We start from the raw sequence: 57,671 nt of genomic DNA on the forward strand, positions 1-57,671 counted from the left end.
CAACACCCAGTATCCAATCGCGCTCAGCAGCAAGCGGCCCGCAGCCACGGAGGATGAATACAACCGGGCGCTCCGGCTGCTGCAGCTCTCCGACAGCTATGTGTCTCAGCTGCCCGAGAAGAAAGCCGAATAGGCTGCGCCCCTTATCAGCGGCTGCGCTTTTTGCACAGCCGTGCTGCGTAAGAAGCCGCCATTCAGAGATAAGCGTTAGTCCCGCATCGACGCCAAAAACCATGCTCTCTTACAGGGCATGGTTTTTGGCCGTCTATGGAAACCACGGTTTCTTTCCGGCTTCTAGAAAGGCCAACGTGCTTAACGCTCCTGCCTTTCCAGCATATCGTAATATTCGGCGAAACTCGCAAGCTCCTCAGGCGTCAGAATCGACAGATACTGATCCAGCGAGATCAGGGAGCGGCGCTGCCCTTCAGTCCGAATCTCCTCTCCCTTTTCCGTGAGCGTTACCACTACGGCTCTACGGTCATGCTCGTCCGGTTCCCGGCTGATCAGGCCTACCCCTTCCATACGGTCAAGCATGACCGTAACCGCACTGGATTTTACTTCCATCCGTTCAGCAAGCCGTACCACCCGCGCCCTTCCCTCGTTGGCTATCATATTCAGCAAAATGAACTGGGGAAACGTCAGTCCAAGCTCCGCTTGCAGGCCGATCCCCGAGATTATTTTTCGCTGCACCCTCCACATGGACAATCCGATTTGCTCAACAAGCGGATCAATCTGTCGCGACATTTACATTTCAGCTCCCGTTTCATTGTTATAGTTCCAGCGTATCATTTTGCCCTGGTCCCATACAAGATTCCATCTTATTAATTCCACTTATTAACGCGCGAATACGCTAGAAACGCATGATCCCCCTGGGGAGATTGCTTTAATTGAGTCTGCACAAAAATCTTGGCATACCCCAATGTAACGGTGTAGCGTTATTTAGGTAACACTTTTCAAGCTTTTTGTGCGTACAAAGAATTGGAGAATATCTTGTATTGGTCTTGTGAGGGTTATACTTAATTGGATTCAGCCGCCCGATTCATTCGGCACTGGGTGGGGCATTTCAAAAATGCAAAAAGAAAAACCACATGGAGTTGTTACACTCGCATGTGGCTTAGAACTGACTTAGGAATAACTTCTATTCGTTATTATTTTTAAATCAAACAGTATACTATGTTTTGATAACTGGACTAATACATACTCTCTACAACTTTATTTTGTACACTTAACAAAAGTCGACGTTGTCCAAACTCCTCTTTAATCTTCTACTATCCTTGCATGGTACCAGTGAGCTGATATCTTCTTTAACTTAAAGTGCCTTTTTGTATCCGGGGTATTTACATATTTAGGTTTATGACCGTCTCTTCTGTTTACCAATGAATATAGACCATTTTCGATTTTAAATTCTACTTGGTCTTTATAAACTCTAATTACGGATAAATATGCCATATCGCCCTGATGAAAAGCATTTGCATTTATTTTCTCCAGAGATTTTTTCTCTCTTTGGCTCATCGTTACTTCAACCATATCTTCAGTCTTGAAATTTTCATAACTTAAATGAACTGTTCCATCAGAATTCTCACTTACGAGTATATAAGAGTCCTTCATTTGTCCTTTGCTAAACTCACGATAAGCCAAGTCCGCTATAGTCTGGAAATCGCTTTTATAGGTATCAAAATCTCTTACTTTGTACTCCCAAATAGATTCGTACCACATAATAGTCCCTGGTAAAAAATTATAAATCCCTAATAACACACTAAATAAAATGATGGCTATCAATACCGATTTAATTAACGATTTAATTGTTTTTGTTTTTGTTAATTTCATTCAATCAATCCTTTCTTAATAGTTTCTGGGAATATGCTGTTACAGCTTTTTATGAGAGCATTATACTGGACAGCGCAACTCTTTAAAGAAAAAAGAAACCACATGAAGTTAACGAACTCGCATGTGGTTTAGTTGTTTATATGATTTAATCAAAATATCTACCGAACAGTTCATCCGTATAGGTTTCAATTTGACCGGCGAGCATAAAAATTGGCTCTGGGTAATCCGTAAACTTGGCCTCTGCATGAATTTGACCATACAAGTAAAATATTAAAGCCACGAATCTTTTATTTACTGTCTCTTGATCTTGTAAAAAATCCCTTACTTGTTTCAACAGGACAAACAATGCCTTAAATGCCTCATCATCAATGGCCTTTTTGCCAAATGAATCTACACCACGCAATGTGCTTGTAATTTTTTCTATTAAGTCTTCGGCTTCTCGGTTAATTTGATCCCATTTTTCTCTCATAATAGGCCTCCATATCATTTAGGGAACGTGAACATAACACCTAATATTGCACTTTGAGAAATCTTATTATGGACCCGTACCTCTCCATCTTTCTTTGCCCATTTATAAATTGATGGCTGTAGGAGAAATTAGACTTAGCTTTAAATACTTCGCTTTCATTTTGTCAATTTCTTCTTACAACTCACCTGCATGATGAGCTTCAAATAATGCACCTATAATAACACCAAAGAAAATAACTGGGAGGGCTCTCCCTTTCTTCGCTCCTCTAATAGTACCCTTTCTTCCACCCTCAAGGACTTTAAGACCTTCTCTTCCGAGTTCTTCCCAGTCAAATTAGGTGCTGCTTCATGTCCACTCGGATCGGTAAAAACAACGGATTACTCCTTACATACGTATACAAATTCAGCGTAGGCGGAGCCTCGATCTCGACTTCATACGTATCCTCCGATATAAACCGGGCCGGGCGCGGGTCGTAGTAGCGGGCTTGTAGGTGGTAGTAGTACTGCGTCTTCCGATCCCAGTAATAGGCGGCATAGCCGTATGGGTTTTTCTTCACCAGCTCCGTTGTGATGTCCTCGGTTGGCTCTGCTTCCTCCGTTACGAGGTCGGTGATTCCTGCAGAGGTGTCCGTGACCGTTTGTTCCACCGCTGCCGCATCGCCGGTTACGGTCTGTTCCTCGCTTGGCTTGCTCTTGGCCTTGCCATTGGCGTTGCCGTTGCCGTTGCCGGGATGGTAGTCCTATAAATAATAAACCCGATAATATGTTATGTGCACATGAAACTTGTTTTTTTCACATTGGCTAGCCCCCAATAAAAAATAAACCTTGAAAGGCACGAAGCCAATCAAGGTTTAAGTCTTCTAAGAAATGCCTAGTTCTGTTCTAACTCTCTGTAGTAAAAACTCACCAAAGTCACTTGCTACTATTTCATATATTTGGTTTTCTGGTTCAACTCCTATTGAATAGCTTACAATAGGTACTTCTTTAAATTTGTCTGTTTTTTCAATATTTAAACAGAACATTTCCTCACCACCTGTATGATAGATTATCACCAAGTTACACGGCAAGTTCACCTCTTCTCTTTGTTTTAAGGTAAACCATACTGCATCTGGAATTCCAGAATGTTCAAAGTCATCTTTAATAACTCCATAGACTTCTTCAGCACCAAAATTCCCTGCTCCATAATCGAGCAAAAAGTTCCTATACAGAGGTGGAAAAACTAGACCAAGCTTCTTCTCCGCTTTCCCAATTAATTCCTCAGTGGAATTTCCAATAAAATCCCCTAAACCAGGGTGTTGTTCTATTAAATCTACAGCATTTTTATAATCTTGAACGCTCATGTTAATCCTCCATCACTTAAAATCGGTTGCTCTCTTTTTCCAGTATCCTTGCTTCCATTGGTTAAATTCACTTCTGTTGATCCCCGACGGGACTGTGTTCGGGTTAATGTGAATTACTTTACTATTTTGCTGATGGAATGATTGAGTTACCTCTGCTATTGAACTTTCATTCCTCTGGGTCATGTGATGTAGACCGGGTCGGGCGCGGGTCGTAGTAGCGGGCTTGCAGGTAATAATACTGTGTCTTCCGATCACAGTAATAGGCGGCATAGCGGTATGGATTTTCCTTTACCAGCTCCGTTGTGATATCCTCGGTTGGCTCCGCTTCCTCCGTCACAAGTCGGTGATTCCTGCAGAGGTGTCGGTAACCGTTTCTTCAGCCGCTGCCGAATCGCCGATTACGGTCTGTTCCTCGCTTGGCTTGCCTTGCCATTACCTTTGCCATTGGCGTTGCCGTTGCCGGGATGGTAGTCCGGCTCGGTGTTGCCGCTCTCGTCTTCCGGTCCCTGTAAGGAGCCCGGGCTACCGTTGCCGCTTCCGAGATCTCCCCAGCCAATACCTTCACGCACACGCTCGCCAAAAAGGAAAACCTTGAAAGGCACGAAGCCAGTCAAGGTTAACCATTTAATAACTATCCTCAAAAAGACAATTGAATATTGTAACATCTTCCTCTTTTAATTCTAATGAAACATTCGGTACTACAATATTTAGAATAGTTTCATCTAGATTTTTAATTCCGTTTTCATTTAGTATTTCTAAAATTCTTTTACCGTTTCGCTCCGTTTCTTTATTAAGTGGGGAATATGCTTCATATAATTGGACCGCCCCATCAATGTAATTGTACCTAACATATTTAATCACTGAATACGGAGCAATTACTGAAATTAAGACCATAACTCCCGTTATCTCATTCTTTTCCTTGAGATAATCGTTAAATTCATTACTACCAAACCTAAAATTTAGACTCAGCGATGATTGAATGAAATAAGAAAAGCATGTTGAATAACTAAAGTCGGTCAGATTGTCGACGAAAATTTGTTCTAACTCATTATTGATTTTACTGTCCCAATATTGCTTATCAATATATTTAGCTAAAATATATTGAAAGTCACCTTTCCCATACAATCTTTCAATTGTATTCAACAATTCATCTTTCATATATAACCTCCATTATGGTACAGGATAACCGTGAATATTGCCTTTTGAATCAATATGAACTTTTACTCTTGTTTCACCATTAGGTCCAACAGGTTTACCAAAATCATAAACTCTAACACTACCATCAGGTTTGACAGGAGTTCCATTCACCCATGCTTCTTGGGTTAATTGTACCCCATTTTGTCCCTCAGGCCATTGTGTTTTAGTTGAAACATTATTACCATGACCTGGAACGTGCTTGCCCTGTTTTCCTGCATCTACTTTAGGTGCTCCTGGCACTCCTGCGTCTACCGTTCCTTGGCTTGGTAACTTACCCGAATAACCTGGAGCTTTACCCGTCCCCTTAGGAACACTCCTAATATTCCTTACTTCTGATTGCAATGCCTTAACATCATTTGAACTGTCAAGGCTTTGCCTAACTGTCTTGGGTAGTGGTGTCGTTTCCGTAACTCTTTCAGTTCTTGATACCTTTAAGACTGTGGGAGCTTCAGATATTTTTGGGGAACTTGAAAATATTCTCAAATCCAATGTAATTAGCAGTCCTGACATATATTGATCAAACTCCGCCATTTCATAATCATTCTGATATTGAAAGGCATCCATCAATATTTGTTTAGCCCAGCCCGCATTACCCACCGTATTGTCTGCTGGATTGTAACTGGTCATTGTCGCCATATTAAAAAGATATTTAAAAGTATTATTCCTATTTTTTTAGTTGCGATGTCTTTGACACTATATCTACCGGGGTAGATATTCGTAAAGTTGCGATTGATTTCAAAAATCTGTTGAAAACGGAGATAACAAAAACAGGTCAATCATGGTGGTATCTGACCATAATCGACCCGTTCAATGTAACGGTGTAGCGTTATTTAGGTAACACTTTTCAAGCTTTTTGTGCGTACAAAGAAATTGGAGAATATCTTGTACTGGTCTTGTGAGGGTTATATTTAATTGGATTCAGCCGCCCGATTCATTCGGCACTGGGTGGGGCATTTCAAAAATGCAAAAAGAAAAACCACATGGAGTTGTTACACTCGCATGTGGCTTAGAACTGACTTAGGAATAACTTCTATTCGTTATTATTTTTAAATCAAACAGTATACTATGTTTTGATAACTGGACTAATACATACTCTCTACAACTTTATTTTGCACACTTAACAAAAGTCGACGTTGTCCAAACTCTTCTTTAATCTTCTACGGGCCATGCATGATACCAGTGATCTGATATCTTCTTTAACTTAAAGTGCCTTTTTGTATCTGGGGTATTTACATATTTAGGTTTATGTCCATCTCTACTGTATACCAATGAATATCGACCATTTGCGATTTCAAATTCTACCTGGTTTTCATAAACTCTAATTAAATATAAATATTCCATATCACCATGATGAAAAGCTTTTGCCTCAATTTTCTCCAGAGATTTTTTCTCTTTTTGGCTCATCGTTACTTCAACGAAATCTTCAGTGTTGACATTTTCATATTTTAAATTGACTGTTCCATCAGGATTCTCATGTACATTTATATAATCGTCCTTCATTTGTCCTTTGCTAAACTCACGATAAGCCAAGTCCGCTATAGTCTGGAAATCGCTTTTATAGGTATCAAAATCTCTTACTTTGTACTCCCAAGTTGACCACAGGAGAGTCCCTAGTAAAAAATTACAACCCCCTAATAATACACTAAATGAAATGATGGCTATCAATACCGATTTAATTAACGATTTAATTTTTTTGTTTTTGTTAATTTCATTCATTCAATCAATCCTTTCTTAATAGTTTCTGGGAATATTACTGTTAAAACTTTTCATCAAACTCAATAATGGTTAGAAAAGGTTTATGTCTTCCTTTTAATTCTGTATAATGTTGTAAAATATACCATGACCTTAAACCTCCCCATTTTCTTTGTTGAGTTACGTCCTCTTCATCCAAACCGAAATTATCCCAAAGCATAAAATGTAATGTCCCACTGTAAGTAGATCCATTTTTTTTAACTGATGATAATTTAATACTATTCCCCTCAAAACCATGAATTGTAATTCCATAACCTTTAACTTTACTATCTAAGAATCCATTAAAAGCAGGTTGATTAATTTTATGACTCATTGCTTTTACCATTAAACTATTATCTCTATCTGCTGCATTATATTTTAATTTGGATGTATCACCATTATACTTCTTTACCAACTCCTTGACCGTTTTCTTGATTGCACTAACATACTCCTTAACAACCCCTTTATTTCGGACTTTATTTGTTAGCGTGTTGTTTCTATATGGAGTGCCTGTTCCAGACATGAAATGGTCAACCATATCCAATGCGATATCTTCCATATCCCCTATAGAAGTGAGTCTAACTAAAGATTCAAAATCTCTTCGCCAATCATCTTCTTCCCTATACTTGAAATTATCTTCATATAACCAAAAATTTAATATATCCTCTAGTTGTTTTTTAGACTTATCATTGTATTGCATGTCCTCAGGGTTCTTTCTTATTTCCGTTTGATAGATTAGCAATTTATCCTCTTCGTAAGCTTCATAGGTTGGTTTGACGAATCTTCCTGTGTTATCATCTGCTCCTGATCTATGTCCACTCGGATCTGTATAATTCAATGGATTATTCTCCACGTACGTATACAAATTCAACGTCAGCGGATTATTAATCTCGCCCTCATACGTATCCTCCGATATAAACCGGGCCGGACGCGGGTCGTAATACCGGGCTTGCAGGTAGTAGTACTGCGTCTTCCGATCCCAGTAATAAGCGGCATAGCGGTATGGATTTTCCTTCACCAGCTCTGTTGTGATATCCTCGGTCGGCTCTGCTTCCTCCGTTACGAGGTCGGTGATTCCTGCAGAGGTGTCGGTAACCGTTTCTTCCGCCGCTGCCGAAGCGCCGGTTACGGTCTGTTCCTCGCTTGGCTTGCTCTTAGCCTTGCCATTAGCCTTGCCATTAGCCTTGCCATTGGCGTTGCCGTTGCCGGGATGGTAGTCCGGTTCGGTGTTGCCGCTCTCGTCTTCCGGTCCCTGCAAGGAGCCCGGGCTGCCGTTGCCGCTTCCGAGATCCCCCATCCAGCCAATACCTTCACGCACACGCTCTCCATACCGGTTGTACATCCCGGTCACCAGACCCCAGGCATCGTATTCGTAGCGGGCCGCTACTTTGCCCTCGGCATCCGTCAGTGCGACGACATCCCCATGGCCGTTATACACATACCAATAGGTCTGTCCCTTGTACGTAATCGTCAGCGGCCGCTCGTTCGTATCGTATGAATACGACTTCGTGACCCCACCGGCTCCATCCCGTTCCTCAGTGATGACCCAAGTATCGCCTTTATAGACGTAGTTCATTACTTCTTGCGTTTCGCCCGTATGATTGAACCGGGTCTTGCTGATTCTCCGTCCCAGCATATCATAGGCATACTTCTCGCCGAATCCGTCCGGGAAGGTGACCTTGGTCAGCTGCCCACGCGCATTCCACTCATACTTGCTGCGGGCGTCGGTCAGCAGATTTCCGGCATCGTCATACGAGTAATCGTATTCCTCGTACCGGATCAGGTCTTCCCGGTGAACCAGCTGATTCCGGGTATTGTACGTATATTTCGTTCCGATGACCGTATATCCCTTGCCGACTTCACGAATGCGTTCGAATAGCTTATCATGACCGCCCGGCGGCAGGTTAACTTCGCCGTTGACGATGTTATCGATTGCGGCCAGGATATGTTCGATTTGGCCGGTTTCAAACAAGCTGTCTATTCCCTCGACTGATCCCTCTACCGATCCCGCACCTGAACCAAACTGCCTGCCTAGTTTCTTATATAGGCCGAGCTTCTTGCCGTTCCCTTTCTCGAGCGCTTTTATCCAGCCTTTGCCGCAGCCAGCACCGCTTGAGTTCGAGCCCTTATCCTTATCCTTATCCTTACCATTGCCGTTACCTTTGCCTTTGCCGTTGCCGTTACCATTGCCATTGCCATTACCATTACCGTTGCCATTACCGTTGCCATTTCCAATACCATTACCGTTTCCGTTTCCACCACCGTTGTCACTACCATTGCCGTTTCCATTGCCACCACCGTTGTCATTACCATTGCCGTTTCCGTTTCCACCACCGTTGTCATTACCATTGCCGTTTCCATTGCCGCCACCGTTGTCATTACCATTGCCGTTTCCGTTTCCACCACCGTTGTCACTACCATTGCCGTTTCCGTTGCCATTACCCGGATCGGAATTCCCGTTACCTCCGCCATTATCGGTGTTCACCAAAGCGAGATTAGAGGAGGCCATTCCGGCGGTTACAGGAGATTTCACTGAATACACGGCGTCCGACAATTTCGGTATCTCAATATCGCTTACTTTTCCGCTGTAGCTCGTATTGCTGGCAGCGCTGTCGCTATCCTTTCCTTTTCCATTACCATTACCATTACCATTACCGTTTCCGTTGCCATTCCCGTTTCCGTTTCCATTGCCATTACCATTGCCATTACCGTCTATCGTACAGGGCTCGATATCTCCGGGATCGGTCGGGTCCGAAGTTACTTTCTGAGGCTTCATCCCATAGGATTCAAGCACCTTCGCTACCAGCTCTTCCGTCGTGATGACTTGTCCGTTGTCCGCGATTGTTCCCTGAATGACCGTTTTGCGTACCGTCCGGTTCCCGGCGCCATCATATTCGTATTCCATAATGTCGCCTTCAGCCGTCTGTATGCGGCTAAGCTGCTCACGGTCATTATACGTATAGCCTGTGGTCTTCCCTTGCTCCTGGACACCGGTAATAAACTCACGGGCATTATGAGTATAGGCGGCGGCATGAAGGTCTTGGCCGGCTCCGGTCGTCTTAAGTGAATCCACCAGATGTCCCGCGGTGTAATCCAGGGCAGTGACTGTTCCGTTCGGGTACTTTATCGCTTTAACATATCCGTCGGCGTCATAAACATACTCATACTTGAAGCCCTTGCTGTCGGTGTATCCCGTTGGGCGGCCGTTCGCATCGAGGACATATGCCGTCCGGCTGTCGTTTACCGTCTCCGCAATCTTATCCCCGTTCTGATCGTACTCATAGAGAACCGTATCCCCATTAGAATAAGTGACCTGCTTCAACTGGTTGTTGTTATAGTAAGCGTAAGTTATCGTTCCTTCTGCGCTGGATTTGCTAAGCAGGTTGCCCGCTTTATCATAGGTGTATTTATACCAGGTTCCATCGCTGTATTCCTCAAGAACTTTACGGTTCATGAAGTCGTACTTATACTTTATCGTCAAGCCGCCCGGCTTCTTCTCGAGCACCAAATTTCCGTTGGCATCGTACTGGTACTCAAATACGTCTTGTCCCGTTTCCGAACGCTCGATGACTTTCTGAAGCCGGCGGCCAAGCTCATCATAGTTATAAGCGGTCTTCTGGTCATTTCCGTCCTTTTGCGAGGTCCGGTTCAGTTCGGCATCATAGGTATACTCGGTTTTAAGTTCACCCTCAGAAGACTGCTTCTCCAAAACGGAAGTCAGGCTGTCCTGAAGGTCATAATTGTAACGGACTGAGCCATAGACGGGCCGTACATCTTCCAGCATATTACCGGCTGTATCGTAACGGTAGGCAAAAATGCCTCCGTCCGCTTTTTCCTCACGGATCGTGCGTCCGGACGTGTCAAAGGCGTACTTGTCCTCATCCCCGGTACGGTTCACCACGGTTTCCGGCCGGCCATCCACATCCAGCTTGAAAGATTGAATCTTACCAAGGGCATCCTTTTCCTGCAGCATGTTCCCCCGATAATCGTACAGCCATTCCGTATCGCGCCCATAAGGTCTTCGTTCCGCCGTAACAAAGCCTGCCTTGTTATACTCCTGTTTGACCCAATGGCCTGCCGGATCAATCGTCTTCGTCTGCTGTCCCTCGGAATCATAATTGTACACCGTGGAATGTCCATTCCCGTCAGTGGACGAGATCAACAGCCCCCTCGGGTCGTATGCGTAGCGTTCTTCGATACGTTCACCTGTCATCGACGGATTCTCATAATGAATACTGCCGGTCAAGTTCCCGGCTGCATTGAATACGGAACGGCTCACATTCCCATTCGGATCTTTCTCCAGTACCGCATTGCCCGCACCGTCGTACACATAGCTTGTAAGAGCGGAGATATTCTCTTGACTTAAATGGGTCGTCCCCTGCTTGTAGTTTGCGATTTCAGTAGGCTGACCGGCCTCATCGTAACGGTAGGACGTAATGTTATTCAAGCCGTCGAACGAGAGCAGCTCGTTTCCGGCAGTATCAAATACAGATAACTGGCTGCTTCCGTCCGGCTGTACCGTTCGAACCTGCCGGCCCATATTATCATACTCGTATTTCGTAATCCGTTCGGTCACTTGTTCGCCGGCTTTGTTCTGTTCGGCAGCCTGCAGCAGTTGACCATGCTCATTGTAGAGATAGGCGGTTACCAGGCCTGAAGCGGACGTCTCTTCCTCCAATAGACCATCTGATGAATACCGGTATGACGTCTTCGCCCACTCGCTCCCGTTAAGCTGGCGCTGTTCTTCCTTGACATGCCCCCACGCGTCGGTTGTGTAACGTAGGGTCTGCGTGCTTCCGGAAGGGTCGATGTCTTCAATCCTTTCGGATACCCTCCCATACGCATCCGACTTCGTTATCGTCCGCTGTCCTCCCTCGCCAACGGACTGAACTTCATTTCCGAAAGCATCATATTTTATAGAGGATACATCCCCCGACCCAGAGACGGTCCGGATTACCTGGCCCGACGGATCAAAGGATTGCTTGCTGGAGTAGACGACCTCCTGACCGCTCTCGTTCAGCGCCGGTGTCCGTGTCTCTACGGTCCGTCCAGTATAAGCATACTCCACTTTATTTCCATTGCTGTCAGTCTCGCTAAGCTTGCGTCCCAGCTTATCATAGGCCGTACGCTGAATACTAAGCAATTCATTTCCCGCGTAAAGGCTATCCGTCTCTCCCGAAGCAAGCGATATCCCGTTCCATTCCGGGGCGCGCCCGCCTGTCGCCTTCTGGGTGACACGGTCATTGCCGTCATAAACGTACCGCGTCCAGGACTCGTTCGGCCCTTTCACTTCAATCAGCCGGCCGGCACTGTCATAGCGGCTGGTTGTCACCGCTTCGCTTAGCGTATCCGAACTAAAGCTGACGGAAATGCCTGTAGGAACGACCGGCTTGACAAGCGAGGTCTGCTTGGTTACCCGATCCCATGCATCATAAACGAACTCCGTCCGCCCACCGTCGGGTTCAACAACCGCAAACTGCCTTCCTGCACTGTCGTACTCGAATTTTGTTGTGAATGCGCCCGGCATGACCACGGTCTTCACCAGATTTCCGGCTTTGTCATGCAAGGTTTCCGTTGTTTCGCCATGAGCATCCGTATGCTTTAGCACTAGCCCCCGGCTGTCGTACTCGAAGGCTTCTTCCAGCTTGCCCCCGGTTCCATCTTCAAGAGGAACCGTCGTTTGGGATACGACATTGCCCGCTCCGTCCAAGACATAGGTCGTCTTGGTCAACCCGTCGGACTCTTCCGTCAAATGCCCTCCATCGTCATAGCTGTAGGTGTGTACAATTTCTTTGGCCTGATCGTTTTTGTCCTTCTGTACCTGCCGTTTAACGCGGCCCCATGCATCATATTGAAAGTCCTCAACCAGTCCATCCGGACTTTCACGATGCGTCACCCATCCGACATCATTGAAGGCCGAGACCGTCGCCGCGGCGTCCGCCGTACCGGCATCGGTAATTGTCTTTACACGGTTACCGTTCAAGTCGTTAACATAGGATACGTCCGTTCCGTCCGAGGTAAGAAAACCGTTCTCGTCATACGTATAGAAGAAGACATTGCCGGCGCCATCTGTACGTTTAGACAACAGTCCCTTGGCATTGTATTCCTCTTTGGAGACAATGGTCTGAGCCTCATTAACCCCTGCGGGATCAACCGCTTGAACGGTCGTCGTTCTGCTGACGATTTTCCGGCCATTCTTCACGTAGGTATAAGCAATATTGTGAACCAGCGGCCCCGTCTCACGAATCAAATCCTGCTGTGCGTCATATTCGTAATGAACAATACGGCCCGAAGGGCTTTGCTGGGCGACAACTTGATCCTTGTCGTTATACCGGTACCTCTGAACAACTTCGAGCGGTCCGGTCTCACTGACCAGGTTATTGGCGCTGTATTGATAAGCGGTTACCGCCTGCTCGGCGCCGTTTTCCGTCTTGACGGATTCTTCCTTTTCGGTTAACCGGTACGCATTATTCCAGCGCAGCGTATAAGCGCCAAGCGGATTTTCAACCTTTGCTTCACTCTCTCCATACTGTACGGCCAGATATTCTTCCTTAGCGTCCTGCTTGCGATTCATGCCCATCCGGGTTACGCGGTTCTTAGCATCATATTTCCAGTCTGTTACCACCGACTCCGGCGTAATGCCGCTTGCTGTCCGATCATTATTGCCATTGTCGATCACCTGGCTAACCCTGTGCAGATCGTCGTAGACGAACCGGATGATTTTTTGGGACGGATCACGATAGCCTACAAATTCGCCGTCCGAATTATATATGAAAAAGAACTTTTTCTTCGTGCCCTCGATGTTTCCTTGTCCGTCGAGTTCCGTCATGACCGTCGATTGCAGGTCCCCCGTGTTCGGCTGGTACTGAAATTGCACCAAATGACCATTCGTGTCTCTAATGCTCTCGATCCGGTTATCATAACCGTGATCCGTGTGCCAACGCGACCAACTGAAATAAACCTCGTTCAAGCTTCGGTCCTGAATCAGCCAAAATCGTCCGTCGTTCTTGAAGCGGTAGCGAAGCTGATCCGGCCACTCCATAACGAAAGCGTTTCTGTCGTCAGGATTATCCTCATTAGGGTCCATCGACATTTTCGGGTAATATTGCTTCTGTCCATTCACATACGTCGCATACCCGCCGTTCTCCGGCTTAAACCAGTAGAGTGTTCCGTCGAAGCCTTGCCAGGTGATGTTATCATCTTTCCATTTCGTAAGCCTGGAATCTAGACTGAAGGTCCATCCATAGCCGAGCAGCCCTTTAATCCGGTTCTGGTGGTTATACGTAAAATTGACATCAATATTAATCCCCGGACTCTGCTGGGTGAATCCCTGGAAGGTCTCCGTACCGTTGCCTGTCGCAAGGTTAATCCGCACCTGCTGATCCGCCACAGACGCTTCTGAATTCGGTACGTATTCCTCTAATCCGGTCCCCGGGATAAACGGGTACAGCGGCAGTGTCTCCTCCGTCCTATTCCCTGCGATATCCTGTGCCGTTACGCGAATCGTCTCCGAATCTCCCGGCTGAACCGAGAGCGCCGCACGAAGCGGGGAAGTCGTCCATTCCTTCGTCTCCTGCTGGGAACCTTGTATGGTCATATTTTTCAACCCGACGACCAGATCGCGAGTCTCAACGGCCAGACGGCTGCCGCCCAGCGGATAGATACCGATGATTTCGGGGCCCGTCCGGTCTAGCATTACCCTTTGGTACTCCGTCGAATAAGCAGGCGCGCTGATTTCACTAATCACCGGTTCTCCGCCTTCCTCTTCAGGAGGCAGCTCAAAGGAAACCTGCATCGGCATAGCCGAAAGGCGCCAGTAATAGATGCCATCCGGCAGAGAATGACCGTTCGCATCTTTCCCGCTCCAGACGAATTGGTTTAAACCGGATACGTCCACACGTTCATCCACCAGCTTGTATATTTGACCGCTTCGAATGTCCTTAACATCTACGGTTACCGTATAGCCGGAGGGAGCGTTAATCGCTTCCCCTTCCTGGGAACCTATCCAGCTACTCAGAGTATCCGTCCACTTCAGGGTCATCTGCCCGCTATCCGCAGGGAAAATAGGCACCGACTCTGACATTTGAAGATTGGAGCCCCCGGAACCGCCATTCTGCTCGCCAATTTCGGGCATCTCCTCCAGAATCTGATCACCATCAAAGCTGTAGAACTGCGGTGTTTCTGTTAAATCAGTACCGTTCTCCCATGCCTCATCCACCGCATCCGCCGAACCGGATTCCAGCGCGGCAATTCCTTCAGCGACCGTTCCTCCCAGCTGTGCGCCGGCTTCGGCCAAAACCTCGGCAGGCGCCAGACCGGCCAACAAGGCCAAGATCAGCAAACCTGCAATACTCTTCTTCCATCTGCTTTTTCCCATTACTCCACCCCGTGTTCTTCCGAAAAAACAAAAAAACCGCAACGCCAATGTAAGCGTTCGGCCGCAGGTTATCTTACGCCGATCGATATTTTGGCGGTCTGGCAATCCTTCTTCAGGACCCATGACTTTGCGTCCCCACCTTACGATGGGTTTGCCTTTTCATTTCATCGATTCTTATTTATTACTTATGGTTCAGTACCATGATCCTATTTTAGCAGATTTCGGAGGAATTTAAAGGAAAAATAAGAGGCTGTACGATGCTGCGTGGATAATCAGACCTATTCGGCTTATTTAAGAGAAAAAGAGCCCGCATCCCTAAATGCGAACTCTTATCCTCCCGTGTCCAGACCGAAGCGGCCGACCACGACTTCTTTTTCCTGGTCATCCAAAATATCCAGATTGCGGTAGATCCAATCTATACTATTAGATTTGAGAGACTAGTAGTACAAATCGCTTATATGACTAAAGCCACATTCATTCTTAATTAACATTATGAAAAAGTATGTTATTTCCACTAAATTTTCATGAAGGAGCAACCGTTAACTATGATAAGAGGTAAACATAATGAATAAGGTACAGCCAATCAAGTCTCTATCTGATATAATCCATTAGGACTGTCTACATAATTTGTCTATATAAATGGGGGTATATTATGAAATTGGCAACAAAATTAACGTGGATGATGCTGCTTGTGCTTCTGCTCGTGGGGTCCTCCATCGGATTCTTCGGCTATCGCGCCGCCTATGACCAGTTGGACGAGGCTGCGGGCCTCGAACTTGTAGGCTGCGCCAATATCACAACCGGCCTAGTCGATCCCAAGCAGATTAGTGCTCTGGCCGCAGGCGACACAAGCTATCTCAGCGAAATTGAGGACAAGATCGGCTGGATTATAGACCATAAACCGATTTTTAAGGAAGCCTTTATTCTATCGCTGGACGGAAAAATTCTTGCCGCCGATATGAATATGAAAGCCAGAGGTTACAAAGCAGGAGATTCCTTCTATTTCAGCGACGAAGATAAATCCATGATTACTAAAATGAAGCACTCCACTTACTCCAAAGTATACACCTACCAGGGAACCTCTCTAAAAACCGGCTACGGCCCCATCTACCAAGAAAATGATCCAACCAAACCGATTATCGCTCTGATGGCCATCAACTTTGACGGTCCTCTCGTTAAAGAGAGAACGCTCGATATCATCATTAAGCCTTTTATCATCGGCGCATCCATTCTTGTTGCCGCCATCCTGATTGCCTATGTCCTTATCCGCCGTATGGTTAGCCCGCTGTCCAAGCTGTCCCTCGCCGTCAATCAGGTTGCCCACGGTAATCTTACACAAGAACTTCCGGCAAATAACAGCAAAGATGAAATCGGTACGCTGACCCGGGATTTTAATGAAATGACCGGCAACCTGAGCAAGCTCATTACCGAAGTGAACGAAACCTCCCTGCAGGTTGCTTCTTCTTCGCAGGAGCTGTCGGCAAGCGCACAAGAGACGAACCGGACCGGTGAGCATACCGTCGGTGTAACCATCGAGCTTGCCGAAGGGGCGCAAGTGCAGCTTCGGCACTTGGAAAGCAGCTACCAAGCGGTGCAGGAAATGTCCAGGTTCATTGACGAAATCGCGCAAAACGCCGACAAGGCCATGAACGACGCCATCAAGGGAGCCGATAAGGCCCGGACCGGAAGGGATTCCATGGATTCCACGACCCGGCAGATGAACATCATGAGCGGAAGCATTGAAGATCTGTCCGGCATCATTCATACACTGGCCGGCCACTCCAAGGAAATTGAGAGCATCGTCGGTACGATCGCGAGCATCGCGGAAGAGACGAATCTGCTGGCGCTGAACGCGGCGATCGAAGCCGCCCGGGCCGGCGAAGAAGGCCGCGGCTTTGCTGTCGTTGCCAATTCCGTTCGCAAGCTGGCCGAGCGGTCGGGCGATTCGGCCAGACAAATCGGCCAGCTGCTGGGCCTGATTGTCGCTCAGATGGATCTGGCCGGGGAGACGATGGACCGTTCGAATGTGGAAATGAAGCAGGGTACATTGATGGTAGCCAATGCCGGACAGGCCTTCTCGGAGATTGAAGGCTCCGTATCGGGCATGGCGGCGCAAAGCCAGGAAGTCTCCGAAACGATGCGGCAGCTGGCGGAAATCGCAGACGGACTGGTTGAAGCGATTCAGAGCACCGTCAGCGTATCCAACCAGACCGCAGCGAACTCGGAAAGCTTGTCTGCCGCTTCGCAGCAGCAGCTCGCCGCAATGCAGGAAGTCGAGGCTTCCTCCGCTTTCCTCTCCTCCTTGGCGGACAAGCTGCAGCGGCTTGTGGAGCAATTCAAGGTGGCATAGAGACAGACATATTGATACTTGATATATAAATACAGCAGCCAGGCATACCGGAATGATCCGGCCTGCCTGGCTGTTTTCATTATCAGATCCAAAGGAACTTTAAGCCGCGGTAGAGCGGGATTCGTTCCGCCTTTCCGGCGCGCCTGAAACAAGCAAAATTCCGGCAAATACCAGTGCCGTTCCCGCCAAGTGGCGAAGGGAAATCGGTTCGCCAAGGAATGTATGGGACAGCCAAAGCGCGCTTACGGGAATGCAGCCCGTGAATACGGCAGCCGTACCCGCCGGCACCTTGGCCACTCCCCGGAACCACAGCACATAGGCCAGGGCTGTGACAAAGATGCCGTAATACAGAATAATCCCCGCGTCCGCCGCTCCCAGTCTCGGAAATCCGGATTGAAGCAGCTCTATGACGGAGCAAGCCAGAAACATCAAGAAGGCGAAGAATGTTACATAGGCCGCCGCAAGCAAGGAAGAAATGCGGGGAGAGAGCATTTTCCGAAGTACGGTCAGCGCCGCTTCTCCGGCAACGGCTGCCGACAGCAGCAGCATACCGGTTACCGAAGCGGGCCTGTCTGCGGCACCGGACATGAGCAGGGGAGGGACCTGGATGACCGCTATGCCCGCCAGTGAGCATAAGATTCCGCCCCCTCTTCGCCCGGTTATTTTTTCCCCCAATAAAATGTAAGAGAGCAGCGCCACCACAAACGGAGTAAGGCTTGTCATAATTCCGCCCTCGGCGGCGGAAGCGAACCGGAGACCATACAGCATGAACACCCGAAACAGGAACATGCCAAAGAAAGCCTGCGCCAGTAGCAGCAGCATGTCCCGGATGCCTATTTTCCAGGTACCTTTATGGGTCCGCAGCGCGAGCGGAATCAGAAGGAGCAGAGCGACGGCAAGGCAGACCGTTTGCGATACAAATAGTGGAAGCCGCAGAGCTGACGCTTTACCGGCGACGACGGAGCTGCCGGCAATCATCGCGGCGGCGCAAAGCTCCGCATACGCGGCTAACGGAATTTTTCTGGTCATTTTCAAATTTCACCGCTTTCGTCTTGGTTGTTATATACTGTAATCGTCAAAAGCGGTTTTTCGTAGTGCCATTTTCGCCAAGCTTTTATAGTACCACTTTAGAAAGGAGCCTACATGTGGATCACTGTTGACAAGCATTCGAGCGTTCCGATGTTCCGTCAGGTTTACCTTTCCTTGCGCAGCCGGATTCTCTCCGGGGAACTGACCGCCGGACTGAAGCTCCCTTCGACCCGTGAGTTGGCCTCCCGGCTCGTTGTATCGCGAAACATCATTCTGGAAGCGTATGAGCTGCTGCTGGCGGAAGGTTTTATCGTCTCACGTTCCGGATCGGGCACGTACGTCGCGGAAGGCGCGGTTATGCCACAGGCGCTTTCTCCACCTATGCCTTCATCCGAAGCAAGCGGAGGCCCGTTCCCTGCCGGTCCGCAAATCAAGGCAGCGGAAACGGGCAGCGAGATCATTTCCTTTAAGACGGGCATGCCTGATCTAGACTTGTTCCCCCGAAAAACCTGGGGAGATTTACTGCGGAACGCCTCCCGGGATGCGGCAACCTCTTCCCTGGGCTATGGGGACCCCGCCGGTGAACCACGTCTTAGGTCCGTCTTGTCCGGTTATCTCGCGAACACGCGGGGCGTAACCGCCAGACCGGAGCAGCTTGTTATTACAGGCGGAGCCGTTCAAGCGATACAGCTCGCCGCCAGACTGCTTCTCTCATCAGGTGACGCGGCCCTGGCAGAAGAGCCGACAAATGCCGAACTGAAAACCATTTTGTCGTCCACGGGCGCTACGGTGCACTCCCTTCCGGTCGATGATTCCGGCCTTGTCACCAGCAGCCTGCCGAAGCAGCGCCCGCCCAAGCTGATTTATGTTACGCCGTCCCATCAATTTCCGCTCGGAGGCATCCTGCCCATACAGCGGCGAATTGAGCTTATCCGCTATGCCCAGGAAACCGGCAGCTTGATCATAGAAGACGACTACGACAGCGAGTTCAGATACGACGGCGCTCCCGTTCATTCGCTGCAAAGCCTTGCCCCGGAGAAGGTGTTCTATGTCGGAACCTTCAGCAAAGTGATGTTTCCAGCTTTGCGGATCGGCTACGTTGTTCTCCCCTCGCCCTTCATTGAAGATTTCGTCCATCTGAAGCGGTTGTCCGATTACCAGACACCGGGCCTTACGCAGCTCTCGCTGGCGCAATTTATTGAGCAAAAAGGATTGTATTCCCATATTTACAAAATGAAAAAAGTGTACCGGCGGCGTCGGGATATTTTGCTGGAAAGTCTGAGCCGCCATTTCGGCGGGCAATTCCGCATATGCGGCCGCGCGGCCGGACTGCACCTGACAGCGGAATTTTCCTTTCCGCTGCCGGAAAATTTACCGGAGTTTTTTGAACAGGAGTCCTTATATGCGGAAGTCCTTGAAGGCGGGCGGCTCTTGCTGGGCTTCGGCCATCTGGATGAACAAAAAATCCAGGAAGGTGTCCGGCGGATCAAGCGCGCAATGGAACGAGGATGAGGAAAAGCCGATGTTCAAACAGTGAGAGTCTCAAAAAAACTACTAAAGTGCAGGTTTTTCCAGCGAATGTGTATGCCAGCAGGGAAATTCCTACGATTGTACAGGAATTTTGAGGCTGTACCGGCTGCATATGAGATTGAAAGGGTAAAAAACTGTATGTTAGCAGGCATATTATGCAGTGGCAGCTTCAAGATGACAAAAGATGTACAATCGCAGGTTATCTGCAAAAAGCGAGGGGGGTGTCCCAAAATGAACTGCCCCCCGTCGGATGGCTTTCACTTGCCCACAATTTGCTGAAGAAGCATACGGTGGACGTAAACGGCCAACAGGCCGGTTAAGGATGAACCCCTTAACCGGCCTGTTAGTTTATTTTTTGTAGGAGAATTGCCTTTTAAGCTTCAAGAATTTACTTTTGGCACAGCCTCTTCGTTGTGCATCAAGCGTTTAGTTAAAAATCTTAACTTTGTGGCTCTCGTTTACCGGGATTTTTACATACAGTACTTTCTCTGCGCTGTCAAAGAAGTAGCCGTCTGCTGCTTTGCCCAGTTCGTCCAAGCTGGCTGCTTCCGCATATTTGTTATTGGCAGCCTCCACTTTCTTCGGCGCCGTGGCATTATGCAGCTTCAGAGTGTAGGACTGAATGTCGGAAGCGTAGTTTTGAGTCTGTTTGTTCTGGCTGAACTCAATGTGGTTGCCCTTTTTATCTACGCTAAATTCGGTAATGTTAAATTCGCCTCTGGTGTAATCCTCGGTTTTCGCATCATCTTCATAGAAGCTGTAAGATGCTTTGTTATCCAGATAAGTGTCAAGAATCAGGTTCGTCAATTTCTTCTCACCGGCATGCTGCTGAACTTCGCGGCGCGGGATAATCGAATCCTGCTTCACGTAGATCGGAAGCGTTCCAAGATCGGCTTCTTTGTGGATCTTTTGTCCGCCTTCAAATACTTCGCCTGTCCAGTAATCTACCCATTTCGCGCCTTCCGGCAGGTATACATCACGGGACGTAGCGCCTTGGTATACGATTGGAGCCATCATCAGAGATTGGCCAAACATGAATTGGTCTTGGATATCATGAGTTTTCTGGTCCTGCTGGAACTGGTACACGAGCGGTTGGAAAATGAGATTGCCTTTTTCATGCGCATCTTTGAACGCGTTGTAAAGGTAAGGCATCAATTCATAGCGCATGGAAATGTACTTGCGGCTGATATCCTCAACTTCTTTACCGAACTGCCATGGTTCTTGTCTGCCCCATGTCAAGCTATGAGCCGCGTCTGTGTCCATCGGGCTCTTACCGTCATTGTTGTAGTGGTCGCGGGAGAACGGATAGAATGCGCCGACTTGAACCCAACGAGCAAACAATTCAGGTGTAGCTACAACGCCCTCGTAAGGTTTTTTCGCAAAGCCGCCGATATCGTTTCCGACCATCGCCATACCTGTCAAACCGACATTCGCGTCTTGGAAAATCGAAATTCTAAGCATTTCCCATCTGCTCCAGTTATCGCCTGTCCAGGTTGCAGTAGCGTAACGCTGCGTACCGGTAAACGAAGCACGCGTCAAGATAAACGGACGAACGTTCGGTTTATTCGTTTTGAACGCCTGATCTGTGGCTTGAGCCTCAGTGTGGGCGTAAACGTTATGCGCTTCTTCATGCGTTATTTTTTCACCATTGTCCGTTTCAAAAATCCGATCCAGCGGCAGCGACCAAAAGTCTACCGTACTAAAGTTAGCCGGTTCATTCATGTCGTTCCAAATGCCGTCTGCGCCTTTATCAAAGACCGGTTTATGCCATTTTGCCCACCAGTCGCGGGTTGATTGTTTCATGAAGTTAGGGAACACGGATTTGGATGGGACGCCCCAAGGCCAAACTTTACCCAAATAGTTGGTGCCATCCGGATTTTTAACCCAAAGATCTTTTTGAGTCCCCTCGGTATAAGGAATATATTCCGGCTGTCCCGGGTCAGGCACGCGAATGGCTGGATCGATGATGGAAGTATAATGGAAACCCGCATCTTTCAATTTTTTGTTCATTCCGTCCGGGTCCGGGAATTTTTCGCCAAAATAGAAGTTTTTATAGTCATCCATCCATTCGATGTCCAGCATCACGCCGTCAATCGGAATGTTCTTTTCACGGTAGGTTTGAGCTACTTGCTCAATATCCTTTTGATGATAGCCCCAAGCGGATTGATGGAAGCCCATCGCCCATTCCGGCGGCATTTGCATTTTTCCGGTCAAATCCGTGTAGCGGTTCACGATGTCTTTCATTTCCGGTCCGTTGATGAAGTAGTAAGTCAATTTTCCTCCATCGGCCCAGAAGTAGTAGTAGTCGTCGCTTTCAGCAGCCATGTCATAGTAAGAACGGTAAGTATTATCGAATAAAATACCGTATGCTTTGTCGCCTTTTAGCCCAATAAAGAATGGAACGGAGGAGAAAGTGTATTTCGAAATGGGTTCCGGCAGATTCTCACGGTTCCATACTCCGATTTTCTGACCGCGATGGTTCAAGCCGGTTGTTTTCTGTCCGAATCCGTAAAAATCTTCGGTTTTGTCGGTCTTCTTGAACACGTATGGCTTGCCGTTTTCGTAACCTACGCCTTGCTCCGCGTCCTCGTTGATGACGTTGCCGTCTTTATCCAAATATTTGATCCCGAACGGACTTTTGTTGATGTCTACGGTTAAGCTGTCGGACTTCAATACAATTTTCTTGTCATCTTCGGTTACTGTGAATTTAGGAGCTTTCCAATCTGTTTTCGCGATACCGACGGAATTGAATTCCTTCTCGCCTTTCTTAACGATCGATACTTTGGAAATATCGGAAGACAGCAAGCGGATATAGGATTCCATTTCGCCTAAATTCAGTTTCACGCCATTGTCTAATTTTTCGATCCCTTGCACGGTCAACGGTGTTTGCAGATTGTTTTTATTCAAAGGTCTTTCATCATGCACCTGCTGCACGTTGCCGTTCTCGTCGACCATCTTGCCTTCCCATACTTGTGCCCCGGGCGGAGCCACAAGCACCGCAGCCTCTGACACCAAAGGCGTTAGGGCATTACCTGATATTAAAAATGTAGTTGCCAGCATTAATCGTGACCATTTCTTCATGCGCTGTTTACGCGTCTTCATACGCTTTTTACGCGACATTAGATCTCACTCCTTATTCTGGATAGATAAAAAAGTTTCTCATCATCAGGTTAAACTCCCGGGTATTCGGCGCCTACTACCAAGTTAGCAACAGAATTCGATACCAACAATGGGACTTACGCCTGTAAACCATATGAAATCGCTTATAAAGAAGGCCGGACAGTCACCGTCAAGCGAATTTTTAAAAGGGGAAAACCGGGGCGGGGCTTAACTTTAGGCCTGTTTAAACTCTTCTTTTACGAATTGGATAAACATCCTTTTATTTCCTATATACTTGGTCGAAAATGGTAATTTGTAGTCGAGGAGAACTAAGGGACTAAGCTTTAATTCGGTTTCATACCCATTCGTCAACCTTTTATTTTTTTAAAATATATTAATAAATTGCACTGTATCGCTGATAATTGCCTTTATTAACAAATGCATATATAAAATGTAAATCAGGTGCGCCTGTAATAAGCATTTCAGTATGGGGTAAAATATTACGCTCTTTACTCAATATAAGACACCCCACCCTTAAGACTGGGCCGATGCTTACCTGCGGTATGATTCGTATCACACTGTAAAGCACTTCAGCCGATCAAGAAAGGGCGCCCCATTCTATCTTAGGGCGCCCTCATTATGTATGATTAATACTTTGATACCTGCAGCATATGTTCTTTATACAGCCGAATTCTCTGTAAACCACTGCCCCAGCTCGTGAACGGGCATCGGGCGCCCGTAATAGTAGCCCTGCATAACCCGGCAGCCTAGCGACTGCAGCAGTTCAATCTGCTCCGGCGTTTCCACGCCCTCTGCCACGACCTCCATGTTAAGGTTGCTGGCGATAGCGATAATGTTGCTGATGATCGCTTTCTTGGAATGCATTTTGCTCTTCTTTATGAACACCTGGTCAATCTTGAGCGTATTGACCGGGATTTCATCCAGATTACCGAGCGAAGAGAACCCTGTCCCGAAGTCATCCAGCGACACTCGGACACCAAGCCTTCGCAGCTTGGACAATTGGGCTACCGTCTCTTCCATATTATTCATCGCAATCGATTCCGTAATTTCCAGCTCCAGATATTGCGGGTCCAGCCCGGAACGGGACAGGGCTTCCACCACAACCTCATACAGATCCTCCGTCTCGAACATCCGCGCGGACATATTGATCGACACGGCGACCGAAGCGACTCCTTCCTTATGCCAGAGCAAATTCTGGTTGCACACCTCATGCAGCATCCAGTAGGTAATGGGTACAATCAGCCCTGTCTCCTCGGCGATCGGTATGAACTCGGCCGGAGAAATAATACCATGCTCAGGATGCCGCCAGCGAAGCAGCGCCTCCAGCCCAACCGTAACATTCATCAGCGAATCCCATTTCGGCTGGTACACGACCATGAACTCGGATTGCGCAAGCGCTTTGCGCAGGTCCTTCTCCAGCGACATCCGGCGCAGTTGGTGCCGGTTCATCTCGGAGTCGAAAATGCTGAATTTGTTCTTGCCGGAATCTTTGGAAGAATACAGCGCGGTGTCCGCCGCCTTCATTAAGGAAGACCGGTCGGTCCCGTGCGCCGGCGCCATGCTGATGCCGACACTGGCGGTAACATACAGATCATTGTCCTGAATCCGGAAGGACTTCTTGATCTCTTGGAGAATACGCTTCGCTTCGTCTGCCGCCTCATCAGGGGAAAAGCCGGGCTCGGCAATCAAAAATTCATCACCGCCCAAACGAAATACCTTCCCCCTTGAGCTCACGCTTTGAAGCAGCCTTGAAGCCACTTCCTGCAGCAGCATGTCGCCAATATCGTGGCCGAGCGTGTCGTTAATCGATTTGAACCGGTCTAGGTCGATGAAGAATACAGCGCCGGAGCGCCCCCGAAGAAACCGGTCTTTGAAGTAGCGTTCCAGTCCGTGGCGGTTCGGCAATCCCGTTAATGGATCGTGATAGGCCATCCGCTCAAGCAAATGCCGGTCCAGAAATACGGCTCCTCCGGTTATTCCGAACATGAACAGTATGACGAGAGGCACACCTATCAGCAGAATTACATCACTTTGAACAAGAGAGGGCCCCGGACCAAGCCAGCTGCCGTAGGCAATGCCTCCCGCTCCCATACTCGTATAATGAACACTGGTTATTGCAGTACCAAGCAGCAGCGCAGAATACAGCTTCCACCGGTTAAATCCCGGCGAATCCTTGAATCTGCCGATCAGCATAATGCTCATGGATGAGGCGATGATCGCGATCATGACAGAGATGCTCTGGCCAGGCAGATTATAGCCCGTCTGCGCATCAAGCTTTATCCAGGACCTTCCCGCATAGTGCATGGCGGAAATTCCGGCTCCCAGCAGTATTCCGCTGCCCGCCCAGCGCAGAAACGTCATCCGTTTCCCGAGCGAAATGGACAGCCCGAAGTAGCAGAAGGCGGTGCCGATAACCATCGACAGGATCGCCATGCCCGCATTGTTACGTCCGCCAAACGGTAATCCGCTGGCCAAAATCCCTGCATAGTGCATAGCCCAAATACCGATTCCAAGCACGCAGGCTCCCGATAGAAGCCATAGACGCCGTGTCCTGGGCGATGACGATGAGGCTGGAACATGACAGATGAGATTTAAAGCGGAGTAGGACGCCAGTATTGAAAATGCGAATGAAAGCAGCATAATCCATATATTATAGTGGATTCCCATATGATCCATAAGTCAACCTCTTCACCGGTTTAATAATTTGGTTTTGCCATGCCGCGAACATAAGCCGCGATTAATTTCGGATAGTGGATATATGGAAAAGGCATTCTAGCTGTAATTCTACTCTGTATCCGGTGGACTGTCTAAGTAAATACTGGAACCTGCGCCCATTTTGCGCTCAGCTCAAAAAATGTCCATAATTGTTGAAAAATATCCCAACCGAGGGAAGCTATCCCCTTTCGCATTCAGCTTAAACCAGACTTCGGAAAGAGCGATGCGCCGTCATCGCGGAAGAAGCAGCGCGGCACCCAGAACGGCAATGCGCGCGGCATTCAGCAGAACGAAATTCCGCACGGACAGAATAAAGGTCGCGGCCTTCTCCTGTCTTGCCGTAAACTTCGCGAGGTTGCCGCTCAGGGGAATCCATGTCAGCAGAAGGAGCAGCACCAGAAGAGGGTGTAAGCCCAGAAGCAGCAGCACGGCCAAGTCGGCATAAGACACATAATAGAGCAGCCTGAACAGTATGAGCGCTCTCTCTTTGCCGATGTGTACCGGCAGCGTATAGCGGCGGTTCTCGATGTCTTCCTCAATGTCGCAGATGTTGTTCGCCAGCATGATATTCGCAATGCAGACAATGGCCGGCACCGAGAAGCAGAACAGGTAGACCGTTTCCACAAGGTTCAGATGAACATGAACCCATCCCCGTTCTAAAGTCAGCAGCGCCAGCGTCCCGTCCGTATGTATAAATGCGGAGATAAAGATGATGACAAAGCCCATAAACAGCCCGGAGAACAGCTCCCCGAGCGGCATCCGGGAGATCGGGACCGGCCCGAACGAGTATAAAATGCCAATCAGAAAAGACAGCCCTCCCAGAAAAAAGAGGATCAAATTCGTCTGGGCCACAAGCAGCAGCCCGCAGCCTGCCGCCAGCAGCAGGAGCAGAACGATCGTGCCGACCACAGCACTTTCCTTCAATTTACGCCGAACGATGGGATTATGCGTTTCATAGCCGTAGCCGTGCCTTCTTGAAGCTTTTTTAAAATCGTAATAGTTATTGATTGCCGTTGTCGCCATATCAAAGCAGAGCAGCGACACCAGCATTAATGCAAAGCGCCCCGCGTAAAAACTGTCGAACCGGTAAAGAGCATACAGCGTTCCCATGATGAAAGGAATCACACTCGCCACTTTTGTCCGGATTTCAACCAATTCCAAAAAGCTTCTCCCGTTCACTGCCTCACCCAGCCTTATTCGTCATAGTTGTCATTGTAATTATACAAACGAATGTCACAAGTTCCACCATTTTTCGATAAAATCCATCCTTCTTCATGATAGGCAAGGCCTAAACGATATGGTATGATAGGCTGGCTTGTGCCGGAATCGATTCCATTCCGTATAAGTCAACACTTTCAACTGTATTGGGGGCTTTATTGTTTATGTCAGCGCAAACCTCGTCAACCCAGTCTGTCAAATGGGTCACCGCCGATCCAAGCGCGATCGGTCTGTTCGGACTGGCCATCGTCACCCTTGTGGCATCCTCGCAGAAACTGGAGATCACCAGCGGCCTGAGCTATGTGATTCCGTGGGCCATTTTTCTCGGTGCATTCGCCCAGTTGTTCGCCTGCATCCAGGACGCCAAGCACAACAATACCTTCGGCATGACCGCTTTCGGGGCCTATGCCTTTTTCTGGTTCGGTATGGCCGGAAGCTGGCTGATCAAGCTGGGCGTATTCGGTGCTGTACTTGCCGAAGCCATCGATCCGAAGCAGCTCGGCTTCGCCTTCCTCGGCTATCTGGTTTTCACCCTGTTTATGACCATCGGCGCCACCGAGACCAATAAAGTGCTGCTGATTATCTTTGCGCTGATCGATCTGCTGTTTCTCGGTTTGACCTTCGATTCTTTCGAAATCGCAGCGGAAGCCTTCCACCGGCTGGCGGCCTTCTCGGAGCTTGGCATCGGCATCGTCTCCCTCTACGGCTGCGGCGCATCCGTCCTGAACGCTCACTTCGGACGCACGTTTCTGCCGCTCGGCGCTCCGCTGCGTATATTCAAGAAATAACGACAAGGCCCGTGGCCAGTCTGTCTAACGGATGTTCGCGCTGCCCCTTAGAAAGGCATACGCGGAAATCCGTTTCTTTTTTAAAATATGCCTGAACTACTCGTATCGGAGGCAGATTATGGCTTTCTTTAAGAAAAAGCCTTTTACGATCATCCTCATCTTCATCGTTGTTCTTCAAATCGCACTATTCTATTATTATTCCTTGTCGGTTGACCGGGAGTACCGGGCCGCCAAAGCCGATTTGTCTTCTCAAGCCAACCTGCTAACATCGAATATCGAAGAGAGAGCCTCGATTGTCAAAGGCGTCAGCTCCTTTATCCAAACCGTCGGTTTCGATGCCGATCCTGACGAAATTAACCGCTACCTGTACAGTGCCTACAACAGTACCAATCACATGATGAATGTATTGATCGCGCCGGAAGGCGTTATCCGCTATCTTTATCCGATTGAGGGAAATACAGCGATTCTTAATAAAAGCCTGTTTTTCGAATCCCGGCTTTCCACGCCTGGCTTGATTGAGGAGACCATCCGGTCGCGGACTATAACGATAGACGGTCCCCGCGTTCTCGCCCAGGGCGAATATGGAATGGTGATCAGACAGGCGATTTTTAAAAATAATTCATTCGAAGGCATCGTCTCCGTCACGCTGCGGATCAACGACATCATCGACCATTTTCTAGGAAACAACTCCCGGGTGTACGTGACGCGGGAAGATCATACATTTTTATTCGGCTCCCGTGCGGAAAACAAGGGGACCCTGATCAGTATTCCGGTTCATTTCTACAACCAAAGCTGGCTGATTAACACTTATCTTGATCCGAGAGCAAAATGGAATGCGCTGGTCAGCGTGCTTCTGGTGGATCTTGCCTTTTTGTCGATCATTGGCTCCGTACTCTATTTCCTCAGCCGGCAAAGACGGTTCAACCGCGAGCTGGAACAGGTCGTCAATATCCGCACACGCGACCTGCGCATATCCGAGAGGCTGTATGAGAAGCTCGCTTATTATGACAGTCTGACCGAAATCCCGAACCGCCGGTTTTTTATGGACGAATTCGACCGTTTGCTCAAGGCGGCGGAGCCCGCGCAGACCTTTACTTTATTCTTTTTCGATCTCAACCGGTTCAAGGAAATTAATGATACGCTGGGACACTCGGCAGGCGATCAGGTGATACGGACACTCGCCGGACGAATACATAAGGTCAAGCTTCCTTGCAGGCTGTTCGCGCGAACCGGAGGAGATGAATTTGTCATGCTGTTCCAGGACCTGCCCCGTGAGAGCATTGCGGAAATGGCCGAACAGCTCAGCGAGGCCGCTTCACAGCCGCTTGTGATATTCGGAACGCATCTCAGCCTGTCCGTCAGCATCGGTATTTCACTGTACCCGGAGCACTCCACGAATAAAGAAGACCTGCTTAAATACGCCGACATGTCCATGTATCAGGCCAAATCGACGGATGGGCAAGGTTATTTCCTGTTTGACGATCAGCTCAGGGAGAAGCTGCAGCAAAAAACGATGATTGCCAAATATCTGCATTCCGCTCTGGAGAACCATGAATTTGTGCTGCATTATCAGCCCCAGGTCAATGCCGCCACCGGTGCTGTCGCCGGTCTGGAAGCGTTGGTCCGCTGGAACCATCCTGAGAAGGGACTGCTTCTGCCGGGCTACTTCATCTCGGCCGTTGAGGAAGCCGGACTCATGACCCAGTTGACCGATTGGGTGATTCACGAAGTATGCCGGCAGCTAGCCGCGTGGAAGCGAGAGGGGCTGCAGATTCTGCGTACCTCCGTCAATATTTCCAACAGCTGGTTTTACAACCGCAACCTGATCCTGATGCTCCGCTCCATCCTGGATGAGTACGGGCTTACACCGGACTGTCTCGAATTCGAGATTACGGAGAGCACCGTCCTCTTGGAGGAGCATTACCCGCTGCTGCAGCAGATGCGCGATGAAGGGATTCTTGTGTCTGTCGACGATTTCGGGACCAAGTATTCCTCTCTCAATTATCTGAAGCATTTTCCCGTCGGCAAAATCAAAATCGACCGCACCTTCATCATCGGCATCGGCCAAAGCTCCATCGATGAGACGATTATCAAGTCGATCACATTTGTCGCTTCACAGCTCGGCTACGACCTGATTGCCGAAGGCGTTGATAGCGAGGAGCAGGTTGACTTCCTGATGGCGAACGGCTGTAAATATATGCAGGGCTTTCTATTTTACCGTCCCCTTCCCGCAGAGGAGATTAGATTGCTTCTGACAGCAAAGGATGCGGCGGCGCAATAGAATCACAGGTCTGCGCAATATGCAGGACACCCCAGATGGCACAGCTTCTTCAATATGGCTCCAGGGAAGCTTTGTATAAATTGTGAAAAATGGATATCCTCGCCTGAACCGCCCATACTAAGGTCATTCTCCCACGGAGGTGGCCAAGGCAGTGAACAAAAAAATGAATCTGCTGATGTTCAGCGGCGAATACGATAAGGCGATGGCCGGACTGATTCTGGCTAATAGCGCGCGAGAGATTGAGGTGGAGGTTTCGATATTCTTTGCCTTCTGGGGGCTGTTCCTGGTGCGGGACCCTGAAAAAATGACGCTCGAGGACAAGAGTATCTATGAAAAGCTGATGGACGTCATGACGCCCAAAGGGCCGGAGCAGCTTCCGCTGTCGCGGATGAATTTCAGCGGGCTCGGAAAATGGATGCTGGAGGAAATGATTGAGGACCAGGGCGCGCCGAAGCTGATTCATTTCTTGAAAGGCGCCCGCAAAAAGAACATCAAATTCTACGCCTGCAAGCTGTCTGTGGAAATTATGGGCTTTAAGCCCGAGGAGCTGCTGCCGGAAGTGGAGATCATCGATGCGGCTTCCTATTTAAAAGACGCGCTGGAGAGCGACCTTCAGCTGTTTATTTGAGTAGCAAGGCCGCCCTAACTGCCGCCTTGATACTTATCTGTTCCGGCTTGGCAAGCGGCCTTGCGTCTGGTTCTTGCTGGGCGTTCACCTATTTTTTGCCCCGGGCATATACTGAGCCAAAGACTCTTGGCTGGAGGGACTGCCCCGTGCTTAAATCCACCCTCGCCTCTTCTGCGGAAGAGGCTGATTCTCTGGAGGCGTATTTTAGCCCTTTTCGCGAACATACAATCGGCCTCGGACATCCCATTTCAACCCCATACGGAAAAAAGCCTTTGCTGTACGCCGATTGGACGGCCAGCGGCCGTCTGTACGAACCGATCGAGCGGAGGATACAGGAGCGGTTCGGCCCGTTTATCGGCAATCCGCATACCGAGGCAAATGCCACCGGGATAACGATGACCCGGGCTTATGAGGAAGCCGGGCAGATCATTAAGCGCCATGTGAACGCAGGCCCGCGCGACATTCTGCTCACCTGCGGCCATGGAACGACTGCGGCGGTGAACAAGCTGCAGCGGCTGCTTGGGCTCCGGCTGCCGGAATGGATGGAGGAACGGGTAACGCTGCCGCCGGAGGATCGGCCGGTTATTTTCATCACCCATATGGAGCATCACTCCAACCTCATCTCCTGGCAGGAGACTATCGGCGAGGTTGTCGTCCTCCCCCCGGGTCCGGACGGAAATGCCGATCCACGGCAGCTTGAAGCCGCGCTGCGGCCGTACCGGGGCCGCCGCCTGAAGATCGGCTCGTTCACCGCATGCTCGAATGTAACCGGAATCGAGACACCGTACAGAGAGATGGCAGCCGTCATGCACCGCTACGGCGGTCTGTGCTTTGTCGATTTCGCGGCAAGCGCCCCGTATACGGACATCGACATGCATCCGCCGTCTCCGATGGAGAAGCTGGACGCCATCTTCTTCTCGCCGCATAAATTTCTCGGCGGGCCGGGATCAAGCGGCGTCCTGGTGTTGAGCGCGGCGCTCTACGGCAACTGGCGGCCCGACGAGCCGGGCGGCGGCACCGTTTCCTGGGTAAGCCCGTGGGACGGCCCCAGCTACTCTCAGGGAATTGAGGCCAGAGAGGACGGCGGAACGCCCGGATTTCTGCAGGCGATCCGGACCGCGCTGTGCCTTCGGCTGAAGGAGCGGATGACGACGCAGAACATATTGCGGCATGAGCGTACGCTGTGCCTTCAACTGCTGGACGGACTTCAAGCGATACCGGATGTCACGGTGCTGGAGGGAGGCTTCCGCCATCGTCTCGGCATCGTATCCTTTACGGTTCGGGATATGCATTACAACCTCGTCGTCAGGCTGCTGAACGACCGCTTCGGCATTCAGGCCCGCGGCGGCTGCTCCTGCGCGGGGCCTTACGGGCATTACCTGCTCTCCATCGGCAGGGAAGCCTCTGCCCTGATGAGCAAGACCATCCACAGCGGCGATCAATCCCTGCGGCCGGGATGGGTCCGCCTGTCGCTGCATCCCGTTATGACCTCCGGTGATGTCGCCTTGATCGTGTCGGCCCTGGAGGCGATTGTAAGGCACAGGGAAGCCTGGCGGGCCGACTACCGCTATAACCCCGCGACCAACTGCTGGCGGCACCGCTCAGAGGGCGAAGACGGACCGGATATGGAGCGGTTGTTTGCGCTGTAGTCGGCCGCTTGGGCGGAGCGCTGGCCGGGGGCGGGGCAGGCCGCTTAGGCAGGGACGCGGCCGGGGGCGGCACGCTTTTGCGGGGTGTGAGGGGTTCCGCCCAGGCGGTCGCTGACCGGGGCAGGCCGCTTGGACAGGGACACGGCCGGGGGCGGCACGCTTTTGGAGTGTGAGGCTGGCTGCTCGAGCAGTCGCTGGCCGGGGGCGGGCCGCTTGGACAGGGACACGGCCCGAGGACGGCACGCTTTTGCGGGGTGTGAGGCGGGCTGCTTGAGCGGTCGCTGACCGGAGCCAGGGCCGCCTGGGCGGAACGCGTCCGAAGCAGCCCTCTGAGGCGGAGCTTTGCGGGGGTGCCCTCCCCCTTAGCCCTGAAGCAACGAGCCGCAGAGGATGGCGTACTTTGCTCCATTCTCGGCGGCTCGTCTCCTGTCCTTGCTGTATAAAAGGCTTGCCCAAGACCGCAGGCAAGCCTCTCCATGAAGCGGAAATCCTCCCGCTTATTCATAAATTACAGCGCACTTTTATTCGCTGAACAGGAAAAGCTCCAGCTTATTTCCCGCTTCCCTGTCCATTCCGGCTTAAACGCGGAATTAAGAGGGAGCTTTTCCCGGCCAACCTTGGAAAAGCCCGATTTCAGGCAAAATAAAGGGGAACTTTTCCGCTTTATCCGTCCCCCTACATTCTGCTCCGTTCCCCTCTAGCCCTCCACAGTCCAGTCCAGCCAAAATATCCGGTCCGGCTCCCATTCCCATCCTTACCGCCTCGCTCCTTCATTTACGGCTCAGTACGATACGCGGCACGGCCCCTGACGTTCCCCTCTATTGGAGCGGGCGCTGCCAGCGGCATTGTCGTTGGCATTATTTTCGCCATCGGTTGCTCCGTTCCACTCTATCCCGGCCAGGCCTCATGTCCCTTCTTACCGCCCCAGACTACGCTTCCGCCACCATATCCAGATCAGCGGCCTGAGCGTTTGAGATGACCTGCTGCACATCTTTGCAGCCTGGGATCACGCTCGTCACCGCGGGATGCTGCAGGCACCAGCCCAGCGCCCACTGCGCCATGTTGAGGCCGGCCGGCACTTCGCTTGCGGCGATTTCGGCAACGATGCGCAGCTGCTCCTCCCGCTTCTTCGCATCATGGTTCGCCCGCACATCACCGGTCTGGAACACCGCATCGGCCTTGTATTTGCCGCTGAGGTATCCGCTCGCCAGCGGAACCCGGGCCAGCACCCCAAGGTTATGCTCCTTGCACAGCGGGAACAGCTTCTCTTCCGGCTGACGCTCCAGCCGGTTGTAGACTACCTGAATCGCCTCGGCGCCGATCTCCGGAGCGGAGGACGTCTGATGAACGCCGTCATTCGCGGTGCTGATGGAAACACCCAGGTGCCGGATTTTCCCCGCCCGCTTCTGAGCGTCCAACATATTCCACAGCTTGTCGTTGTCATATTCGGTGTCGGTGCCGGAATGGAACTGGTACAGGTCGATATACTCCGTCTGGAGTGCGCGCAGCGAGTCGTCCAGCTGCTTCAGCACATCGTCCGCGCTCCACAGCTGTTCCCGTTTGAGATGGCCGCTGAAATGATGGCCGAACTTGGTCGCGACGATCCAGTCCTCGCGTTTGCGGCGGCTCAGGTAGCTGCCGATAAACTTTTCAGAGAGATGATCTCCGTAGCATTCAGCCGTATCAATCAGATTGATGCCGAGCTCGCCGGCCTTGTCCAGCATTTCATCGACTTCTTTCTGAGCGAAATCCTTCCCCCATTCACCTCCGAACTGCCAAGTGCCCACTCCGATAACCGATACGTTAAGACCCGTACTTCCAAGCTTTCGATACTTCATCTGTCGCATTCCTCTTTTCTTAAGGGAGTTTGAACTATGAGCTTCCACCGCTGCGTGTGAGTCTTGAAAAATAACCCTCAATCGACTTGACACCCCACAGCGACAGCAGAACGAACAGCACCACATAGATCATTTCAACGGGATTTCGGATGAACCGTCCGGCATCATTGCCGATATTCGATACGGCGAACACCATAACCGCCTTGCCTGCGGCCAGAGCCAGCAGATAGGAGCGCAGCCGCATACCGGCAAGCCCGGCGGCCATATTAATGATAACGAACGGCCCAACCGGGAACAAGCTCAGCAGGAACACAAAGCTGAAACCGCTGCGCCGTACCCACTCCATGGCTCTGGCCACCTTCGGCCGCTGCGCCCATTTGCGCAAGAAGCGCTGAGAGGCGATTTTGCGGATGATCAGGAAAGTTGCCAGACAGCCAGCTACAAGACCAGCCCAGGAGTACAAAAAACCGAGCCATAACCCGTACACCGCCGCATTCAGGCCGACGATAAGCAGAGTTGGCAGCGGCGGAACAAATGATTTCATAAAGGTCAGCGCAATCCCAGGGAAAGGACCGAGCGACCGGTAACGCTCCAGCATGTCCCGCAGATTCTCCTCGGTCAGCCAGGAGATGGCATTGAGTGCATACATAACGGACCTAAGCGCTCCTCATCTATCCAATGATTTCAACAGCCCTATTATACATGATAACTGTGCGGATTTCCCTTCTGGAAATCTCCCCATCCCTATATGCAAATTCGTTCTTCAGCAATCGACGGCGTTCCCTTACGGCTTTCTTATTTTTGGGCATTGAATAAAATGTCAAACCTCCGGAAACGTTCGCCATCGTGATTGCGCTGTCTCTGCTCGGACTTGCCATCAATTATTCATTGGCGGCGCTGGAAAAAAGAACGTTCAAATACCGGGAGGAGCTTCCTGGTACCGGCAAAACGTTCTGAGAATGGAAAAAGGTTGGCCCGCCGTCCGCTCACACAGGACGATGGGCCAACCTTTTTCATTAACAGCAGCCTTATTTAATCGCTGCTTTGAACGCCTCGATGTACTGAGCCGATTTCTTGGCAACGAGACTGTAATCCTTCTCACGCAGGGCATCTGTGGTCAGGTCGGAGCCGATGCCAACAGCAAATGCTCCGGCTTTGATCCAATCTTTAAGGTTTTCCAGATTGACGCCGCCTGTCGGCATCACATTCGCCTGCGGCAGAGGGCCTTTAAAGGCCTTGATCATGGACGGGGAATACAGATTTCCAGGGAACAGCTTCACAACATCAACACCCAGGTCGAGTGCTTCCTGAATTTCCTTCGCCGTCATAACCCCCGGCATGATAGGCACACGGTACCGATTGCACAGCTTAACCGTATCCGGATTCAGAGAAGGTCCAACCACAAATTCCGATCCGCTTAGGATAGCGGCGCGCGCAGTCTCAGGGTCGAGCACGGTTCCCGCGCCGATAACGGCATATTTATCGGAGTCGGCAGGCGCGCTCGAAGAGTATTCGGCGGCCAGCTTCTCAATGGCTCTCAAGGCAAACGGCACGGTCAGCGTAACCTCGATAATCTTGATGCCTCCAGCGATCGATTGCTTCGCCATTTCCACGACTTCTTCGGGGGAGTTCCCGCGGAGCACCGCGACAACGCCTCCCTCATGTATTTGATTAATGATGCGCAGCTTTTTCATTTCCAGTTCCCCTTTGCTTAATATGAGATGATAATGCGAACGTATTGGCTTCGATTACTTGCTAACCGGGGCCTTGACCGGGAATTTAGGCGCTTCTCCGTTAACCGCACGGATGGCTTCTTCCGCAGCCATCTTCGCCATGCGGTAACCGGCCTCTACCGTGTTGGAGCCGACATGCGGGGAAGTCACCACGTTAGGCAGTCCGACGATATCCAGCGTTGCCGGCGGCTCCTGAACAAAGGTATCCAGACCCGCGCCCGCGATTTGCCCCGAGGACAAAGCCTCGTACAAATCCTGCTCAACGACCAGGTCGCCCCGTGCCGTATTGATCAGTATTGCGGACTTCTTCATTTGCGCCAGAGATTCCTTGTTGATCATACCGACCGTTTCAGGAATCGCCGGAGCATGCAGAGTAATGAAATCGGACTGCGCGTACAGTTCCGGAAGGGTAACGTACTGCACACCATACTTGTCGATCATGTCTTGACGGACAAACGCGTCATACGCAATGACCTTCATATCAAATGCAACGGCACGCTTTACGACTTCGGCTCCGATAGCGCCGAGACCGACAACGCCCAGCACTTTGTCTCCGAGCTCCGAGCCGGTAGTGCGGCCCCAGCCTCCGTCCCTTACTCCCGCATTCATTTGCGGAATATGGCGGGCGACGCTCAGCATCAGGGTGAGCGCCAGCTCCGCTACCGAACGGGTAGGAGCGCCCGGTGTAATCGTGACCGGAATGCCCAGACGGCTCGCGGCTTCCACGTCAATATTATCGTAGCCGACGCCGTATTTTGCAACAACCTTCAAGGTCGGAGCGCCCGCTTCCAGCACCTTCGCAGTCACCTCGTCGATCCCGGTAATCAGCGCATCCGCGCCCTTGATTACTTCGATGAGCTCCGCTTCTTTCAGCGGACGGCCTTCCGTATTCCAGATGACCTCGAATCCCGCCTGAAGCAGCATTTCCTTCGCTTCCTCCGAACGGGAGAAAGAACGCGGCAGTGCAACTACTTTTGGCATACGGTTACCCCCTCTTTCACAGCTGGAGCCTCGCTCTTGCCTTCGGACACGACGCGAACGCCGCCTTTTGAAGCCGAGGAAGCATGCTGTGCATACAGACGCAGCAGCTTGCTGGCTTCAATCTTGAACTCTTCCAGACGCTCCGCACGTTTCGCCAGTTCTTCATCCGATACATGCAGCTGCAGCTTGCGGCTGGCGATATCGATCTCAATCATATCGCCGTCCTGTACCAGCGCAATCGTTCCGCCTTCAGCGGCTTCAGGGCTCGCATATCCGATCGACAGGCCGGACGTCGCGCCCGAGAAACGGCCGTCCGTTACCAGCGCGGCGCGCTTGAACTTGCCAAGGATTTCCGTACAGCGGTGCAGCTCGCGCATACCAGGTCCGCCTTTCGGTCCTTCATAACGGATGACGACGGCGTCGCCTTCCTGGATCAGACCCGCTTCATAGGCTTCCGAGAAGGCTTCCTCGGAGTTGAACACCTTAGCCGGTCCCGTGAAGCTTCTCAGCTCAGGAGCTACCGCCGACTGCTTGATCAGCGCGCCGTCTACAGCCAGGTTGCCTACCAGTACGGCTACGCCGCCTTCCTTGTCGAGCGGCTCTTCCAGCGTGCGGATAACATCGCGGTCGAGTACAGACGCATCCGCAATGTTGTTCTCCACGGAATCGCCTGTCACGGTCAGAGCTCCGGTGTGCAGCAATCCGCCGAGTTCCTTCATTAAAGCCTTCATTCCGCCGGCACGCTGCAGGTCGTTCGTGGTATATTCTTGGTTATTCGGCGTTACACCCGCCAGGAACGGTACGCGGCGGCTGATGTCGTCGAACAGGGTCATCGGCAGTTCGATGCCGAGTTCATGCGCAATCGCCGGCAGATGCAGGCACGCGTTCAGCGAGCCGCCCATAGCGAGCAGCACGGAAATGGCATTCTCGAACGCTTCGCGGGTCATGATTTGGCTCGGCGTAATGCCTTTCTTCACCAGCTCTACGGCTTGACGTCCGGCAGCTTCAGCAGCGTCCAACTGCTCGTCCGACAATGCCTGCATCCAGGACGTATTCGGCATAGCCATGCCGAGCGCCTCGGACAATCCCTGCATCGTGTTCGCCGTTCCGAGGAACGGGCACGCTCCAGGACCCGGGTAGTATTGGTTGGTCACTTCAACCAGACCTTTTTCATCCAGCTTTCCGTCGAGGAATGCCCGTCTTGCCGCTTTGGATTCCTTCGGCTTGATGTGGTTCGGCATAACTCCGCCAAGTACAACCAGACCCGGCAGGTTCAAGCGAGCGGCTGCCATCAGCATGCCTGGAACGATTTTGTCGCAGGAGCTAAGGACGACCATGCCGTCAAAAATACCATGCGCCTTCACCATCGTTTCCACGCTGTCGGCTACAATTTCGCGGCTCGGCAGCGAATATTTCATGCCTTCATGCCCTTGCGCGATTCCGTCGCAAACGGCGATGGTGTTGAATTCGAGCGCCAGACCGCCAGCAGCCTCGATCCCTGCCTTTACACGGTCAGCCAATTGGCGCAAATGCACATGTCCCGGCACGATTTCGTTCCAGGAGTTGGCTACGGCGATGACAGGCTTATCCATTTTGGAGTAGTCTACTCCGCAGGAACACAGATGGGCCTTCAGAATTGCTCTGGTAAACGGCGAGATGGTAGAAATCCGGTTGCTCATAATAATTCCCTCCAAGTTTTACTGCTTGATTTTGTCTACTTGATTTTTTCTGAACGAATATGTCAATCCTACATTATTAATAATACATAAAGGGAAGAGACGACGCTGTGCCAAAATTGACAGGCGCGCCGTATCTTCCAGGATGAAATTTACGCTGCCATTTTCTCGTCAGGGAGGGTTCCCTTCGGAGTTTTTACCACAATGGTCATTACGACGGATACAACGAGCGCCAGCGCCATGAAGATAAAGGAGGCGTCAGGTGAACCGGTAGAGCCGTTCAGGTAACCTACAATGTAAGAGCCTGCGAAGGAACCAAGCGCTCCAAGGCTGTTGATCAGCGCCATCGCGCCGCCCGAAACGTTCTTGGGGAGAATTTCCGGAATGATGGCGAAGAAAGGTCCATATGGCGCGTACATCGCTCCGCCAGCGATAACCAGCAGCGTGTAGGACAGCCAGAAGTTCGAGGCTCCGATCAAATAAGAACCATAGAAGGCGACCGCGCCGATGAGCAGACAAATCCAAACGGCGCCTTTGCGGTTCATGGTACGGTCAGCGTAGTAGGATACGCCAAGCATACCGATGATGGCTGCCAGGTACGGGCCTGCGGACAACCAGCCTGCATTGACAATTCCCATGCCCGAAGACTCTTTAAGAATGGACGGAAGCCACATCACAAAACCGTAAACACCGATACTCCAGAAGAAATATTGGATGGACAGCATAATAACCTTCGGGTTCTTGAACGCTTCACGGTAGTTCTTGACTTCTTTTATACCCTTTTGTTCTTCAAGAAGCGCTTGTTCAAGATCTTTCTTTTCGTTGTCGGACAACCACTTGGCTTCGCTAGGTTTGTCCTTAACCAGCCTCCACCAGAAGAATGCCCAAATTATGGAAGGCAGACCTTCTACGACAAACATATGCCGCCATCCGAGGCCATGTACCAGATATCCGGAGACAATAGACATCCACAGAACCGTAACGGGATTTCCGAGAATCAGGAACGTATTCGCACGGGAACGTTCGCTTTTGGTGAACCAGTTGCTGAGGAAGACCAGCATCGCCGGCATTACAGCGCTTTCTACAACTCCAAGTGTGAACCGGATGACATAGAGAACTCGGATATCGTTTACAAGACCGGTCGCAGCAGCGCATGATCCCCACAAGATCAGACAGAAAAATACGAGTTTCTTCGCACTTCTCTTGGCGGCGTAAGTCGCGCCGGGAATCTGAAAGAAGAAGTATCCCAGGAAGAACAGCGCGCCCAGCAGCGAGGAAGCGGACGGAGTAATATGCAGATCATCCGCCATACCGGATGCCGAACCGAAACTGTAGTTTGCGCGGTCCAGGTAGGCCAAGCTATAAGTAAAAAATATAACAGGAATCAGTTTCAGCCACCGGCTGGGCGCCAGCTTTTTGTTATCCATAATCGTTTCTCTCCTTATTGAGTTATAACGGATGCATTCATAAAGGCTTCCAGCTGCTCACGGGTAGGCAATCCTTCCGCGTCACCTTCTGCCGTTACGGCAAGGGCTCCGATCGCATTACCGCGGCGTACCGCTTCTTTAACCGCCAGACCGTCAAGCAGACCGCTGATTACGCCGACCGCAAAACCGTCACCGGCTCCAACCGTATCGACCGCCTTTACTTTGAAGCCTTCAACAACGCCTTCTTCAGTCGGTGTGCGGTAGTATGCGCCTTCTGGTCCGAGCTTCACAGCAACAAGCTTCACTCCGCGGTCAAGATAGTAAGCCGCAATATCCCTGTGATCGGAATAACCGGTGAGCAGCTTGCCTTCTCCTACGCCCGGAAGCACCCAATCCGCCTGAACAGCCAGGGCATTGACGTTCTCGATCATTTCCGCTTCGCTGCTCCACAGCTTCGGCCGCAGATTCACATCAAAAGAAATGCTCCGTCCGGCCGCTCTCATTGCTTTAATCGCTTCAAAGGACAGCTCGCGGGCGGATTCCGAGATTGCCGCAGGAATTCCTGTCAAATGGAGATGCTTTGCAGTGGTAAAGTATTGCATATCGACATCTGCCGGGCAGATTGTGCTGGCGGCGGAGCCTTTACGGAAATATTGAACCTGCGGATCTCCGTCCAAGACCTTGGATTTCATTTGAAATCCTGTCGGATAACGCTCATCCGTAAATACGGCATCCACATCAACGTTCTCTTTGCGAAGAGCATCAATAATGAATTTTCCAAATGCGTCATTTCCGACCTTACTGATCCACCGCATGCCAAAGCCGAGGCGTGCCAGACCCGTGGAGACATTTGTTTCCGCTCCGGCAAGAGCCTTTGTGAATTGTTCGATTTGATGCAGCTCGCCCGGACGATCGGCGATGAACATAGCCATGGCTTCTCCGAATGTTACAACATCGCATGCTTTCATAACCATTCCTCCTAAAGTGTGCACTTCGCAATATGGGCCTCGAAAGCGTAAACTCATGCTTCCGATATCATGGATACATACTGCCGCAGAACCTCTTCAACATCTTCACCTTCAACCGGAAACTCAATTGTGCGCGGCACATCGCGCGGGAGCAGATCCAGAATGTTACGCCAGAGGCTATCTTTTTCTTCCGGAAGTCCCAGAGTTACCAGCTTCCCATCGATTTTCTCTACATGTTTTAAATGAATATAGCCGACATATTTGTTTAGTTCCGCCGCCGCTTTCATGGCTTCTTCTTCGGTAAATTCCCAGTTGCCGATATCAAAGGTCATCTGGATAAAAAGCCCCGCTTCTTGGCAATCTTCAAAAAATTTCCGGAGCTTCAGTACATTACCGCCATGAAGTGTTTGGTCATTCTCAACCGTCAATTCCAAAGCGTCCGAATCGGATACAAGGCTCTTCCAGTACTTCTTCAGCCCTTCAAGATCCGATACTCCGGATTTGTAATGCCCAAGCGAAGTCTTGAGCCATACTGCTCCGATTGACAGCGCCTCCGGTATAACAACACCCAGCTTCTCCACATTCAGCGAACCATCCGCCTTCCACAACTCAATGGGTGCCGAATAAACGCTTACAAGCTGACCCTTTCTGATCAAGCCTTTCAGATCGTCCAGGCGAGGGGTTTCCTCCCGAAACAGCTCTCTGCGGATTTCAATACCGGCACAGCCTGCGGCTATGGCTACCGGGATACATAATTCCTGTCCACCGTCTGCGGCCAGAGGCCCCAGGGAAGCCGTTGTTGTAAATACCTGAGTCATCCCAAATTCTCCTTTAGTCAAAAAATAGTCCTTCAAATCCCTAGAATTCGGCGTGTGGTTAACTGCCTCCACGTATCGCCCTGCTAATGGTACCGATAAACGGTATCGGTTCCATTAAACTTCTAAAGATGAGCCGCTTTAGTTAAAAGCGACCCTACGTGACACTTTTCACAACCTACGCTAATCGATTAGGAATGGAATCGGTTATCGGTATCGGTTCCACTGGCATTAAGATACATGAGGGGAGGCTCCCCAGTCAATACAGTTCACAGGATCTTAGCATTTCGTGAAGGAGTTGAGCCTCTTGTGATCAAATTCGCAGACAGGGCATAATGCCCCGGCTGCCCATTATCGCCGGCAATACGCTCCAGAATGAGCTCCATCGCCTTATTGCCGATCTCATAAGTTGGCTGCGCAATGGTTGTAAGTCCGGAGCCCACAACGGGAGCCCACTCGGAATCGTCAACACCGGCAAAGCCGACATCCTCGGGGATACGGAGCCCCCGCTTCTGCAGAGCGTTGATCAATTTCAGTTGGGTCACTACGTTGACCGCAAAAATCATGCGGTATTGACCCTGCGTCTCGGCAATAAACCGGTCCAGTTGTTCGTCGAACTGCCCCTGGATCCGGGGCTCATATTCGTAAATATCGTCGACGCTCGGATGTCCGGCCGCAGCCAGAATCTGGACAAAGGTCTGGGCCCGCTCAATCCGGGAGCTGACATGCTGAATAGGCTGCGAGAAGAATCCGATCCGCTCAAATCCCTGCTCAAGAAAATACCCCGTCGCTTCGGTCATGGCCTTGTCATTATCGGTTCCGACCGTATCGACTTCAAGTCCCGGGATGCTGCGGTCGATCAATACGATCGGAATTTGGTCCTCCGAGAGTTCCTGCAGATTCTCCAGGTTCTGTCCGGTCGGGTGGATGATCAGCCCGTCAACGCGCTGGGCATGGAGCATCGCGATATAATTTTTTTCCTTCTCGGGATCGTTATCCGTATTGCACACAATCATGCTGTACCCCTGTTTCGTGCACACGTCCTCGGCCCCCTTAAGAACGGAGGTGGAGAAGGGATTGGAAATGTCGGCAAAAATCATGCCGATGGAGTAGCTGCGGTCCTGCCGCAGGCCTCTTGCCAGTCGGCTTGGCCGGTAGCGAAGCTCCTTCACACTCTGCTTAATTCTTTGCAGGGTAGCTTCGGAGATGGATTTATAGTCTCCGCTTAAATAGCGGGATATCGTCGTTTTGGAAACCCCCGCCGCTTTGGCCACATCGGCGATGGTCGCTTTTTGCGGGGGCCTGGAAGGTTGATTTATGGAATCCATATATTTTCCTCATTCTTAAGAAGTTTTGTGATTCTTAATTATATCACGTCAGCTACCCCGGGCCAAAGCCGCGAGTGTCTTTTTGCAAACAAATGAATATTTACAGAAAACAGTGTACTCCCGTATTCTAACAGATGTCAGGGCGACAAAACTTCTTCTTTAATATATAATTATGAAAATTTATGGAAGGAGAGAGCGGAATTTGATCGAATCAGGAAAAATACGTCTGCGGAAGACGGAAGAGGGCGACTTGGCATTCGTGATTGAGGCCGAGCGGGATCGGCACAACAGCCTTTATGTAGGCCAATGGAATGAGCAAGAACATCGGAATGCACTGCGGGACCCCGATATTTTGCACATCATCATCGAAGATGCGGCGGGGGAGCAAGCGGGATATGTGATCGTAACGGGTCTTACCGATCCCAATCTGTCGATATGCATCAAGCGTATAGTCGTGGTGAAAAAAGGAAGCGGCTACGGCAAAGAAACGCTCCGGCTGCTTAAGGAATGGCTGTTCCGCAGCACATCCGCACACCGCCTATGGCTGGACGTCAAGACGCATAACGCCAAAGCGCGCCATATTTACGAGGGGGCCGGCTTCACTCCGGAAGGCACCTTGCGGGAATGCGTAAAGGCCGACGACAGGTTCGATTCGCTTCACATCCTGTCGATTCTGCGGACGGAATACGAGGCGGGACGTTAACGCGAGCAGTCCGGCGCGCTTGCGGCCGATCCGCCATGCGCTTCCGGCAGATTAGCCATTCGCTGCCGTGCAGCATAGCGGGTGGCCGGGGCCGGTGTGCCGAAGCCAAGCTCCTACTCGGCATGACTTTATCCGGAAGAGTATGCCGCGCCGAAATCCGCACTCTGTTCTTCCGGCTGCTCCGGCCTTTAGTCCCCGCGTTACTCCAGCAGCGTCACGGACACGCCGACTTCAAGCGTGCTGCTGCCCCCGCGGTACACGCCCTGCAGCGGGCTGACATCCGCATAATCGCGCCCTGTTCCAACACGGATGTGATTGTCCAGCGCCTCCACATTATTGGTCGGGTCAAGGCCGACCCAGCCGATGCCAGGCACCATGACCTCGACCCAGGCATGAGTGGCCGCATCGCCCTTAAGGGCGGAATCTTGGCCGACGTACAAATACCCGCTTACATACCGGGCCGGGATGCGGCCCGCGCGCAGGATGCCGATCATGATATGGGCCAGATCCTGACACACCCCTTTTTTCAGCTCAAAAGCCTGCCGGGCCAGCGTATCCACGCTTGTCGCCTCTCCGCAATAGGTGAACGTTTCGTATACATAATTCATGACTCGTAAAGCGTACTGCACGGGATTATCCATCTCGCCCAGCCCGCGCTTCACTTCCGACAACTGTTCCGGGTGCAGCAAGGTATAGTCGGTCTCGTTCAGATAGGACAGATAATGCTGCCGGAATTGCTGAGAATGAAAAATATCCTGCATCCGCTTCGAATACCGGATTTCATGAATAAAGGAGCCCCGCTGAATGCTCACGACCGACGTGGTCTTCACTTCCAGCAGATTATGCTTCTCGGGTATAAAAAAGGTCTCCACCTGGTTGCCCCATAAATCGGTATATTCCTTCGTCAGGGAAGCCGGTGTGATCTCCGCCCGGTACATCAGCAGCCGTTGTACTTCATCCGTCAAGGGTTTAAGCCGGATCGTATTCAGGCTTTGATCGACTTGCGTTTCATATGTGAACGTATTCGTATGCACAATTTCATAATTCATCGGAACTAACGTCTCCTTTGAGGCATTCTGTTGTACATTACCCATAGGCGCCTTTTTTAGCTGATCGTAAATTTATTAGAATCCCTTAGTTTTAGGTACTCTAAATGTACATGCCCATCTGTCCATAGTCTCAATCCATCTGAAGACAAATCATTTAATATTAAATTACTCAGCACGTATTCCCCGTCATTGATAAATACTTCGACGGCATTCTTATCCACTAATATTTCCAGCTTAATTTTCCCCTCTTTCGGGTGTACAATCACTCTTTGCGGTCTGTTGAACTCCTCAACATCAACCTTTATCCTTGAATTTTCCCTATTGAACACAAATTCATTTATTGATTTATCATATGTCAGGTCTGCATACTGCCCATCCCCATCTCTAACAAAAAACCCAAACTTTCCTTCCGTTAAATCTCCGACATCGATTTGGGTCTCAATAGTATAAGAAAGTCCGTGAAAATCTTTAAAAATATTCTCTTGGCCAGTGTATATATCTACCCCTCTTATATCCAATATTGTGGAAAAATTGTCCGGAAGATTCCATATTGGTTTTTGTACCAGCTTTAATCCGTCTGTTGTTGTTTTTAACCGTATTTCTCTTACAATGCTCGTATTTCCATTAAACGTATCCCACGGGAGCTGACGTGCGTAATTCCAATTATTCATCCACGAAATAAAGTACCTGAAGTTCCCATTGGTATACGGAGCATCCCAAGTAACCCCTGTATAGGAGTCTGCGCCCTGTTCCAGCCATTTGACAGGAGTTTCAGCATGAAACCCCCTTCCATCAAAGTCACCTACAAAGTAACTGGAACCTGTGGTTACACCATAATTAAACCCATTTCCCCCTACCACCAAGACCCATTTTTTATTGTCGCTATTATCATCTACGTTCAATTGAAAAAGATCAGGACATTCAACAATTCCAATATCCTGTTTGACAAAAGAAGAAGCATACTCCCAGTCTTTTAAGTTAGAAGAGGTATAAAATCCCACTTTATCTCTTTCTGCTAATAGCATGACCCACTTTTGGGTTGGTTCATGCCAAATGATTTTGGGATCTCTAAAATCGGCACTTCCTGTTGGGTTATGCTGGACGATATCATAATGTTTAAAGGAATTTCCGCCATCTGTACTATACCAAAGGTGAGTAGATTGTCCCTCAAACGGCATCGTTACTAGCGCAATTACAGCATTTTTACCAAACCCTGCTGTGTTATTTTCATCGATAACCGCACTGCCCGTCCAAGGGTCTCCATACGGAGTTTTATATTTTTCTATAGCTACTGGTTTTCGCTCCCAGTGAACTAAATCCGTAGATACCGCATGAGCCCACTCTGTGCCATTTCCACCCAATGAAAAGTCGTCGTTATAAAGATAGTATAGATGGTGTTGACCGTTGATGTATAAAGGTCTTTGGACGTCGTTCATCCACTCTGCTTGAGGAGTAATGTGATACTCCGGACGATTTAATTCACCATACGCAAAGGCTTCGTTCGATCCAACAAATCCAAAAGAAAATAATAATCCAACAAGGGCTGCGCACAGTACACCTCTTACTTTATTACTTATACATTTTACTCTCACTCTCATTGAATCCCCTTCCTCTAACCGTTTTTAACTTCAGCTCTTCCTCATATATTTGATTTATCGGAATACGCCAGCTCAAATACAATATCTGGATCGACAAATTTCACCAAATTGCTGTATAATTCTTCTAATGGAGCTCTCAATAGGTGCGCGGAATTGGTCGAAAACTGCGTTTTTGTGCAGGAAAGCCGGAGTAAAACGGATAGTAGCGGAGTAAAACGTGTAGTGGATATGAACTGAAGCTGCGGATACACCGGCGTGAAAGCTGTGAGGACTATCTGCTAATGAAGGCATGTACCAAGGCGAAAGGAACCCGGAAGATCGGGGGTGAGCATGGAGGTCAGGCGGCTTTCGCTCGCCCATAATTTGCTGAAGAAACATGCGGTAGACAAAATGAAACCGGCCGGCCAAGGATGAATTCCTTGACCGGCCGGTTTGCTGTTTTTTATGTGGGGAGTCCCTAAAGATTTTAGAAACCTGCTTTTAGGACAGCCTCAAAAATGGATTGTATTAAATGTCTAAAGAAAATAAAGTTGTAGACTGAGAAAATATAGTATTAGACTACCGTCACTTCATTAAACTAACGGGCAGGATAACGTGGAAACATATTTCACATACTCCAATTCCAGGTTATGGTAATATAGGGTTGAATTTATGAAAAGTGTACAAGGGAGTGTAAGCGAAATGGCTGAAGAACCGTTCATCTTTCTAGCGTGTATAATAGGTTTTATCGTTAAGAATGGATGAATGTAAATAGTACATATGGAGGTAATTAAGTTTGAAAACTCACTACTATCTCAGTTGGTTTAATGATTTTTTTCCAGAGAAGCTGGTCCAATGGTTGCATGAGGATATAAAAGACAGAAAATCGCTTGTTATGATTAGCGCTCAACCGTCTGGTTATAAAGTTGAGCAAATTAACATTGATGATGTTTCTGAATGGACATGGTTGAATCAGGCTAACATTATTTTTAATGAATATCATTTAATTGATAACCGCATGCAGAAGGAAGATGCCCAGCGATTAATTCAAAACGCTTCTGTCATTTTTTTATGCGGTGGAGATCCTGTTTTGCAGAACGATTTTTTGGCGGAATATGAATTATCCGATGTTATTAAAAGCAGCAATGCCGTTATAATGGGTGCCAGCGCCGGTGCGATAAACATGGCTGCAAAATGGTTAAGCTTGAAAAACACTGGCTATGAAGTTGAAACAAGTACTATTTATGATGGTATTGGCTTTGATCATTTTGCCTATGAATCTCATTCTAAACGCGACTACGCCGCGTTTGTTCAAGGCTACCTGTTCCCCTTGTCTGAAGAGATTGATGTTTATGCGGCAGAACAGGAGAGCGCTATGCGTGTAAAGGACGGCAAAATAGACATAATGGGGCCTGTATATTTAATTTCCCACTCAAAGATTCAGAAATTGGTTGAGACGCTCTAAATAGGGTGAGTGGCTGTGACCTAACTGATTTAATTCCTTTTGATGTATAAAATCAAGGCTTACAGCGAATCATCTCAGGTTTCCTCTCTATGTTTGGAATACGGTTTGTAAACAGATGCAATCTTAATATCCCCAGGACTTATTGTTGGGCAGAAATAATAAATTTTGTAAACCGCCTTCAATGGCGGTCTTTCTATGCTCGGCGGATGCTAGCTGCTCATTTTATTGAACTAACGGAGAACGTTAGTTCAATGCCATGGGGTAGACCATTAGTTAAATCACATATCGGACGAGCCTCTGCAAAACAGCAGGGGCTTTTTTCGTTTTAAAACATGAAATATCTCAAACTATAAAGCGAAGAAGTTGTTATTCTTGATTAAGTCAGGTAAAATTCTCTTCAGAAACTTAGCCATTATCGCTGTTTTGTTGCTTACTTTTACTACCACAGGCAAGGTTACTTTCGCTAGCGAAGTTTCGACGGCTCCGGAACCTACAAGCACAACCACACTTTCAACTAAGGCTCCAGCGGCAGCAGAAAACTTTAGCGGCCCTAATGCTGGAGGTGTGACTTTCACTAAAAATTAGACATACTATACACCAGGAACCTACAGCGTTGGCGCGGTCGCCCAAATTTATACAGATAAAGGCCCAGCATCTTGCTTTGTAGGTCCGAGAGTAGTAGTTATTTTTTAATGATATTTTACATTTTTGAGGTGAGCATTTGAAAGTTATTGAGTTGGCAATTGTATTAAATGAGGATCCGCGCGCTGAATATTCTGATCTGGTTGCGTTGCCGTTCATTCCAAGAACAGGCGAGCTTCTTCTATGGAATAGCAAACTCTATATTGTGACAAACGTTATGTATAGTTTTGACACAAACCCGGCGGATTATAATTATGACGCAGATCCCAATAAACAAAGCACTTTTGCCCATGATATATGCTATAAAGTTTTTTTGAAGCCTACTAGATAAAAACTTGTCCTCCGACAGCCGACACGCAGCATATCCGCGAGCTGGGATCCGAGCGCCTGGCCGTACTGCTCGCCATTGCTTCGCATATGGACGAGACCGGCAGCTGCTACCCGACACAGGAGCAGATCGCGGATATGCTCGGGATCAGGCACGACGGCCAACAAGCGAATAAAACAGCGACAGTCTAGGACTTTATTTTCTCGTCCTTTGCTGTCGCTGTTTCAGTTTCTAGGGTCAGTCTAAAACTTATTTTATGAAGTCTGACGGTATGACAATTGGGAGAACCGCGTGGAACATAGCCATCGAGTCTAATACTTTATTTTCTGCTGACACTAAAGTTTCATTGGCAATTATCTAAAAAGCCGGAACGACAGCGACGCCGTATTTATCTTCGATAAATTTTTTGACATCCGGACTGGTCAGGGCTGCATCCAGCTTCTTGATCTCCTCGCGGTTCTCATCGCCTTTGCGGACAACGACTACGTTGGCATAAGGCGAATTCGCATCTTCGCGGAACAGCGCTGTCTTGGGATCAATCTTTGCCTCCAGAACGAGGTTGGTGTTGATGATGGCTCCGTCCAGATCGGGCAGCGAACGCGGAAGGGTAGCCGAATCCGCCTCGACGAACTCCAGGTTGTGCGGGTTATCCACGATATCTTTAGGAGTTGCCTCGTAAGTCGTAATACCGTCCTTCAGCTTGATCAGCCCTTGCTGCTGAAGCAGCACAAGCGCCCGGTATTCGTTGGAGGGATTGTTCGGGATGCCGATTTTCGCGCCGTGCGGGATTTCGTCCTTGCTCTTCAGCTTCTCGGAGTAGAAGCCGATCGGTTCCACATGCACTTTGGCGGTAACTACGAAATCATAGCCCTTCTCTCCTTTAACGGAATCCAGATAAGGGACGTGCTGGAAGTAGTTGGCGTCGATCTGCTTCTCCTGCAGCGCAGGATTAAGCTGTCCGTCATCATCCAGCGTCACTACCTCCAAATTGACGCCTTCTTCCTTCAGCTTCGGTTTGATAAACTCCAGAATCTCGGCATGCGGCACAGCCGACGCCCCGACCTTAATTGTCACTTCCTTCGGCGCTGCACTTTCTGCCGGGCTTGTCTGCGGAGCAGCCGCTTCCCCGTTCCCGTTCTGCGATCCGCAGCCGGCCAAGATTCCTGTCGCTACAATGACCGCCGCAAACCATAAGCTTCTTTTTCTCGCCATCCTAATCCCTGCTTTCTCTGAAAATGTATGTAAAAGAATGTACAACCGGTATATCCTCGAAGGCCCTAAGCCCTCGTCTAGAACGGGGAACCTAAACCCGGCGGCGGCAGCCTCCCTACCCGTTCTTAAAGCGCCGCCGGTCAATGGAACGGGCGATATAGTCGCCGGACCATTGCAGAATCTGGACGATCAAAATGATAAGAAGGACCGTACCAAGCAAAATATCGGTGCGGAACCGCTGATAGCCGAAGCGGATGGCCAAGCTCCCCAGTCCTCCCGCTCCGATAGCTCCGGCTACCGCCGTGAATTCGGTGATGGAGATGACAGCAATCGTCATTCCCCGGACCAGAGCGGGTAAAGCTTCGGGTATAAGCACTTGCAAGATGATGGTGAACGGCCCAGCGCCTACCGATTTGGCCGCTTCGATCTTGCCGTCCCCCACTTCGCGAAGAGCATTCTCGATGATTCGCCCCAGAAACGGCGCCGCGCCGATAGATAAAGAGACGATCGCCGCCGTCGGACCGAGCGTAGTACCCACAATCAGCCGTGATAAAGGCAGCAGCAGCACAATCAGGATAATGAACGGAATGGAACGGACGCCGTTAATTGCGGTGCTGATCACCTTGTTCACTCCGGGAGCGGCAAGAATCCCGCCCTTATCCGTAACTACCAGTGTAATCCCTAGCAGCGTGCCCAGGAGCAGCGCAAAGACCGACGACCATGCCACCATGTACAGCGTCTGCCGCAGCCCTTCCCACAGCAGACTGACTACATCTTCTCTCATCGCAGCACAGCCTCTCTTTCCTCCGACTTCGGAACTTCGAGCTGTCCGCTATTCCCGCTATTGTTGTAGAAGTCGTAAATTCCGGCGAACCGCTTGGCCGTATCGCTTTGCGGGTTATGGAACAATTGCCGGACCGGAGCGTTCTCTACGATTCGGCCCGCCTCAATTACGGCGGCATTGCCGCATATATGGCGCAGAACATCCATCTCGTGCGTGATCAGCACAACGGTAAGGCCCAGCCTGCGGTTAATATCCGCGAGCAGCTCCAGGATGGAATGGGTCGTCTGCGGATCAAGCGCCGATGTCGCTTCATCCGACAGCAGCACATCCGGTTCTCCGGCGAGCGCCCTTGCTATGCCTACCCTCTGCTTTTGTCCGCCGCTCAGTTCGGAAGGATAGCTTCCTGCCTTGCCGCCAAGCTCAACCAGGTCGAGAATTTCGCCCACCCGCCGCTCGATCTCAGGCTTCTTATAACCCGCGGCCTTCAGCGGAAAGGCGACGTTTCCAAAGACCGTCTTGGAATCAAACAGATTAAACTGTTGAAAAATCATCCCGATTTTACGGCGGGCCAGCCGCAGCTCGCGCTCCTTCAGATCGGTAATGATCGTCTCGCCAATTTGAATGCTGCCCGAATCCGGCTCCTCAAGCCGGTTCAGACAGCGGATAAGCGTAGATTTTCCGGCGCCGCTGAAGCCGATAATGCCGAATATTTCGCCTTTTTCGATATGCAGATTTATATCCGTAAGCGCCGAAACCGTCCCGCTGCGTGTCCGGTAGCTCTTGTTCAGATTCGTGACGGTTATCATGGCTGAACCTACCTTCTTTCCAAGGAATAAAAAAAATCAAGCCCTAATACGCCTAACGGCGTCATTCGGCTTGATCTCCAGTCAACTGGTCAATCAATCATAATTCCTATTAATTCAATGAGATTAATTGTTATTAATAATATAGAGTAATCATTAGATGATGTCAATCTAAAAAAGCGTACGCCCGAGTTCCCGGCGGGGAAAGATTATAATGCTCCCATATTGTATTGCCTGTCTTGTTCATTTTACTCCGTGATTTCAATTTGATTATCTTCCGGGTCGAGCACACAGCTCTCGTAATACCCGTCACCGGTTGTGCGTGGTCCGCTTATCACTTTAAAGCCTGCATCTGCAAGACGTTTTGTCAAATGATTCACGTTTTCTTTGCTTCCTGCAGAAAAAGCAAGATGAATATACCCGTTTCGTCTATAATCTTTTTCAAGCTTAACCATATTAGGATGATTCATAATTTCAAGTCTTGCACCGTCTTGAAATTTCAAAAAATATGATCTGAAATCTGTTTTTTCATTATGATATCCCTCATTTGATTCCGCCCCGAAAAATGAGATATAAAAATCCCGCATTCTTTCCAAATCTTCAACATACAAAGCAATGTGTTCGATTCTCATTTTGTTACTCCTTTACCGTAATAGCTCTGATCAGCCGCTCTGACATCAAGAGCATAAGGATTGCGAAAAACATTAAATAGATCGGATACAATCCAATACTTATATGATCGGCAATCAAACCAAAGAGCGGCGGCATAAAGGTGCTGCCCATATAAGCGCTTGCCATTTGGATACCGATAATTGCCTGCGAATTCTCCTTGCCGAAGTTTGTAGGCGTTGAGTGAATAATCGAGGGAAAAACCGGAGCGCAGCCGAGACCGATAATGACAAGCCCAAGCAAGACCGTGATATTGCTCCCGATAGGGAGTCCAACCAAGACAATGCCGAACATAATTGTTATTATTCCAAAGCGAATCAGCCGTTTATCGCCTACTTTATCGGCGATGAAGCCGCTGAGAAAGCGCCCAAAGGTTATGCCGAGGAAAAACAGAGAGGCAAATCTTGCGGCAGTTTCGGCATCAATTCCACGGTATCGGACAAGATAACTGCTTGCCCATAGCCCCGTTGTGCTTTCAAGTGCACAATATCCGAAGAAAGTGAAAAGAATGAATATAACTCCCTTAATCTTTAAGGCTTGCGACAGACTCAGAGCCGCCGCAGGCGTTTCACTGCTGTTATGGGCGATTGTTTTTCTTTTCCAAAGCGGAAGACTGAGAAAAAGTATCGCAGTCAACACAATCTGTATACCAGCTACCGAACGATAGCCGTTATTCCAACCCAATCCGCTTGTCAGGCAATAGCTCATTATGTATGGGCTAACCGCTGCTCCGACACCCCAAAAGCAGTGCAGCCAGCTCATATGCCGGGAGGCGTAGTGCAGCGCAACATAATTATTTAAGGCCGCATCAACCGCGCCTGCTCCGAGTCCGTACGGAACTGCCCACAGGCAAAGGAAAATTAAAGAGCCGGAAATTGAAAAGCCGAACAGGGCGACCGCCGTCATCATCACACTGATTGCGGTTACAAGCCCTGCACCGAGTTTTCTTGTCAGCCTGTCGGACATAAGGCTGGATACGATTGTACCGCCGGCAATAATCATGGTTACAATTCCGGCATAAGATATTGGCACATCAAACTGTTCGTACATCACAGGCCATGCAGAGCCGAGAAGCGAATCGGGCAGACCGAGACTGATAAACGCGATATATATGATTACAAGCAAAAGTGAATACATAAACCCTCCAAAACTACTCTGTTGAAATAATTCGATTGCTGATTGATAAAAAGAATTTTTGATACAATATTGTTATATAACAAAATTATATGACCATCTACCCACAATGAAGCATTATTATATAACAATCGTGTAAAAGGAGAGTTCCGATGCTGGTAAAAATAGACTTGTATGATGATAATTCCGAGTGTGTTTCGTATAATTCGCCCGATCTGCCCTTGCTTTCTAACAAAGCTAAGATATCCTATTATCCTAATTATGCGGCAACAAGCCACTGGCACGACGATATCGAGTTTATTATTATGTTGTCGGGATATATGAGCTATAATGTCAACGGAGAGGTAAATGTTCTACAAGAAGGTGATGGCGTTTTCATTAATTCGCGGCAACTTCACTTCGGATATTCGGCCGACAGAAGCGATTGCGAGTTTATATACGTTTTACTTCATCCGATTTTGCTTTGCGCAAATCAGTATATGGAGCAATCACTTGTCACACCAATAATCGCTAACAGTACATTTCCGTATAAACACCTGTCGAGTAAAATTACATGGGAAAAGGAGATTATCGATTCGGTTATCAAGATTTATGAAACGGAGCTTGGAAAAAACAAGTCCTATCCGCTAACGGTACAAAGCCTTTTTTATCGTATTTGGGCGCTCCTTTTTGAACACAACCCCAATACCTTAAAAAACGAAAAGAGAACTCACTACAAGCTTTCTTCGTTGAAAGAAATGGTTGGATATATTCAAAAGCATTACAGTAAAAAGATTACGCTTGAGGACATAGCAAATGCCGGTAAGGTTTGTAAAAGCAGTTGCTGTCGGATTTTTCAGGACTATCTACACCAAACTCCTATTGTTTATCTTACAGGGTATCGCCTAAATAAGAGCATGGAATTGCTTAGGATAACAGACATGCATATTTCGGAAATAGCTTATGTGACGGGATTTTCAGGAGCAAGCTATTTCACTGAAACATTCCGAAAAACTTTGGGATATACGCCGAGCGAGTATAGGGATAACATGAAAGGTTCTTCTTCATTTTCTTTACGGCTGCTGTCGTCAAGACCTGGTCCTTGACGTTGGCTAGCCCGCGCAAACGACAATAGCGAAACCCATGGAGCTCTTTAGCGTCCACGAAGCTTCGCTCTATCGTTTCTTTTCGTTTGCGGTACAGTTGTTTGCCGTCCCGAATCTCCTTAATTTGGCGAACGGCTACTCTACCTTCTGCAGGCCTGCAAAAACCAGCGTCGTCACATATTTCCGGGCGTCCGCCGTCAGAAGCAGCAGCTCTACGCTCTCACTCCCCGGCTCTCCTCCGTCAAACTTCACTTTGGCTCCATCCAGGGTTTCCAGCATGCCGGTAACGGTATAGCCCTGAAGCAGCAAATCGTCGATCTCCTGCTTCTCCTTGGCAAAATCATCGTATGCGGACATTAGACCACACCTCCGCCAACCTCGGCTTTGGCCGGAAGTACCGGAGCGGCTCCGAACCGTTTACGGCGCAGATACTTGCCGGAGCCCGGCTTGCCAACGAACTGCTTGTCGCGGATAACGAACTCGCCTCGGCTGAGGACGGACACCGGTTCTCCCTTGACCTCGAAGCCCTCAAACGCGTTGTAATCGACGTTCATATGATGGGTCTCGGCGGAAAGGGTCCGCTTCACGGACGGGTCGAAAATAACGACGTCGGCGTCGCTTCCGACAGCGATCGCCCCTTTTTGCGGGAACAGGCCGAACAGCTTCGCACTGGTCGTCGAAATAATGTCCACGAACTTGTTCAGCGAGATGCGGCCTTTTTCCACACCCTCGGAGTACAAAATGGTGAACCGGTCTTCAATTGTCGGCCCGCCGTTCGGTATTTTGGAGAAATCGCCAAGGCCCAGCTCCTTCTGACCCTTGAAGTTAAAAGAGCACTGGTCGGAGCCGATCGTTTGCAGACTGCCGTTCCACAAGGATTTCCACAGCACATCCTGGTTCCACTGCTCGCGCAGCGGCGGGGACCAGACGTATTTGGCCCCTTCGAAGTTCGGCTTCTCAAGCGCCGTCTGGTCAAGCACAAGATACTGCGGGCAGGTCTCGCCGTAGACGCGCAGCCCCTTCTTGCGGGCCTCCTCGATCTTCCACGCCGCTTCGGCGCAGGTCACATGCACCACATACAGCTGCGAATCGGTCAGCTCGGTCAAATAGGCGGCGCGGCCCGTGGCTTCGCCTTCAAGCTCCGGAGGCCGGGTCAGCGCATGGTAGATCGGATCGGTGTTGCCCTCGGCCAGCGCTTTGCTCACAAGATAGTCAATGACATCGCCGTTCTCGGCGTGGACCATCACGAGCGCGCCTTCTTGCTTGGCGGCCTGGAGCGTCTTGAAGAGCGTGCCGTCGTCGGACTGGAGCACATTTTTGTAAGCCATGAACACTTTAAGGGAGGTGATCCCTTCGTTCTCGATAATTTGCGGCAGCTCCGCAAGCACGGTGTCGTTCAGCTCGGACACCATCAGGTGGAAGCCGTAGTCGATCACGGCTTTGTCCTGCGATTTCTCATGCCAGGTGTTCACCGCCTGCTGGAGAGGCAGCCCCTTGCTCGTCAGGCAGAAGTCGATCACCGTCGTCGTTCCGCCATAGGCGGCGGCAATGGTGCCCGTCTCGAAGTCGTCGGCGGTTACGGTTCCGCCAAACGGCATATCCAGATGCGTATGCGGATCCACCCCGCCCGGGAAGACATAGCAGCCGGAAGCGTCTATGATCTCGGCCCCGTCTGCTTTCAAATTAAGGCCGATTTCCGTAATAATTCCGTTCTCGATCGCGACATCCCCGGTAAACGTATCCGCCGCCGTTACAATCGTCCCGTTCTTGATGAGCTTCTTCATTCTCAAAACACCTCCGCTTTGGAATAAGAACCGCTTAGACTGCCGACGACGCGCTGGCGCTCGTTCCAGGTCATCGGCGGCAGGCCGCTGTCGACCTCCACCATGTCGATAGCGCCTTCCGCCGGGCAGACGATCGAGCATAGGTTGCAGCCGACGCAGTCTTCCTCGCGCACCTTAAGAATCGCTTTACCTTCTGCATTCGTCAGCATATCGATACATTGATGCGAAGTGTCCTCGCAGGCAATATGGCATTTGTTACAGTTAATGCAGTTCTCCTCGTTGATCCGGGCCACCACTTTGTAGTTGAGGTTAAGGTCGCCCCAGTTCGAGTACTTAGACACCGATTTGCCGGTCAGTTCAGTCACGGATGCGAGGCCCTTCTCATCCAAATAATTGTTCAGGCCGTCGATCATTTCCTCCACGATCCGGAAGCCGTGATGCATAGCCGCCGTACACACCTGGATGGCGGTTGAGCCCATCAGCATAAATTCAACGACATCCTGCCAGGTGGAAATGCCGCCGATGCCGGAGATCGGAACGGTCACCTCCGGGTGGCGTGCGCATTCGGCAACCATGTTGAGCGCGATCGGCTTCACAGCCGGGCCGCAGTAGCCGCCGTGAGCGCCCTTGCCGCCGATATGGGGAATCGTGTTCCAGGTATGAATGTCCACTCCTGCGAGACTGTTGATCGTGTTGATCAAGCTGATCGCGTCGGCGCCCCCCTTAACGGCGTGGCGGGCTGTAACCGTGATGTCGGTAATGTTGGGAGTCAGCTTGACAATGACGGGGGTTGTTGCCACTTCTTTTACCCAATACGTCTGCGCTTCAACCAGATCGGGCTGCTGCCCGGATGCGGCGCCCATGCCGCGCTCCGCCATCCCGTGCGGACAGCCGAAGTTCAGCTCCAGACCGTCTACGCCGACATCCTCTACTCTTTTGACAATTTCATGCCACTTCTCCTGTTTGGGCTCGACCATCAGGGAGGCGACCACGGCGTGATTCGGGAAGCGCTTCTTGGTCTCGTAGATTTCCTTGAGGTTGACATCCAGCGGACGGTCCGTAATCAGCTCGATATTGTTGAAGCCGGCTACGCGCTGACCGTTGAAATTGACGGCGGCAAAGCGCGCGGACGTGTTGATGATCGGGTCGCCGAGCGTCTTCCATACGGCGCCGCCCCAGCCCGCTTCAAAAGCGCGCTGTACTTGATAGCCTGTATTGGTTGGCGGCGCGGAGGCCAGCCAGAACGGATTGGGCGACTTGATCCCTGCGAGATTAATGCTCAAATCTGCCATTGATAATTCCCTCCCTGAAAAATATTTTATACCGCAGAGCCGACAACGCCGTCTTGCTGCGGTGTGAATTGCTTAACAATCGCGTGAGCGGCGAGCTTGCCCTGCTGGGCCGCGGATACGACCATCGCTT

At 50.0% G+C, this 57,671-nt stretch carries 49 protein-coding genes, 2 pseudogenes and 1 riboswitch (2 of these 52 only partly in view); of the genes and pseudogenes, 13 read left to right on the forward strand and 38 right to left on the reverse strand.

The window, feature by feature from the left end; translation table 11 throughout:
• Positions 1-133, forward strand: the 3' end of a protein-coding gene (locus tag VK70_RS20735) for an LTA synthase family protein (protein ID WP_046724458.1). The gene continues 1,670 nt to the left of window position 1, outside the view; only the last 133 of its 1,803 coding nucleotides appear in the window; the start codon falls outside the window, past its left edge; it ends in the stop codon at positions 131-133.
• Between the two features lie 179 nt (positions 134-312).
• Here the strand turns inward: VK70_RS20735 and VK70_RS20740 are convergent, their stop codons facing one another.
• The 13 genes and pseudogenes from VK70_RS20740 to VK70_RS29045 all read right to left on the reverse strand — a co-directional run.
• Complete coding sequence (locus VK70_RS20740) at positions 313-744, reverse strand: MarR family winged helix-turn-helix transcriptional regulator (protein WP_025697430.1); 432 nt, start codon at positions 742-744, stop codon at positions 313-315.
• Between the two features lie 513 nt (positions 745-1,257).
• Complete coding sequence (locus VK70_RS20745) at positions 1,258-1,827, reverse strand: hypothetical protein (protein WP_046723693.1); 570 nt, start codon at positions 1,825-1,827, stop codon at positions 1,258-1,260.
• Between the two features lie 145 nt (positions 1,828-1,972).
• Positions 1,973-2,296, reverse strand: coding sequence for a hypothetical protein (locus tag VK70_RS20750; protein WP_025699223.1), 324 nt, complete (start codon positions 2,294-2,296; stop codon positions 1,973-1,975).
• 328 nt (positions 2,297-2,624) lie between these two features.
• Complete coding sequence (locus VK70_RS20755) at positions 2,625-2,942, reverse strand: RHS repeat-associated core domain-containing protein (RefSeq protein WP_046723694.1); 318 nt, start codon at positions 2,940-2,942, stop codon at positions 2,625-2,627.
• A 213-nt stretch (positions 2,943-3,155) separates the two neighbouring features.
• The gene (locus tag VK70_RS20760; protein WP_025695057.1) at positions 3,156-3,635 is read right to left on the reverse strand and encodes an SMI1/KNR4 family protein; all 480 of its coding nucleotides are present in this window, start codon (positions 3,633-3,635) and stop codon (positions 3,156-3,158) included.
• Between the two features lie 12 nt (positions 3,636-3,647).
• Positions 3,648-3,818, reverse strand: coding sequence for an HNH/ENDO VII family nuclease (locus tag VK70_RS29595; protein ID WP_211245155.1), 171 nt, complete (start codon positions 3,816-3,818; stop codon positions 3,648-3,650).
• On the reverse strand, positions 3,802-3,972 hold the full coding sequence (locus VK70_RS29040; RefSeq protein WP_233277720.1) for an RHS repeat-associated core domain-containing protein: 171 nt from the start codon (positions 3,970-3,972) through the stop codon (positions 3,802-3,804). Before VK70_RS29040 ends, VK70_RS29595 begins: the two co-directional genes overlap by 17 nt.
• A 39-nt stretch (positions 3,973-4,011) precedes the next feature.
• Positions 4,012-4,200 carry a hypothetical protein gene (locus VK70_RS20765; protein ID WP_158454083.1) on the reverse strand — a complete coding sequence of 63 codons (189 nt, stop codon included), beginning with the start codon at positions 4,198-4,200 and terminating at the stop codon, positions 4,012-4,014.
• A gap of 59 nt (positions 4,201-4,259) precedes the next feature.
• A complete protein-coding gene (locus VK70_RS20770; protein WP_025700670.1) occupies positions 4,260-4,793 on the reverse strand; it encodes a hypothetical protein in 534 nt (177 codons plus the stop codon).
• 12 nt (positions 4,794-4,805) lie between these two features.
• Positions 4,806-5,429 carry a hypothetical protein gene (locus VK70_RS27425; RefSeq protein ID WP_155986988.1) on the reverse strand — a complete coding sequence of 208 codons (624 nt, stop codon included), beginning with the start codon at positions 5,427-5,429 and terminating at the stop codon, positions 4,806-4,808.
• A gap of 552 nt (positions 5,430-5,981) precedes the next feature.
• Positions 5,982-6,548 (reverse strand): hypothetical protein, encoded by a 567-nt coding sequence (locus tag VK70_RS20775; protein ID WP_046723707.1) that lies wholly within the window; start codon positions 6,546-6,548, stop codon positions 5,982-5,984.
• Between the two features lie 40 nt (positions 6,549-6,588).
• Positions 6,589-14,940, reverse strand: coding sequence for a DUF3289 family protein (locus VK70_RS28015; RefSeq protein ID WP_046723708.1), 8,352 nt, complete (start codon positions 14,938-14,940; stop codon positions 6,589-6,591).
• A gap of 89 nt (positions 14,941-15,029) precedes the next feature.
• Positions 15,030-15,106, reverse strand: a riboswitch (cyclic di-GMP riboswitch).
• Between the two features lie 166 nt (positions 15,107-15,272).
• Positions 15,273-15,350, reverse strand: a pseudogene (locus VK70_RS29045) (RNA polymerase subunit sigma-70); the annotation flags it as partial.
• A 242-nt stretch (positions 15,351-15,592) separates the two neighbouring features.
• Here VK70_RS29045 and VK70_RS20785 point away from each other — a divergent pair.
• Positions 15,593-17,290, forward strand: a complete 1,698-nt coding sequence (locus tag VK70_RS20785; protein ID WP_025694998.1) for a methyl-accepting chemotaxis protein — start codon at positions 15,593-15,595, stop codon at positions 17,288-17,290.
• A 99-nt stretch (positions 17,291-17,389) separates the two neighbouring features.
• Here VK70_RS20785 and VK70_RS20790 read toward each other — a convergent pair whose 3' ends face one another.
• A complete protein-coding gene (locus tag VK70_RS20790) occupies positions 17,390-18,319 on the reverse strand; it encodes a DMT family transporter (RefSeq protein ID WP_046723709.1) in 930 nt (309 codons plus the stop codon).
• A gap of 114 nt (positions 18,320-18,433) precedes the next feature.
• Here VK70_RS20790 and pdxR point away from each other — a divergent pair, with 114 nt between their 5' ends.
• A complete protein-coding gene (gene pdxR, locus VK70_RS20795) occupies positions 18,434-19,831 on the forward strand; it encodes a MocR-like pyridoxine biosynthesis transcription factor PdxR (protein WP_025695440.1) in 1,398 nt (465 codons plus the stop codon).
• A 173-nt stretch (positions 19,832-20,004) separates the two neighbouring features.
• Positions 20,005-20,169: a hypothetical protein gene (locus VK70_RS28435; RefSeq protein WP_158454084.1), complete on the forward strand. Its 165-nt coding sequence runs from the start codon at positions 20,005-20,007 to the stop codon at positions 20,167-20,169.
• Between the two features lie 106 nt (positions 20,170-20,275).
• Here the strand turns inward: VK70_RS28435 and VK70_RS20800 are convergent, their stop codons facing one another.
• The 3 genes from VK70_RS20800 to VK70_RS20810 all read right to left on the reverse strand — a co-directional run bounded on the left by VK70_RS20800 (position 20,276) and on the right by VK70_RS20810 (position 26,863).
• Complete coding sequence (locus VK70_RS20800) at positions 20,276-22,969, reverse strand: glycoside hydrolase family 31 protein (protein ID WP_052756022.1); 2,694 nt, start codon at positions 22,967-22,969, stop codon at positions 20,276-20,278.
• 657 nt (positions 22,970-23,626) lie between these two features.
• Positions 23,627-25,645, reverse strand: coding sequence for a putative bifunctional diguanylate cyclase/phosphodiesterase (locus VK70_RS20805; RefSeq protein WP_025695044.1), 2,019 nt, complete (start codon positions 25,643-25,645; stop codon positions 23,627-23,629).
• A gap of 270 nt (positions 25,646-25,915) precedes the next feature.
• Entirely contained in the window at positions 25,916-26,863 is a 948-nt protein-coding gene (locus VK70_RS20810; RefSeq protein WP_025695045.1) for a 1,4-dihydroxy-2-naphthoate polyprenyltransferase, read from the reverse strand.
• A gap of 203 nt (positions 26,864-27,066) precedes the next feature.
• Here VK70_RS20810 and VK70_RS20815 point away from each other — a divergent pair, with 203 nt between their 5' ends.
• The 4 genes from VK70_RS20815 (at position 27,067) to VK70_RS20830 (ending at position 32,248) form a co-directional block, all read left to right on the forward strand.
• The gene (locus VK70_RS20815) at positions 27,067-27,690 is read left to right on the forward strand and encodes an acetate uptake transporter (protein ID WP_025695046.1); all 624 of its coding nucleotides are present in this window, start codon (positions 27,067-27,069) and stop codon (positions 27,688-27,690) included.
• A 118-nt stretch (positions 27,691-27,808) separates the two neighbouring features.
• On the forward strand, positions 27,809-29,971 hold the full coding sequence (locus VK70_RS26720; RefSeq protein WP_025695047.1) for a putative bifunctional diguanylate cyclase/phosphodiesterase: 2,163 nt from the start codon (positions 27,809-27,811) through the stop codon (positions 29,969-29,971).
• Positions 29,972-30,122: 151 nt separating this feature from the next.
• On the forward strand, positions 30,123-30,599 hold the full coding sequence (locus tag VK70_RS20825; protein ID WP_025695048.1) for a DsrE/DsrF/DrsH-like family protein: 477 nt from the start codon (positions 30,123-30,125) through the stop codon (positions 30,597-30,599).
• A 146-nt stretch (positions 30,600-30,745) separates the two neighbouring features.
• Complete coding sequence (locus tag VK70_RS20830) at positions 30,746-32,248, forward strand: aminotransferase class V-fold PLP-dependent enzyme (RefSeq protein ID WP_046723710.1); 1,503 nt, start codon at positions 30,746-30,748, stop codon at positions 32,246-32,248.
• A 929-nt stretch (positions 32,249-33,177) separates the two neighbouring features.
• Here VK70_RS20830 and VK70_RS20835 read toward each other — a convergent pair.
• From VK70_RS20835 to VK70_RS20875, 9 genes are all read right to left on the reverse strand, one after another.
• Complete coding sequence (locus VK70_RS20835) at positions 33,178-34,086, reverse strand: aldo/keto reductase (protein ID WP_046723712.1); 909 nt, start codon at positions 34,084-34,086, stop codon at positions 33,178-33,180.
• Positions 34,087-34,120: 34 nt separating this feature from the next.
• Positions 34,121-34,735: a TVP38/TMEM64 family protein gene (locus VK70_RS20840; RefSeq protein WP_025697543.1), complete on the reverse strand. Its 615-nt coding sequence runs from the start codon at positions 34,733-34,735 to the stop codon at positions 34,121-34,123.
• 379 nt (positions 34,736-35,114) lie between these two features.
• Positions 35,115-35,780, reverse strand: coding sequence for a bifunctional 2-keto-4-hydroxyglutarate aldolase/2-keto-3-deoxy-6-phosphogluconate aldolase (locus tag VK70_RS20845; protein ID WP_025692410.1), 666 nt, complete (start codon positions 35,778-35,780; stop codon positions 35,115-35,117).
• A gap of 54 nt (positions 35,781-35,834) precedes the next feature.
• The gene (locus tag VK70_RS20850) at positions 35,835-36,800 is read right to left on the reverse strand and encodes a phosphoglycerate dehydrogenase (protein WP_046723713.1); all 966 of its coding nucleotides are present in this window, start codon (positions 36,798-36,800) and stop codon (positions 35,835-35,837) included.
• Positions 36,788-38,479: a dihydroxy-acid dehydratase gene (gene ilvD / locus VK70_RS20855; protein WP_025693790.1), complete on the reverse strand. Its 1,692-nt coding sequence runs from the start codon at positions 38,477-38,479 to the stop codon at positions 36,788-36,790. Before ilvD ends, VK70_RS20850 begins: the two co-directional genes overlap by 13 nt.
• Before the next feature lie 149 nt (positions 38,480-38,628).
• Positions 38,629-39,903 carry an MFS transporter gene (locus VK70_RS20860; RefSeq protein WP_025693789.1) on the reverse strand — a complete coding sequence of 425 codons (1,275 nt, stop codon included), beginning with the start codon at positions 39,901-39,903 and terminating at the stop codon, positions 38,629-38,631.
• 14 nt (positions 39,904-39,917) lie between these two features.
• Positions 39,918-40,871 (reverse strand): sugar kinase, encoded by a 954-nt coding sequence (locus tag VK70_RS28650; protein ID WP_025693788.1) that lies wholly within the window; start codon positions 40,869-40,871, stop codon positions 39,918-39,920.
• Between the two features lie 53 nt (positions 40,872-40,924).
• Entirely contained in the window at positions 40,925-41,689 is a 765-nt protein-coding gene (locus VK70_RS28655) for a hypothetical protein (RefSeq protein WP_025693787.1), read from the reverse strand.
• Between the two features lie 266 nt (positions 41,690-41,955).
• A complete protein-coding gene (locus VK70_RS20875; RefSeq protein WP_025693786.1) occupies positions 41,956-43,014 on the reverse strand; it encodes a LacI family DNA-binding transcriptional regulator in 1,059 nt (352 codons plus the stop codon).
• A gap of 202 nt (positions 43,015-43,216) precedes the next feature.
• Here VK70_RS20875 and VK70_RS20880 point away from each other — a divergent pair, with 202 nt between their 5' ends.
• Entirely contained in the window at positions 43,217-43,717 is a 501-nt protein-coding gene (locus VK70_RS20880; protein ID WP_025693785.1) for a GNAT family N-acetyltransferase, read from the forward strand.
• A gap of 200 nt (positions 43,718-43,917) precedes the next feature.
• On the opposite strand, the gene VK70_RS20885 is transcribed toward VK70_RS20880, so the two are convergent.
• Together VK70_RS20885 and VK70_RS20890 are read right to left on the reverse strand one after the other, a co-directional pair.
• On the reverse strand, positions 43,918-44,766 hold the full coding sequence (locus VK70_RS20885; protein WP_025693784.1) for a transglutaminase family protein: 849 nt from the start codon (positions 44,764-44,766) through the stop codon (positions 43,918-43,920).
• Between the two features lie 56 nt (positions 44,767-44,822).
• Positions 44,823-46,364 carry a glycoside hydrolase family 32 protein gene (locus VK70_RS20890; RefSeq protein ID WP_025693783.1) on the reverse strand — a complete coding sequence of 514 codons (1,542 nt, stop codon included), beginning with the start codon at positions 46,362-46,364 and terminating at the stop codon, positions 44,823-44,825.
• Between the two features lie 775 nt (positions 46,365-47,139).
• Here VK70_RS20890 and VK70_RS20895 point away from each other — a divergent pair.
• The 3 genes from VK70_RS20895 (at position 47,140) to VK70_RS29375 (ending at position 48,969) form a co-directional block, all read left to right on the forward strand.
• The gene (locus tag VK70_RS20895; protein WP_025693782.1) at positions 47,140-47,808 is read left to right on the forward strand and encodes a Type 1 glutamine amidotransferase-like domain-containing protein; all 669 of its coding nucleotides are present in this window, start codon (positions 47,140-47,142) and stop codon (positions 47,806-47,808) included.
• Between the two features lie 721 nt (positions 47,809-48,529).
• Positions 48,530-48,781: a hypothetical protein gene (locus VK70_RS20900; RefSeq protein ID WP_025693781.1), complete on the forward strand. Its 252-nt coding sequence runs from the start codon at positions 48,530-48,532 to the stop codon at positions 48,779-48,781.
• Between the two features lie 41 nt (positions 48,782-48,822).
• Positions 48,823-48,969: a helix-turn-helix domain-containing protein gene (locus VK70_RS29375; RefSeq protein WP_411431710.1), complete on the forward strand. Its 147-nt coding sequence runs from the start codon at positions 48,823-48,825 to the stop codon at positions 48,967-48,969.
• 166 nt (positions 48,970-49,135) lie between these two features.
• Here VK70_RS29375 and VK70_RS20905 read toward each other — a convergent pair whose 3' ends face one another.
• From VK70_RS20905 to VK70_RS20925, 5 genes are all read right to left on the reverse strand, one after another.
• Positions 49,136-49,990: a MetQ/NlpA family ABC transporter substrate-binding protein gene (locus VK70_RS20905; protein ID WP_025693780.1), complete on the reverse strand. Its 855-nt coding sequence runs from the start codon at positions 49,988-49,990 to the stop codon at positions 49,136-49,138.
• 115 nt (positions 49,991-50,105) lie between these two features.
• Positions 50,106-50,774: a methionine ABC transporter permease gene (locus tag VK70_RS20910; protein WP_025693779.1), complete on the reverse strand. Its 669-nt coding sequence runs from the start codon at positions 50,772-50,774 to the stop codon at positions 50,106-50,108.
• Positions 50,771-51,580 (reverse strand): methionine ABC transporter ATP-binding protein, encoded by an 810-nt coding sequence (locus VK70_RS20915; RefSeq protein WP_046723716.1) that lies wholly within the window; start codon positions 51,578-51,580, stop codon positions 50,771-50,773. Before VK70_RS20915 ends, VK70_RS20910 begins: the two co-directional genes overlap by 4 nt.
• 245 nt (positions 51,581-51,825) lie before the next feature.
• Entirely contained in the window at positions 51,826-52,209 is a 384-nt protein-coding gene (locus tag VK70_RS20920; protein ID WP_025698995.1) for a VOC family protein, read from the reverse strand.
• A gap of 4 nt (positions 52,210-52,213) precedes the next feature.
• Positions 52,214-53,383: an MFS transporter gene (locus VK70_RS20925; protein WP_025698994.1), complete on the reverse strand. Its 1,170-nt coding sequence runs from the start codon at positions 53,381-53,383 to the stop codon at positions 52,214-52,216.
• 149 nt (positions 53,384-53,532) lie between these two features.
• Here VK70_RS20925 and VK70_RS20930 point away from each other — a divergent pair, with 149 nt between their 5' ends.
• A complete protein-coding gene (locus tag VK70_RS20930; protein ID WP_051505197.1) occupies positions 53,533-54,465 on the forward strand; it encodes an AraC family transcriptional regulator in 933 nt (310 codons plus the stop codon).
• Here VK70_RS20930 and VK70_RS29050 read toward each other — a convergent pair.
• The 5 genes and pseudogenes from VK70_RS29050 to VK70_RS20950 form a co-directional block, all read right to left on the reverse strand.
• Positions 54,419-54,571 (reverse strand): annotated as a pseudogene (locus tag VK70_RS29050) (transposase); the annotation flags it as partial. The gene VK70_RS20930 and the pseudogene VK70_RS29050 overlap by 47 nt on opposite strands.
• Before the next feature lie 29 nt (positions 54,572-54,600).
• Positions 54,601-54,822 (reverse strand): hypothetical protein, encoded by a 222-nt coding sequence (locus tag VK70_RS20935; protein ID WP_025698991.1) that lies wholly within the window; start codon positions 54,820-54,822, stop codon positions 54,601-54,603.
• Positions 54,822-56,249: a dihydropyrimidinase gene (gene hydA, locus VK70_RS20940; protein WP_025698989.1), complete on the reverse strand. Its 1,428-nt coding sequence runs from the start codon at positions 56,247-56,249 to the stop codon at positions 54,822-54,824. Before hydA ends, VK70_RS20935 begins: the two co-directional genes overlap by 1 nt.
• Positions 56,250-56,251: 2 nt before the next feature.
• Positions 56,252-57,541, reverse strand: coding sequence for an NAD-dependent dihydropyrimidine dehydrogenase subunit PreA (preA, locus tag VK70_RS20945; RefSeq protein ID WP_046723717.1), 1,290 nt, complete (start codon positions 57,539-57,541; stop codon positions 56,252-56,254).
• Positions 57,542-57,567: 26 nt separating this feature from the next.
• Positions 57,568-57,671, reverse strand: the 3' portion of a protein-coding gene (locus tag VK70_RS20950; RefSeq protein ID WP_025694562.1) for an NAD(P)-dependent oxidoreductase. Its footprint extends 1,288 nt past the window's final position; 104 of the gene's 1,392 nt are visible here — the last part of the coding sequence; the start codon falls outside the window, past its right edge — the gene reads right to left on this strand; it ends in the stop codon at positions 57,568-57,570.

The sequence above is a fragment of the Paenibacillus durus ATCC 35681 genome (assembly GCF_000993825.1).
GTDB classification, from domain to species: Bacteria; Bacillota; Bacilli; order Paenibacillales; family Paenibacillaceae; genus Paenibacillus_AQ; species Paenibacillus_AQ durus_B.

Coding starts and splice junctions, on each gene's coding strand:
- ilvD (WP_025693790.1), bottom strand. CDS start 38,479: ATGAGCAACCGGATTTCTACCATCTCGCCGTTTACCAGAGCAATTCTG.
- VK70_RS28435 (WP_158454084.1), top strand. CDS start 20,005: ATGCAGTGGCAGCTTCAAGATGACAAAAGATGTACAATCGCAGGTTAT.
- VK70_RS20890 (WP_025693783.1), bottom strand. CDS start 46,364: ATGAGAGTGAGAGTAAAATGTATAAGTAATAAAGTAAGAGGTGTACTG.
- VK70_RS20800 (WP_052756022.1), bottom strand. CDS start 22,969: ATGTCGCGTAAAAAGCGTATGAAGACGCGTAAACAGCGCATGAAGAAA.
- VK70_RS29595 (WP_211245155.1), bottom strand. CDS start 3,818: ATGACCCAGAGGAATGAAAGTTCAATAGCAGAGGTAACTCAATCATTC.
- VK70_RS20750 (WP_025699223.1), bottom strand. CDS start 2,296: ATGAGAGAAAAATGGGATCAAATTAACCGAGAAGCCGAAGACTTAATA.
- pdxR (WP_025695440.1), top strand. CDS start 18,434: ATGTGGATCACTGTTGACAAGCATTCGAGCGTTCCGATGTTCCGTCAG.
- VK70_RS20785 (WP_025694998.1), top strand. CDS start 15,593: ATGAAATTGGCAACAAAATTAACGTGGATGATGCTGCTTGTGCTTCTG.
- VK70_RS20745 (WP_046723693.1), bottom strand. CDS start 1,827: ATGAAATTAACAAAAACAAAAACAATTAAATCGTTAATTAAATCGGTA.
- VK70_RS20760 (WP_025695057.1), bottom strand. CDS start 3,635: ATGAGCGTTCAAGATTATAAAAATGCTGTAGATTTAATAGAACAACAC.
- VK70_RS20845 (WP_025692410.1), bottom strand. CDS start 35,780: ATGAAAAAGCTGCGCATCATTAATCAAATACATGAGGGAGGCGTTGTC.
- VK70_RS20840 (WP_025697543.1), bottom strand. CDS start 34,735: ATGTATGCACTCAATGCCATCTCCTGGCTGACCGAGGAGAATCTGCGG.
- VK70_RS20915 (WP_046723716.1), bottom strand. CDS start 51,580: ATGATAACCGTCACGAATCTGAACAAGAGCTACCGGACACGCAGCGGG.
- VK70_RS20910 (WP_025693779.1), bottom strand. CDS start 50,774: ATGAGAGAAGATGTAGTCAGTCTGCTGTGGGAAGGGCTGCGGCAGACG.
- VK70_RS20885 (WP_025693784.1), bottom strand. CDS start 44,766: ATGAATTATGAAATTGTGCATACGAATACGTTCACATATGAAACGCAA.
- VK70_RS28655 (WP_025693787.1), bottom strand. CDS start 41,689: ATGACTCAGGTATTTACAACAACGGCTTCCCTGGGGCCTCTGGCCGCA.
- VK70_RS20770 (WP_025700670.1), bottom strand. CDS start 4,793: ATGAAAGATGAATTGTTGAATACAATTGAAAGATTGTATGGGAAAGGT.
- hydA (WP_025698989.1), bottom strand. CDS start 56,249: ATGAAGAAGCTCATCAAGAACGGGACGATTGTAACGGCGGCGGATACG.
- VK70_RS20930 (WP_051505197.1), top strand. CDS start 53,533: ATGCTGGTAAAAATAGACTTGTATGATGATAATTCCGAGTGTGTTTCG.
- VK70_RS28650 (WP_025693788.1), bottom strand. CDS start 40,871: ATGAAAGCATGCGATGTTGTAACATTCGGAGAAGCCATGGCTATGTTC.
- VK70_RS20805 (WP_025695044.1), bottom strand. CDS start 25,645: ATGGATCATATGGGAATCCACTATAATATATGGATTATGCTGCTTTCA.
- VK70_RS20790 (WP_046723709.1), bottom strand. CDS start 18,319: ATGACCAGAAAAATTCCGTTAGCCGCGTATGCGGAGCTTTGCGCCGCC.
- VK70_RS20935 (WP_025698991.1), bottom strand. CDS start 54,822: ATGTCCGCATACGATGATTTTGCCAAGGAGAAGCAGGAGATCGACGAT.
- VK70_RS26720 (WP_025695047.1), top strand. CDS start 27,809: ATGGCTTTCTTTAAGAAAAAGCCTTTTACGATCATCCTCATCTTCATC.
- VK70_RS20740 (WP_025697430.1), bottom strand. CDS start 744: ATGTCGCGACAGATTGATCCGCTTGTTGAGCAAATCGGATTGTCCATG.
- VK70_RS20835 (WP_046723712.1), bottom strand. CDS start 34,086: ATGAAGTATCGAAAGCTTGGAAGTACGGGTCTTAACGTATCGGTTATC.
- VK70_RS20875 (WP_025693786.1), bottom strand. CDS start 43,014: ATGGATTCCATAAATCAACCTTCCAGGCCCCCGCAAAAAGCGACCATC.
- VK70_RS20850 (WP_046723713.1), bottom strand. CDS start 36,800: ATGCCAAAAGTAGTTGCACTGCCGCGTTCTTTCTCCCGTTCGGAGGAA.
- preA (WP_046723717.1), bottom strand. CDS start 57,541: ATGGCAGATTTGAGCATTAATCTCGCAGGGATCAAGTCGCCCAATCCG.
- VK70_RS20775 (WP_046723707.1), bottom strand. CDS start 6,548: ATGAATGAAATTAACAAAAACAAAAAAATTAAATCGTTAATTAAATCG.
- VK70_RS20860 (WP_025693789.1), bottom strand. CDS start 39,903: ATGGATAACAAAAAGCTGGCGCCCAGCCGGTGGCTGAAACTGATTCCT.
- VK70_RS20925 (WP_025698994.1), bottom strand. CDS start 53,383: ATGTATTCACTTTTGCTTGTAATCATATATATCGCGTTTATCAGTCTC.
- VK70_RS20815 (WP_025695046.1), top strand. CDS start 27,067: ATGTCAGCGCAAACCTCGTCAACCCAGTCTGTCAAATGGGTCACCGCC.
- VK70_RS28015 (WP_046723708.1), bottom strand. CDS start 14,940: ATGGGAAAAAGCAGATGGAAGAAGAGTATTGCAGGTTTGCTGATCTTG.
- VK70_RS20905 (WP_025693780.1), bottom strand. CDS start 49,990: ATGGCGAGAAAAAGAAGCTTATGGTTTGCGGCGGTCATTGTAGCGACA.
- VK70_RS20920 (WP_025698995.1), bottom strand. CDS start 52,209: ATGAGAATCGAACACATTGCTTTGTATGTTGAAGATTTGGAAAGAATG.